General features: G+C 54.5%; 56 protein-coding genes (1 of these 56 running past the window's edge). 23 read left to right on the top strand and 33 right to left on the bottom strand.

Annotated features, from left to right (window positions below; genetic code table 11):
- Positions 1 to 612, bottom strand: the 5' portion of a protein-coding gene (locus tag HUO07_RS16585) for a ligand-gated channel protein (protein ID WP_176304482.1). Its footprint begins 1,347 nt before the window's first position; only the first 612 of its 1,959 coding nucleotides appear in the window; its start codon is at positions 610 to 612; its stop codon lies beyond the left edge, outside the window.
- Positions 613 to 802: 190 nt separating this feature from the next.
- Here HUO07_RS16585 and HUO07_RS16580 point away from each other — a divergent pair, with 190 nt between their 5' ends.
- The 5 genes from HUO07_RS16580 (at position 803) to HUO07_RS16560 (ending at position 6,908) form a co-directional block, all read left to right on the top strand.
- Positions 803 to 1,717 carry a LysR family transcriptional regulator gene (locus HUO07_RS16580; protein ID WP_176304481.1) on the top strand — a complete coding sequence of 305 codons (915 nt, stop codon included), beginning with the start codon at positions 803 to 805 and terminating at the stop codon, positions 1,715 to 1,717.
- 77 nt (positions 1,718 to 1,794) lie between these two features.
- Positions 1,795 to 2,670: an AEC family transporter gene (locus tag HUO07_RS16575; protein WP_176304480.1), complete on the top strand. Its 876-nt coding sequence runs from the start codon at positions 1,795 to 1,797 to the stop codon at positions 2,668 to 2,670.
- A gap of 130 nt (positions 2,671 to 2,800) precedes the next feature.
- Positions 2,801 to 3,997: a PQQ-dependent sugar dehydrogenase gene (locus HUO07_RS16570; RefSeq protein WP_176304479.1), complete on the top strand. Its 1,197-nt coding sequence runs from the start codon at positions 2,801 to 2,803 to the stop codon at positions 3,995 to 3,997.
- A 53-nt stretch (positions 3,998 to 4,050) separates the two neighbouring features.
- On the top strand, positions 4,051 to 5,496 hold the full coding sequence (locus HUO07_RS16565; protein WP_176304478.1) for a sensor histidine kinase: 1,446 nt from the start codon (positions 4,051 to 4,053) through the stop codon (positions 5,494 to 5,496).
- A gap of 11 nt (positions 5,497 to 5,507) precedes the next feature.
- Positions 5,508 to 6,908 (top strand): sigma 54-interacting transcriptional regulator, encoded by a 1,401-nt coding sequence (locus tag HUO07_RS16560; RefSeq protein WP_176304477.1) that lies wholly within the window; start codon positions 5,508 to 5,510, stop codon positions 6,906 to 6,908.
- A gap of 28 nt (positions 6,909 to 6,936) precedes the next feature.
- Here HUO07_RS16560 and HUO07_RS16555 read toward each other — a convergent pair whose 3' ends face one another.
- Entirely contained in the window at positions 6,937 to 7,140 is a 204-nt protein-coding gene (locus HUO07_RS16555; protein ID WP_176304476.1) for a hypothetical protein, read from the bottom strand.
- Positions 7,141 to 7,457: 317 nt separating this feature from the next.
- Positions 7,458 to 7,907, bottom strand: a complete 450-nt coding sequence (locus tag HUO07_RS16550) for a hypothetical protein (protein WP_246286736.1) — start codon at positions 7,905 to 7,907, stop codon at positions 7,458 to 7,460.
- Between the two features lie 416 nt (positions 7,908 to 8,323).
- Between HUO07_RS16550 and HUO07_RS16545 the strand changes: the two genes are divergently transcribed.
- The 4 genes from HUO07_RS16545 to HUO07_RS16530 all read left to right on the top strand — a co-directional run bounded on the left by HUO07_RS16545 (position 8,324) and on the right by HUO07_RS16530 (position 13,275).
- Complete coding sequence (locus tag HUO07_RS16545; protein WP_176304474.1) at positions 8,324 to 9,526, top strand: quaternary amine ABC transporter ATP-binding protein; 1,203 nt, start codon at positions 8,324 to 8,326, stop codon at positions 9,524 to 9,526.
- A complete protein-coding gene (locus tag HUO07_RS16540) occupies positions 9,526 to 10,353 on the top strand; it encodes an ABC transporter permease (RefSeq protein ID WP_176304473.1) in 828 nt (275 codons plus the stop codon). The genes HUO07_RS16545 and HUO07_RS16540 overlap by 1 nt, the downstream gene beginning before the upstream one ends.
- 140 nt (positions 10,354 to 10,493) lie before the next feature.
- On the top strand, positions 10,494 to 11,369 hold the full coding sequence (locus tag HUO07_RS16535; RefSeq protein ID WP_176304472.1) for a glycine betaine ABC transporter substrate-binding protein: 876 nt from the start codon (positions 10,494 to 10,496) through the stop codon (positions 11,367 to 11,369).
- Between the two features lie 265 nt (positions 11,370 to 11,634).
- Complete coding sequence (locus tag HUO07_RS16530) at positions 11,635 to 13,275, top strand: BCCT family transporter (protein WP_176304471.1); 1,641 nt, start codon at positions 11,635 to 11,637, stop codon at positions 13,273 to 13,275.
- Between the two features lie 70 nt (positions 13,276 to 13,345).
- Here the strand turns inward: HUO07_RS16530 and HUO07_RS16525 are convergent, their stop codons facing one another.
- From HUO07_RS16525 to HUO07_RS16515, 3 genes are all read right to left on the bottom strand, one after another.
- Positions 13,346 to 14,071, bottom strand: a complete 726-nt coding sequence (locus tag HUO07_RS16525) for a 3'-5' exonuclease (RefSeq protein WP_176304470.1) — start codon at positions 14,069 to 14,071, stop codon at positions 13,346 to 13,348.
- 1 nt (position 14,072) lies between these two features.
- On the bottom strand, positions 14,073 to 15,983 hold the full coding sequence (locus HUO07_RS16520; RefSeq protein ID WP_176304469.1) for a DUF294 nucleotidyltransferase-like domain-containing protein: 1,911 nt from the start codon (positions 15,981 to 15,983) through the stop codon (positions 14,073 to 14,075).
- 265 nt (positions 15,984 to 16,248) lie between these two features.
- Positions 16,249 to 16,641, bottom strand: coding sequence for a DUF4168 domain-containing protein (locus tag HUO07_RS16515; RefSeq protein ID WP_176304468.1), 393 nt, complete (start codon positions 16,639 to 16,641; stop codon positions 16,249 to 16,251).
- Between the two features lie 145 nt (positions 16,642 to 16,786).
- Between HUO07_RS16515 and HUO07_RS16510 the strand changes: the two genes are divergently transcribed.
- Both HUO07_RS16510 and HUO07_RS16505 read left to right on the top strand, forming a co-directional pair.
- The gene (locus tag HUO07_RS16510; RefSeq protein ID WP_176304467.1) at positions 16,787 to 17,725 is read left to right on the top strand and encodes a DMT family transporter; all 939 of its coding nucleotides are present in this window, start codon (positions 16,787 to 16,789) and stop codon (positions 17,723 to 17,725) included.
- Positions 17,726 to 17,756: 31 nt separating this feature from the next.
- Positions 17,757 to 18,524 (top strand): EAL domain-containing protein, encoded by a 768-nt coding sequence (locus HUO07_RS16505; protein ID WP_479694269.1) that lies wholly within the window; start codon positions 17,757 to 17,759, stop codon positions 18,522 to 18,524.
- 61 nt (positions 18,525 to 18,585) lie between these two features.
- Here the strand turns inward: HUO07_RS16505 and mtgA are convergent, their stop codons facing one another.
- The 4 genes from mtgA to HUO07_RS16485 form a co-directional block, all read right to left on the bottom strand.
- The gene (mtgA, locus tag HUO07_RS16500) at positions 18,586 to 19,302 is read right to left on the bottom strand and encodes a monofunctional biosynthetic peptidoglycan transglycosylase (protein ID WP_176304466.1); all 717 of its coding nucleotides are present in this window, start codon (positions 19,300 to 19,302) and stop codon (positions 18,586 to 18,588) included.
- A 10-nt stretch (positions 19,303 to 19,312) separates the two neighbouring features.
- Positions 19,313 to 20,167, bottom strand: a complete 855-nt coding sequence (gene fghA / locus HUO07_RS16495; protein ID WP_176304465.1) for an S-formylglutathione hydrolase — start codon at positions 20,165 to 20,167, stop codon at positions 19,313 to 19,315.
- Between the two features lie 85 nt (positions 20,168 to 20,252).
- Positions 20,253 to 21,362 carry an S-(hydroxymethyl)glutathione dehydrogenase/class III alcohol dehydrogenase gene (locus HUO07_RS16490; RefSeq protein ID WP_176304464.1) on the bottom strand — a complete coding sequence of 370 codons (1,110 nt, stop codon included), beginning with the start codon at positions 21,360 to 21,362 and terminating at the stop codon, positions 20,253 to 20,255.
- A 44-nt stretch (positions 21,363 to 21,406) separates the two neighbouring features.
- The gene (locus HUO07_RS16485; protein ID WP_176304463.1) at positions 21,407 to 22,390 is read right to left on the bottom strand and encodes an MBL fold metallo-hydrolase; all 984 of its coding nucleotides are present in this window, start codon (positions 22,388 to 22,390) and stop codon (positions 21,407 to 21,409) included.
- 130 nt (positions 22,391 to 22,520) lie between these two features.
- On the opposite strand from HUO07_RS16485, the gene HUO07_RS16480 reads away from it, so the two are divergent.
- Complete coding sequence (locus HUO07_RS16480; protein ID WP_176304462.1) at positions 22,521 to 23,417, top strand: LysR family transcriptional regulator; 897 nt, start codon at positions 22,521 to 22,523, stop codon at positions 23,415 to 23,417.
- 11 nt (positions 23,418 to 23,428) lie between these two features.
- Here HUO07_RS16480 and HUO07_RS16475 read toward each other — a convergent pair whose 3' ends face one another.
- On the bottom strand, positions 23,429 to 24,796 hold the full coding sequence (locus HUO07_RS16475; protein WP_176304461.1) for an L-serine ammonia-lyase: 1,368 nt from the start codon (positions 24,794 to 24,796) through the stop codon (positions 23,429 to 23,431).
- Between the two features lie 188 nt (positions 24,797 to 24,984).
- Here HUO07_RS16475 and HUO07_RS16470 point away from each other — a divergent pair, with 188 nt between their 5' ends.
- Positions 24,985 to 25,632 carry a hypothetical protein gene (locus HUO07_RS16470; RefSeq protein WP_176304460.1) on the top strand — a complete coding sequence of 216 codons (648 nt, stop codon included), beginning with the start codon at positions 24,985 to 24,987 and terminating at the stop codon, positions 25,630 to 25,632.
- A 122-nt stretch (positions 25,633 to 25,754) separates the two neighbouring features.
- Here HUO07_RS16470 and rpoD read toward each other — a convergent pair whose 3' ends face one another.
- The 3 genes from rpoD to rpsU all read right to left on the bottom strand — a co-directional run bounded on the left by rpoD (position 25,755) and on the right by rpsU (position 30,178).
- The gene (gene rpoD / locus HUO07_RS16465) at positions 25,755 to 27,605 is read right to left on the bottom strand and encodes an RNA polymerase sigma factor RpoD (protein WP_176304459.1); all 1,851 of its coding nucleotides are present in this window, start codon (positions 27,603 to 27,605) and stop codon (positions 25,755 to 25,757) included.
- Between the two features lie 225 nt (positions 27,606 to 27,830).
- Positions 27,831 to 29,699 carry a DNA primase gene (gene dnaG, locus HUO07_RS16460; RefSeq protein WP_176304458.1) on the bottom strand — a complete coding sequence of 623 codons (1,869 nt, stop codon included), beginning with the start codon at positions 29,697 to 29,699 and terminating at the stop codon, positions 27,831 to 27,833.
- A 263-nt stretch (positions 29,700 to 29,962) separates the two neighbouring features.
- Positions 29,963 to 30,178 (bottom strand): 30S ribosomal protein S21, encoded by a 216-nt coding sequence (gene rpsU / locus HUO07_RS16455; protein ID WP_008956349.1) that lies wholly within the window; start codon positions 30,176 to 30,178, stop codon positions 29,963 to 29,965.
- Positions 30,179 to 30,402: 224 nt separating this feature from the next.
- Here rpsU and tsaD point away from each other — a divergent pair, with 224 nt between their 5' ends.
- On the top strand, positions 30,403 to 31,458 hold the full coding sequence (tsaD, locus tag HUO07_RS16450) for a tRNA (adenosine(37)-N6)-threonylcarbamoyltransferase complex transferase subunit TsaD (RefSeq protein ID WP_176304457.1): 1,056 nt from the start codon (positions 30,403 to 30,405) through the stop codon (positions 31,456 to 31,458).
- 7 nt (positions 31,459 to 31,465) lie between these two features.
- On the opposite strand, the gene plsY is transcribed toward tsaD, so the two are convergent.
- Positions 31,466 to 32,038: a glycerol-3-phosphate 1-O-acyltransferase PlsY gene (plsY, locus tag HUO07_RS16445; RefSeq protein ID WP_176304456.1), complete on the bottom strand. Its 573-nt coding sequence runs from the start codon at positions 32,036 to 32,038 to the stop codon at positions 31,466 to 31,468.
- A 103-nt stretch (positions 32,039 to 32,141) separates the two neighbouring features.
- Between plsY and folB the strand changes: the two genes are divergently transcribed.
- On the top strand, positions 32,142 to 32,522 hold the full coding sequence (gene folB, locus HUO07_RS16440; RefSeq protein WP_176304455.1) for a dihydroneopterin aldolase: 381 nt from the start codon (positions 32,142 to 32,144) through the stop codon (positions 32,520 to 32,522).
- Positions 32,519 to 33,067 carry a 2-amino-4-hydroxy-6-hydroxymethyldihydropteridine diphosphokinase gene (gene folK, locus HUO07_RS16435; RefSeq protein ID WP_176304454.1) on the top strand — a complete coding sequence of 183 codons (549 nt, stop codon included), beginning with the start codon at positions 32,519 to 32,521 and terminating at the stop codon, positions 33,065 to 33,067. The genes folB and folK overlap by 4 nt, the downstream gene beginning before the upstream one ends.
- Positions 33,068 to 33,071: 4 nt before the next feature.
- On the opposite strand, the gene HUO07_RS16430 is transcribed toward folK, so the two are convergent.
- Positions 33,072 to 34,208 (bottom strand): tRNA nucleotidyltransferase/poly(A) polymerase-related protein, encoded by a 1,137-nt coding sequence (locus HUO07_RS16430; RefSeq protein ID WP_176304453.1) that lies wholly within the window; start codon positions 34,206 to 34,208, stop codon positions 33,072 to 33,074.
- A gap of 8 nt (positions 34,209 to 34,216) precedes the next feature.
- On the bottom strand, positions 34,217 to 35,032 hold the full coding sequence (locus tag HUO07_RS16425; protein ID WP_176304452.1) for a symmetrical bis(5'-nucleosyl)-tetraphosphatase: 816 nt from the start codon (positions 35,030 to 35,032) through the stop codon (positions 34,217 to 34,219).
- Between the two features lie 225 nt (positions 35,033 to 35,257).
- Between HUO07_RS16425 and HUO07_RS16420 the strand changes: the two genes are divergently transcribed.
- Positions 35,258 to 35,437, top strand: a complete 180-nt coding sequence (locus tag HUO07_RS16420) for a hypothetical protein (RefSeq protein WP_176304451.1) — start codon at positions 35,258 to 35,260, stop codon at positions 35,435 to 35,437.
- Positions 35,437 to 36,912: an FAD-dependent oxidoreductase gene (locus tag HUO07_RS16415; protein WP_176304450.1), complete on the top strand. Its 1,476-nt coding sequence runs from the start codon at positions 35,437 to 35,439 to the stop codon at positions 36,910 to 36,912. Before HUO07_RS16420 ends, HUO07_RS16415 begins: the two co-directional genes overlap by 1 nt.
- On the opposite strand, the gene apaG is transcribed toward HUO07_RS16415, so the two are convergent.
- The 5 genes from apaG to HUO07_RS16390 are packed head-to-tail and all read right to left on the bottom strand — an operon-like array spanning position 36,881 to position 42,715.
- Positions 36,881 to 37,258, bottom strand: coding sequence for a Co2+/Mg2+ efflux protein ApaG (gene apaG / locus HUO07_RS16410; protein WP_008956340.1), 378 nt, complete (start codon positions 37,256 to 37,258; stop codon positions 36,881 to 36,883). The genes HUO07_RS16415 and apaG overlap by 32 nt on opposite strands.
- Positions 37,255 to 38,082, bottom strand: a complete 828-nt coding sequence (rsmA, locus tag HUO07_RS16405; RefSeq protein ID WP_035558921.1) for a 16S rRNA (adenine(1518)-N(6)/adenine(1519)-N(6))-dimethyltransferase RsmA — start codon at positions 38,080 to 38,082, stop codon at positions 37,255 to 37,257. Before rsmA ends, apaG begins: the two co-directional genes overlap by 4 nt.
- A gap of 53 nt (positions 38,083 to 38,135) precedes the next feature.
- Positions 38,136 to 39,200 (bottom strand): 4-hydroxythreonine-4-phosphate dehydrogenase PdxA, encoded by a 1,065-nt coding sequence (gene pdxA / locus HUO07_RS16400; protein WP_176304449.1) that lies wholly within the window; start codon positions 39,198 to 39,200, stop codon positions 38,136 to 38,138.
- A complete protein-coding gene (locus tag HUO07_RS16395) occupies positions 39,200 to 40,225 on the bottom strand; it encodes a peptidylprolyl isomerase (RefSeq protein ID WP_101145221.1) in 1,026 nt (341 codons plus the stop codon). Before HUO07_RS16395 ends, pdxA begins: the two co-directional genes overlap by 1 nt.
- A 39-nt stretch (positions 40,226 to 40,264) precedes the next feature.
- Positions 40,265 to 42,715 (bottom strand): LPS-assembly protein LptD, encoded by a 2,451-nt coding sequence (locus tag HUO07_RS16390; protein WP_176304448.1) that lies wholly within the window; start codon positions 42,713 to 42,715, stop codon positions 40,265 to 40,267.
- 70 nt (positions 42,716 to 42,785) lie between these two features.
- Between HUO07_RS16390 and HUO07_RS16385 the strand changes: the two genes are divergently transcribed.
- From HUO07_RS16385 to speD, 5 genes are all read left to right on the top strand, one after another.
- Positions 42,786 to 43,796 (top strand): aminoglycoside phosphotransferase family protein, encoded by a 1,011-nt coding sequence (locus HUO07_RS16385; protein WP_176304447.1) that lies wholly within the window; start codon positions 42,786 to 42,788, stop codon positions 43,794 to 43,796.
- Entirely contained in the window at positions 43,793 to 44,473 is a 681-nt protein-coding gene (gene murU / locus HUO07_RS16380) for an N-acetylmuramate alpha-1-phosphate uridylyltransferase MurU (protein WP_176304446.1), read from the top strand. The genes HUO07_RS16385 and murU overlap by 4 nt, the downstream gene beginning before the upstream one ends.
- 3 nt (positions 44,474 to 44,476) lie before the next feature.
- Positions 44,477 to 44,887: a gamma-glutamylcyclotransferase family protein gene (locus HUO07_RS16375; RefSeq protein ID WP_176304445.1), complete on the top strand. Its 411-nt coding sequence runs from the start codon at positions 44,477 to 44,479 to the stop codon at positions 44,885 to 44,887.
- Between the two features lie 102 nt (positions 44,888 to 44,989).
- A complete protein-coding gene (locus HUO07_RS16370) occupies positions 44,990 to 45,409 on the top strand; it encodes an OsmC family protein (RefSeq protein WP_176304444.1) in 420 nt (139 codons plus the stop codon).
- 259 nt (positions 45,410 to 45,668) lie between these two features.
- Positions 45,669 to 46,463, top strand: a complete 795-nt coding sequence (gene speD / locus HUO07_RS16365) for an adenosylmethionine decarboxylase (RefSeq protein WP_176304443.1) — start codon at positions 45,669 to 45,671, stop codon at positions 46,461 to 46,463.
- Positions 46,464 to 46,525: 62 nt separating this feature from the next.
- Here speD and lpxL read toward each other — a convergent pair whose 3' ends face one another.
- The 11 genes from lpxL to ftsB all read right to left on the bottom strand — a co-directional run bounded on the left by lpxL (position 46,526) and on the right by ftsB (position 56,027).
- Positions 46,526 to 47,440, bottom strand: a complete 915-nt coding sequence (gene lpxL / locus HUO07_RS16360; RefSeq protein ID WP_176304442.1) for an LpxL/LpxP family Kdo(2)-lipid IV(A) lauroyl/palmitoleoyl acyltransferase — start codon at positions 47,438 to 47,440, stop codon at positions 46,526 to 46,528.
- Positions 47,441 to 47,452: 12 nt separating this feature from the next.
- The gene (gene alr, locus HUO07_RS16355; RefSeq protein WP_176304441.1) at positions 47,453 to 48,553 is read right to left on the bottom strand and encodes an alanine racemase; all 1,101 of its coding nucleotides are present in this window, start codon (positions 48,551 to 48,553) and stop codon (positions 47,453 to 47,455) included.
- Between the two features lie 144 nt (positions 48,554 to 48,697).
- A complete protein-coding gene (rpoS, locus tag HUO07_RS16350) occupies positions 48,698 to 49,672 on the bottom strand; it encodes an RNA polymerase sigma factor RpoS (protein WP_035558949.1) in 975 nt (324 codons plus the stop codon).
- A 165-nt stretch (positions 49,673 to 49,837) separates the two neighbouring features.
- Positions 49,838 to 50,908: a peptidoglycan DD-metalloendopeptidase family protein gene (locus tag HUO07_RS16345; protein WP_176304440.1), complete on the bottom strand. Its 1,071-nt coding sequence runs from the start codon at positions 50,906 to 50,908 to the stop codon at positions 49,838 to 49,840.
- 7 nt (positions 50,909 to 50,915) lie between these two features.
- Entirely contained in the window at positions 50,916 to 51,875 is a 960-nt protein-coding gene (locus tag HUO07_RS16340; protein WP_008956326.1) for a DUF368 domain-containing protein, read from the bottom strand.
- Positions 51,872 to 52,549: a protein-L-isoaspartate(D-aspartate) O-methyltransferase gene (locus HUO07_RS16335; RefSeq protein WP_101145212.1), complete on the bottom strand. Its 678-nt coding sequence runs from the start codon at positions 52,547 to 52,549 to the stop codon at positions 51,872 to 51,874. The genes HUO07_RS16340 and HUO07_RS16335 overlap by 4 nt, the downstream gene beginning before the upstream one ends.
- On the bottom strand, positions 52,536 to 53,282 hold the full coding sequence (gene surE / locus HUO07_RS16330; protein ID WP_008956324.1) for a 5'/3'-nucleotidase SurE: 747 nt from the start codon (positions 53,280 to 53,282) through the stop codon (positions 52,536 to 52,538). Before surE ends, HUO07_RS16335 begins: the two co-directional genes overlap by 14 nt.
- A gap of 169 nt (positions 53,283 to 53,451) precedes the next feature.
- Positions 53,452 to 54,486, bottom strand: coding sequence for a tRNA pseudouridine(13) synthase TruD (gene truD, locus HUO07_RS16325; RefSeq protein WP_176304439.1), 1,035 nt, complete (start codon positions 54,484 to 54,486; stop codon positions 53,452 to 53,454).
- Positions 54,479 to 54,967 carry a 2-C-methyl-D-erythritol 2,4-cyclodiphosphate synthase gene (ispF, locus tag HUO07_RS16320; RefSeq protein ID WP_176304438.1) on the bottom strand — a complete coding sequence of 163 codons (489 nt, stop codon included), beginning with the start codon at positions 54,965 to 54,967 and terminating at the stop codon, positions 54,479 to 54,481. Before ispF ends, truD begins: the two co-directional genes overlap by 8 nt.
- A gap of 17 nt (positions 54,968 to 54,984) precedes the next feature.
- Positions 54,985 to 55,692: a 2-C-methyl-D-erythritol 4-phosphate cytidylyltransferase gene (ispD, locus tag HUO07_RS16315; protein WP_101145208.1), complete on the bottom strand. Its 708-nt coding sequence runs from the start codon at positions 55,690 to 55,692 to the stop codon at positions 54,985 to 54,987.
- Positions 55,689 to 56,027 (bottom strand): cell division protein FtsB, encoded by a 339-nt coding sequence (gene ftsB, locus HUO07_RS16310; protein WP_008956320.1) that lies wholly within the window; start codon positions 56,025 to 56,027, stop codon positions 55,689 to 55,691. Before ftsB ends, ispD begins: the two co-directional genes overlap by 4 nt.
- Between the last annotated feature and the right edge of the window lie 267 nt (positions 56,028 to 56,294).

Raw genomic sequence — 56,294 nt, 5'->3', positions numbered from 1 at the left:
TCCTAACCGATCACCTATTAATGGCCCACTCAGATAAAAATTGGCTTGGCGGCTGTCGCCAGAATCACTGCTCTCTTGCAGTACCGTGTCGAGCTGGACATTACCGTGCCACGCTTGGGCAACCTTGCGGGTAATCACGTTAATTACACCGCCAATGGCATCGGAGCCGTAGAGCGTCGACATTGGCCCACGCACCACTTCAATACGCTCGATTGCCTGCAGTGGCGGCAGCCAATCCTGCTCAAAACCGGCACTACCATTGGGCCGAGACTCACGAGAATTTTGCGGGCGCCCATCCACCAGTATCAGCGTGTACTGGGAGGGCATGCCGCGGATAGAGATATCGTGGCCGTTATCCCCCGCGCCGCCACCGGTCACGATCACACCGGGCACATCGCGCAGCGCATCGGTAACATCTTGATAGTGGCCCCTTTCCAATTCCTCGCGTGAAATCACACTAATAGACGCTGGCGCATCCGAAACTGACTGTTCAAAGCCGGAGGCAGTCACCACCATATCATCTAACCGTGGCGCTTCTTGTGCCCACAGGGCGCCGCTGGAAAAAGTAGAGATAGCACTAGCCAGCAGCGTTCGGCGCAAACAGGGAGACATAGAAAAAGTCCTTCATGTAAGTGAGCAATTGCCCTATAAATGGGAATTATTAGCATTTGTATTTTTGCACACTCTTTCCATAATGGGGTGAGACGATGCGTTCAGCAAAACGGAACACAAATGCCTATTATTTTCATTCGCACCAAACAGTGGCACAATTAAACCTCACCCTTTGCCCGTGGGCCTGACCATGTATGACTTTGACGAACTCACCGCTTTTGCCGATGTAATGACCACGGGCAGCTTGACCCGCAGCGCGCAAACGCTCGGTTTAGCCAAATCGACCCTAAGTCGACGCATCAGCCAACTGGAAGCTCGGCTTAACCAGCCGCTGCTAAGACGCCAAGCCAACCGTTTAATCCCCACGGAAGCTGGGCTGCTGTTTCACAACTACTGCACTGAACTTTTGGCGATGGCGGCCCATAGCCAGGAGGCGCTGGCGGAGCTGCGCGAAGAGATCAGCGGTGAAATAACCCTTGAGGTACACGGTGCCTTAGCGCGCAGTTGGTTAGCCAGCGCCATTGATGCCTTCCTGAAGCGGCACCCAAAGGTAGAACTAACGCTACACACTCGTGAAACGCCGCCGACTAAAATGCACAGTAATAGCGTGCATGTTTGGTTGGGGCCAACGCATGAGTGCGGGCTTAATCAGGAGCGCTTGGGGTATTTAACCCGTGGTTTATATGCCAGCCCCCGCTATTTAGAAAGGGCTGGCATGCCTAAGCACCCCGAAGAACTTAATCAGCATGCTTGGATAGACCTGTTGAACTCAGCGTCAAATGGGCTACTGCTCTCACATCCTGAACACGGCGAGTACACCTTTAACCCGCCCCACTCACGGTTAAGGGTGGATCTCACCGCCCTGCATATTGATGCCATCGCGCGTAGTCAGGGCATTGGTCTACTCGCTCACTGGTTAACCGCCAAACGTGAACAGCATCATCCGGGCGAGCTGATTAACTGCCTGCGCGACTGGGAGCCAGCTCCTTTACCGATCACGCTGCTTTACGCTTATGGCCACCAGTCACGCCGAACTCACGCTCTGTTGGAGTTTTTACGCAGCCAAGTGCCCGCCCAGTGGCGTACGTCCACCGCCGCTGCATAGAGCCATTAAGTGTTTACCTTGCCAGTTAGCCCGCTTATTAACGACAATAGGCGCTTAATTATTGCCAAGGACAGTCAATGCTTGCCGAACTTTTTGCCGTCATGGCGCCCGTACTTGCCGGTGCAGGGCTTGGCTATTTATGGGTACGCTTAGGCCATCCTTACCCGGTCGACTTCGTTACCCGTCTGGTATTTAACATCGGAACACCCTCACTGGTATTAGCTTCCCTGGCGGGCGCCGACATTGATGCCACTACCTTTGGCCAGACAATGCTGGCCGCCGCGTTGGTGATTCTCAGCATGGGGGCCGCGACCTTTCTGGTCGCGAAACTGTTGCGCCGCAGCTGGCGGGTGTTAATTGCTCCCATGATGTACCCCAATACCGGCAACATGGGCTTACCGGTAGTGCTTTACGCTTTTGGCAGTGCAGGCTTTGCCTATGGCATCACGGTGATGGTTACCGTCTCGTTATTTCAGTTCACTCTGGGCGCTGTCCTTAATAGCCAGGGTAATCCACTCAAAACCCTCGTTAAAACACCCACCGTTTACGCCATTCTGATTTCTATGGCGCTGTTGCTGACCGGTACCTCGCTGCCGCCCTGGTTGGCGAACACAGTAGATTTAATGTCCGGTTTCACAGTACCGCTAATGCTGATTACGCTGGGCGTCTCGCTGGCCAGCATCAAGGTCAAAAACCTGCGTTCGGGGCTAGGGTTTAGCTTAGTGCGTATCCCTCTTGCCGCGGTGGCCGCTTGGTTGATCGCTGGCTGGGTGGGTCTTCCTCCCCTCGCACAAAGCATTTTAGTGGTGCAGATGTGTATGCCCGTGGCGGTATTTAACTATCTATTTGCGCAACGCGCTCAGCGCGAACCTGTCTATGTTGCCAGCCTAGTGTTCTGCTCAACGCTGCTAGCGTTGGTTTATATACCGGTACTGCTCGCCATACTCATGTAAGCCCGCTTCTTTCAATAACGCCGTTTAAGCACTCTTAGCGGAACCCCGACGTGAGTGAAGAGTCACTGCTAGACTGTTATTAATAACGGGTACTAATGATAACGGGCATTAACATCACAGAGGGCACGCTATGCATTATGCCAATAAGAGTCACTCTACCCGCCACTGGCTCGCGCCGGGGATTCGAGTAGCGGGGATTAGCGGGTTGATACTGGCGGCTACGATGAACAACGCGAACGCAGAAGTGATTCAGGCGTCGCTTGAAACTGAGCATTTAACCCTTTCTATTGAGCGTATTGCCGAGGGTTTCGAACACCCCTGGGCGGTTGCGTTTTTACCCGATGGGCGCTCGCTGGTCAGTGAACGCAACGGGCAACTGACGCTTGTTGACCCCGAAAGTGGTGAAACACGCCCCCTGGAAGGCATGCCAGACGTCAGCACGCAAGGCCAAGGCGGCCTGTTAGATATCGTTTTGCACCCTAATTTCAAAGGTGGCAATGGCGCGGGTGACAACGACTGGATTTATTTCACCTGGAGCAAGCCCGATGGCAATAACACGCGTTCGGCGCTATCACGCGTACAATGGCTGGGCGACGAACTGGGTGAGGTAGAACACTTATTTGAACAGGACCGCGCCTCTGGGCCTGGCCGCCATTATGGCTCGCGACTCGCTTGGCTACCTGATGGCACGCTGCTAATGAGCATTGGCGACCGCGGTAGTGAGCCGCCTCGCGCCCAAGCAAGCGATGACCACGCGGGCTCAACATTGCGCCTTACCGCCACCGGCGGCGTGCCTGATGACAACCCTTTTGTAGACGATGACGCCACACTGGACGAAATCTATACCATGGGTAACCGTAATATTCAGGGCATGACCGTGTTGAGTAACGGCCAAGCTTGGGTATCCGAGCACGGCCCGCGAACCGGCGACGAGCTTAACCATATCGAAGCAGGCAATAACTATGGCTGGCCGGACGTCAGTCAGGGCAATGACTACGCCACCAATGAACCGATTGGCGAAGACTCACTGCCCGGCATGGTGAACCCGGTATATGTGTTTGAAGGCCGCTTTGCACCCGCCGGACTTGCAGAAGTGACTAGCGACGCGTTTGGCGAGTGGAAAGGTAACTTATTGGCTGGCGGTCTCGGCAGTGAAAAGCTACTTCGCTTGCGCTTAGAGAATGGTAACGTAGCCGAAGAGGAACTGATTCTTAATGGTGACATTGGCCGTATTCGTGATGTTCGCCAAGGCCCGGACGATGCCATCTATCTGCTTACCGATGCCCCACAGGGTGGTCTTTATCGCTTGGCGCCAACGAAACAGTAACGCCTCAAGCATTTACTGATACTAAAATGTATTAACACTATGATGGGCGCAGCATGCGACTACGCAATTTAATAATTTTAACGGTAATTGTGCCGCTTTTCATCGTCCTAGTGGTGTTTAGCTTAGTCGCCATTAAATCGCTTGAGGACAATGTACGCTCAAAGCTACAGACTGAAGTAGAGATTATTACCCGCACGCTGAGCTCTTCGCTGAGTTACGCGGTCACGCCGGACAGCAGCACCCCGCTCGAAGAAGCGCTACAATCGGCGTTCTCCTTCCACCGCATTTATGGCGCCTATGTATTCGATACCGACGGGCGCGACATTTACGGTCTAGGCCTTGGCAAAGACATTTTCAGCCGGGAAGAAATTCAGCAAGTCATTGAGCGCGATGATTTATATAGCAACTATCGACAGCACGATGGCTGGAATTACTACTCTGCGTTGACACCCCTGCGCTCACAAGATGGCACTGTGTATGGCGTGCTGCAGGTCAACCGACTCAATACCGGCATTGAGAGCTATACTGGCTTTATTAGCATTGTGGCCGTGTTGGTATTTGTGGTCGGCGCTGCAGGGATTGTATTTAGTATTTGGTGGGGGTTTCGCCGCCATATCGAGCGCCCGCTTAATCGGCTGCTGCACGTAATGCTGCTGGTGGAAGATGGTGACCGCAACCAGCGCGCCGCCGAAGACGGCCCTACCGAATATCGCCGCCTCGCCTCTGGGTTAAACGGCATGCTGGACGCGATGGCAGAGAAAGACCAAGAAATCGAAGACCGCCAGCGGCGTGAAATAGAGCTTGAAAAGCGTCTACGCAAATCGAAAAAATTAGCCGAACTAGGCGTTCTTGCAGCGGGGGTAGCCCACGAAATAGGTGCACCGCTAACGGTGATCAATGGCCAAGCTCAACGCCTGGCTCGCCGCGATGTGATTGGTGATGACGAGCGAGCAAGACTCGGACGCATTCGCGGCGAAGTGGAACGCATCGTTGAAATTGTGCGTCAATTAATGGAATTAGGCCGTCAACATAACGTAGAGAAAGGCGAGTTAGCACTTGATCAGCTTATTATGAGCGCCAGCGATTTGGTTGAAGAGGAGCTTGAGCCGCGCAACATTCGTCTAGACATTGAATTACCGTCACCGACCCCCAACTTAATCGCCAATGGTCAGCAGCTTATTCAGGTGCTGACCAATTTACTCAGAAATGCGGCGCAAGCGCCCGAAGTAAGCCGCATTAGGGTTCGAGCCCAACAGCAAGAACACGAATTAATACTGTGGGTAGAAGATGATGGCCCGGGTATACCCGACTCTCATCATCATAAAGTGTTCGATCCATTTTTTACCACCAAACCCGTCGGCCAAGGCAGTGGTTTGGGGCTCTCTATGGTACATCGCATTATTAACGACCACGGCGGCACGATCGGCGTGTTTGACAGCGTCCTTGGTGGCGCTGGGTTTGAAATTACACTACCCCTTAGTGAAACCGCATCCGCGTGAGGACAACGTTTGTGACCCATCAGGAACACCTTTTACCTTTATTGGTGGTGGAAGATGACGCCGCTATACGTGAGTTATTAGAGGAAGAACTGCAGGATGCAGGCTATACCACGCTCGGTGTCCCTAGCGCTGAAGAAGCTATTGCCTTATTAAGCCACACCACCGTCTCGCTGGTAATTACCGACGTACGCTTGCCGGGTATGACAGGCATACAGTTACTTCAGCAACTCCGCCAAGCGGGCAGTGAGTTGGGCATTATCGTGATTACCGCCTTTGGTACCATTGATCAGGCGGTCGAGGCATTAAAACTCGGGGCTGACGATTTTTTAACCAAGCCACTCGATTTGGATGCAATCCGGGAAGCCGTTTTTCGTGTGCTGGAACGGCAGCGCTTAGCAGTTTCTCATGATTCAGAGATCAGTCACTTCCACGGCATTGTGGGTAAAAGCCAGGTTATGCAAGTGCTGTTTCACGATGCCTCTCGGTTAGCTAAAAGCGATGCCCCCATCCTCATTTTAGGTGAAAGCGGCACCGGTAAAGAGCTGCTCGCCCGCGCCATTCACCAGGAAAGCCCGCGTAACGACCAGCCCTTCGTACCGATCAACTGCGCGAGCATTCCCGCCGACTTGATGGAAAGTGAGTTCTTTGGCCATGTAAAAGGCGCTTTTACCGGCGCTAGCGAAGCGCGCAAAGGGCTGTTTCAAAGCGCCCAGGGCGGCAGCCTGTTCTTAGATGAAATTGGTGAAATGCCGATTAATCTGCAGGCTAAATTGCTGCGTGCCCTACAGGAGAAAACCGTGCGCCCAGTGGGTGGCGAGCGCGAAGAGCCGGTGGATGTGCGAATCATCGCTGCGACCCATCGCAATCTAGAAAAAGAGATAGAGCAAGGTAACTTCCGTAGCGACCTTTTTTACCGGCTGGAAACTTTTTCGCTGCGCATTCCGCCGCTGCGTGAGCGCGGCACCGATATCGAGCATCTTGTTTTTGCCCTTATCGATAAGCATGCTGAGGCACAGGGCAAGCAGATTGAGCAAATCGAACCCGAAGCACTCAATAGTTTGCTTAATTACGCCTACCCCGGCAACGTGCGCGAATTGGAAAACGCCATTATGCGCTGCGTTACGCTGAGCGAAGATGGCTCGCTAAGCTACAAGGATTTACCTGAGCGCCTGCGGGAACAATCAACGATTGAAACCGGCACACCTCTGGTGCCTTCCGTCAGTGGCGAACTGCTCGCGGGCGGCCAACTGCCAGTGCCACCGCCGATCCGCTGGCCCAGCTTGGAAGAAGTCGAAAAGCGTTATATTAACAAAGTCTTAGAAGCCACTGGGGGCAATAAGCGACGCACGGCAGAGGTGCTGGGTATCGCGCGCAGAACACTCTACCGCCGCCTTGAAGATAATGAAGAGTAATTGACAGCTCACGTTAAGCTTATGGTGCTTACTCCGTTACCCCCTCGCCTGGCGCTTCGCTGGCGGGGTCACTGTCTAGCGACATCGGACCGGTGTTCATAGGCTCTTGCTCTTCAGGTTGGGCATCTGTTTCAGGTGGCGCACTCTCGCCACACCCAGACACCATCCCCACTGCTAACAATGTCATCAGCAGTACCGCATAAAACCGCTTATTAGATGTTAGTGACTTCATGTCTTATTTCCTCCTTGGTTAGCCGCTAGCACGCGACTTACTGTCCGACCTTTTTAACACCTACTTTTTAAAGCTCACTTTTAAACATAGTAATCAAGCACTAGATTGCCAGATTAAAATTAGCTTTATGAGAGCACGAGCTAGGATAGACCATGGGCAAGGCTAGAGATTTGCTAAATATTAAAAAAACCCCCGCGGGCGCGGGGGCGGAAAGGATGGCAAACCGTGTGGAGCAGCCGCAGGGAACAGACAGCTGATGCGATTTACCATCGTAGGGAGCGGTACACTAACAATTACTAATGTCTAGCCATTACTGATTACTGGTTACTGGTTTCCTCACCATCGTCATCTGGGGTGGTATCTGTATCTTCACTGTCACCAGGCATCGGGTCAGTGCCTTCACCGAAACCCGCCTCATCTTCTTCGGGATTTATTGTCCCCGTGGCAGGCTCAGCCATTGTGTCTTCAGGCATAGCCTCTTCAGACGCCATAGGCTCTTCAGATTCAGCGCCTGTACTTTGAGTCATAGACCCTTCTGAACCTGAATCCTGTTCCATTGCAGGCTCTTCACTCATGCTTGGCTCAGGTTCAGTGGTGGCATCTTGCTCCAGCGGAGAAGGCTCTTCCGCGGGCGTTGCTGGCTCTTCATTATCGCCGCAACCAGCCAATACGATGACACTTGCTGCTGTTGCCATCATGCACAGCGTTAACCAACGTGGGCGCTTGGTAGCTTGCCGACTTTCAATTTGGTCATGTTGATTATCCATATCACCCACCTCCATTGATGAAACCGTTAATCTCAACTCTGCAACATATAATTAATAAAACGTTCACCTGATTAAATGAAAATTTGTCTTATACAAATAGTGGCACTACTAATAACACATTCATTTAATGTGCCAACTTGCGCATAAATAAAAAAAACAATTTAAAATCATAAGGTTAAAAAATAATAAATATCAGCATCGACGGCAGCTGCTCGAAATCAGGTGGGTAAAAAATGACACATGTAGCGTTAATTGCCCCGTTGAGCGAGCCGTTGTGACACATAGGCCCTACCTATGTATAATAATTATTAATAAATTAACCAACACAAGTTATCTTTTCTTTTATGAATGACGTTGTGCCGCGGCTAACGCTGCATCAATGCACATTCATTCTGCTCAACAAAAAGGCACCGCCGATGGACGAGACACGACCCGTCAAAATTAAAGTGCGCGGCTTAAGCAAAGTCTTTGGCAAGCACCCTCAAAAAGCAATCGAGCTAAGTAACCAGGGAATGAAGCGCCCGGAAATTCTGGAGAAAACAGGCCAGACGCTGGGGCTATCGGATATTTCGTTTGATGTCTATGAAGGCGAACTGCTGGTTATCATGGGGCTTTCAGGGTCAGGCAAGTCGACGTTGATTCGTTGCCTTAACCGCCTGATTGAAACGACCGAAGGTGAGATCGTCATCGACGGTGAAAATATCCCGACGCTGAAAGAGAAAGCGTTGCTGGAGTGCCGTCGCCGCCACTTCTCTATGGTGTTTCAGAATTTCGCGCTATTTCCTCACCGCACTGTGCAGCAAAACGCCGAGTTCGGTTTGGAAATTCGCGGCGTAGAGAAAGCAGAACGGCACAAGATTGCTCATGACTCGCTGAAACAGGTTGGCTTGGAGGGCTGGGAAGACGCCTACCCCAATCAACTCTCCGGCGGCATGCAGCAGCGCGTTGGCCTAGCCCGTGCATTGGCCAACGATGCCACCGTGCTGTTAATGGATGAAGCCTTCTCCGCACTCGACCCGCTGATTCGTAAAGACATGCAGCAAGAGCTTTTGCAACTGCAATCCAAAATGCAAAAGACCACCGTCTTCATCACCCATGACTTAGATGAGGCGCTCAACATTGGCGATCGCATCGTGCTGCTGAAAGATGGTGAAGTGGTGCAGATCGGCACGCCGGAAGAAATTCTGACCAAACCTGCGGATGACTACGTGCGGCGCTTTATCGAAGGGGTTGATCGGTCACGTATTCTGACCGCTGAAAGCGCCATGCGTCCGCTACGCACCACCGCCCGCGAAAGCGATGGGCCGCGTACCGCCCTGCACCGTATGCGCGACCACACTATCGACTCTATCTATGTGGTTGATCGCGACCGTCGTCTGCTCGGCCTGCTGGAGGTGGATGCCGCTAGCCGCGCGATTGAAGAAGGGGCTGACTCAATCATTCCCTATTTAACCCAAGATTTCCGCAAAGTCCCTATGGATGAGCCGCTGCATAACCTGTTTGCCATGTTTAGTGAAAAGAGCTTCCCTATTGCCGTGATTGATAAGCAAGAGCAACTGCTTGGCGTGGTGGTAAAAGGCGCAGTACTTGATGAACTGGCACGAGCAGGAGAGCAATAATGGAAATCCCACGCATCCCGCTAGGTGATTGGATTGAAAGCGGCCTGACCTGGTTAACCAGCGAATACTCCCTGGTTACCCGCGGCATCTCACGCTTCACTCAAACCGGCATTGATTTTTTAAACGACAGCCTAATGTGGCTGCCTGAGTGGGCACTGCTCGGTTTGATAGCCCTGCTCTGCTGGAAGCTGGCGGGCGTTCGCTTAGCAATAGGCGCTGTCGCTGGTTTAGCGTTGATTTGGAACCTAGACCTCTGGAATCCAATGATCGAAACGCTCACGCTGGTGGTATTTGCCACCATGGTGGCAGTGGTCATTGCATTACCTGTGGGCATCGCTGCGGCGCTATCCAATCGGCTTTACCGCGTGATAATGCCGATTCTGGACTTCATGCAAACCATGCCAGCGTTTGTTTATTTGATTCCCGCGATTCCGTTTTTCGGCATTGGCTCCGTCTCAGCAATTTTTGCGACGGTCATCTTTTCGATGCCACCAGCGATTCGCTTTACCACGCTGGGTATTCGTCAAGTTCCTGTAGAGCTCATCGAAGCCGCTGATGCTTACGGCGCTACACGGGGTCAGAAACTGTTCAAAGTACAGCTGCCGCTTTCATTACCCACAGTCATGGCGGGTATCAACCAGACCATCATGTTGGCGCTCTCCATGGTAGTGATTGCCGCCATGATCGGTGCGGATGGTTTGGGCAGCGAAGTATGGCGCGCTATTCAACGTCTGCGTCCTGGCGATGGTTTTGAAGCGGGCATTGCAGTGGTTATTCTAGCCATGCTGCTTGACCGCTTGACGCAGTCACTGAGAAAGACCCGATAACCGGAAAAATGCATCAATTAAGCAAAACGGCAGAAGCGACTGCGTTGAGCCAACCGCTTGCTAAGTCGCTTCTGGCTAAGCATGCTGTGTTTGGCAGCAGATCGTCACATTAATAAATGTATACCCAAGGGAGAAAGTGAATGAAACATCGCACATTGAACCTCCGTATCCGTATCGCTTCACTGGCACTGTTAGCTGGTACAGGCGTCGCTATCAGCAGTACAGCGCAAGCCGAGGAAGAGAAAGGCACCGTTAACCTGGCCTACGTCGAGTGGTCATCTGAAGTTGCTTCCACCAACGTGGTTGCCGCAGTACTTGAGCAAGCAGGCTATGAGGTGGATCTCACCTCGCTTTCTGCTGCTGCCATGTTCCAAGCGCTCTCTTCTGGCGATGCGGATGCTATCGTTGCCGCTTGGCTGCCAACCACTCACGCCGATTACATGGAACGCTTGGGTGATAGCATAGAAGACCTGGGTCCCAACCTGGACGGCACCAAGCTAGGCCTCGTTGTACCTGAGTACACCGACGTCGACTCCATTGCTGACCTTAACGATAACGCTGACAGCTTTAATAACGAGATCATCGGTATTGACCCCGGCGCAGGCTTAATGTCGCTGTCCGAAGAGGTTGTGGATACCTATGACCTTGACCTGGAACTGCGTAGCGGTAGTGGCGCCACGATGACGGCAGCGCTTTCGAGTGCCATTAATAACGAAGAAAACGTTGTTGTTACCGGCTGGACGCCTCACTGGATGTTCGCCCGCTTTGACCTCAAATACCTAGAAGATCCTGAAAATGTCTACGGTGGCGCAGAGCAGATCCATACCGCGGTTCGCGAAGGCCTGGAAGAAGACATGCCAGAAGCCTATGCCATTCTCGATGCTTTCGAATGGACGCCAGAGCAGATGGGGGAAGTCATGCTGATGAACCAGGAAGATGGCAGCGACCCCTACGAAAATGCGAAGCAGTGGGTTGAAGATAACCAAGATGTAGTGGAACAGTGGCTCGATAGCTAAAACTATACGAGCAAGCTATAGCAGGGGGCTTCGGCCCTCTGTTGTCGTTGTAAGTACCGTTTTAAGTGCTGTGTTAAGTACAGTGTTAAGTACTGTGTTAAGCACCGTATTAAGCGCTATGGTTCACAATGCGTTGAACACTGTTTTTGCAGATTTGCTATTGTGCGCCTTAACGCACGCCATGCAATGTTGGTTGATGACCACATTTTGGTTTTTGTTCAACATCTTTTGATCGACATACCTTGATCGAAATAGAGAGGCTCCAGTGGATAACCACGACGATAAACGCCCCCCTGAAGAGCAGGTCTCTGAAGGCATACCTGCCCCACAGGGTGCGGCGAATCTGATTGACACCGATTATGTCATCGGGCAAGACAACATCACCACGAACACCATGGGTCTCAATCTTGACCTGCACGGGAAGGTGTTTAGCATTTCGGCAGTCGTTGTATTGCTGTTTGTGGTGCTAACACTTGCGCTGCAAGACACTATTGCGCCTATTTATGACGCCATTTTCGGCTTCTTGACCGGCAATCTAGCTTGGTTCTTTATTTTAGCTGCTAATATATTCGTCATTTTGTGCTTAGGCCTGATTGTTTCTCCCTTAGGTAAAATCCGCATTGGTGGGGCCGATGCCAAGCCTGATTTTACCTATATGGGCTGGTTCTCAATGCTGTTTGCCGCGGGCATGGGCATTGGCCTGATGTTCTTCGGCGTCAATGAACCGCTGACTCACTTTGGCACATCCTTTGACGGTGGAGACTGGGCTCCGCTGGCGGGCGCTGAGGGTAATGCCGCAGGGGCGGCTGCACTAGGCATGGCGGCCACGATCTTTCACTGGGGCCTTCACCCCTGGGCAATTTACGCGGTCGTGGCGCTTTCGCTAGCACTGTTCTCGTTCAATAAGGGCCTGCCGCTCTCCATGCGTTCAGTGTTCTACCCGATTTTGGGTGAGCGTGTTTGGGGCTGGCCAGGCCATATCATTGATATTCTGGCCGTCTTCGCCACTCTATTTGGCCTAGCCACATCACTGGGCTTAGGTGCCACTCAGGCCGCTGCAGGCCTTACCTACTTGTTCGGCGCGCCGGAAAGCGATATCACCATGATCCTGCTGATCGTTGGTATTACGATCATCGCGATTGGCTCCATCTTAGCGGGTGTCGATAAGGGCGTGCAGCTGCTGTCCAAAATCAATATTGTAATGGCCGCGCTACTGCTGTTCTTTGTGATCGCGGTTGGCCCTACGCTGCTGATTGCCACCGGTTTCTTTGAGAACCTTTGGAACTATGCGGTTCACCTGCCGGCGCTATCAAACCCATTTGGCCGTGAAGATGCCAACTTCAGCCAAGGCTGGACGGCCTTCTACTGGGCATGGTGGATCTCCTGGTCTCCGTATGTCGGCATGTTTATCGCCCGGGTATCGCGTGGTCGTACCGTTCGTGAGTTCCTGGTATCCGTATTGATCGTGCCTTCTGTGGTATCTGTACTGTGGATGACCACCTTCGGCGGCACCGCCATTGACCAATATGTCAGCCAGGGTATTGAAGCCGTACGTGACGCTGGCGTCGATCTGCAGCTCTTCATCATGCTGGAGCAGCTGCCGCTGTCACAAATCACCTCGTTCATCGCGATCATTTTAGTGATTATCTTCTTTGTGACCTCCTCTGACTCCGGCTCGTTGGTTATCGACTCGATTACCGCGGGCGGTAAGGTCGATGCACCGAAACCACAGCGCGTGTTCTGGGCGATCATTGAAGGCGCGATTGCCATTGCACTACTGCTCGGCGGTGGCCTAACGGCACTCCAGACCATGGCTGTATCAACCGGCTTCCCGTTCACCATCATATTGCTAGTGGCGTGTTATGCCATTATCAAAGGGTTGATGAGCGAGCCAAAAGCGGTTTAAGCCTTCGGTCTACTTACGCCGTAAAGCAAACGGGCAACCCAGTGGGTTGCCCGTTTTTTATTGATAGCCTTTAACACCAAATATCTTTTAAGGGTGTATCGGGCCGGTAATGGGTGGCAATTTGCGCCTGTAGTAACTCTGCCGTCGCCAGCGCATCCACCAGGGCGTGGTGGCCTTGATAGGCAGGCAAACCATAGCGTTCGCGGCTAGCGTGCAAACGTATCGAAACCGGTGGGCGGCCCAACCAACGACGAAAACGTGCCCAAAGCGTTTGACGATGGAGCCGCGCCTCCAGCGACATGGTATCGATCATAGGAAACAGCACCCCTTCCCCACGGCGAGCTTTGACAGCGGCATCTAAAAAAGGCCGCTCGATACTGCGGAAGTGAACGACGACTAATCGACCCGCTAACGCCGCTAACACCTCATCCAATATTACGTCTAAATCTGGCGCCTGGGCAATCTCTGAGTGGGTAATGTGGTGGTAGGCAATCGAGGCTTCCGCCAGCGGCCGCGAAGGATTCACCACCCAGTAGCGCCGCTCGGCAAGCTTAATGCGATTAAGGGTAAACGGCACAAGACCAATACTGACAATGGCATGGCGCCGCTCATCCAGCCCGGTGGTTTCCATATCAAGTGCCACCATAGGCACCTCGGCAATCGGGGTTTCCGGATCAGGTAGCGGGGTACTGAAAAACTGCTGGATCGCCGAACTGTCTGCCTGCTGAGCCCGCTGGGCCATATAGCCCGCCCAATCGGCCTGAGTGATTTTCTGACGTGGTCGTATTCCAAACATCTCAGCGCCCCTGCCGCTGAGCGGGCATCGGGTAGCGGAACTTCAGAAATTTTTGCGCATTGCTAAGCACCTGGAAAGCGTCTTTCAGGGTGTGGCGCTCGCTATCCTCGACATTCTCCGGTTCAATATTGTTATCCGGTAGACGATCTTCTTGCAGGTCGATCATTTGATGGCGCAATCGTGACATGCACAGAAACTCAAACGCATAGCTCAATTTGTCGCTCATCCCGGTCGCTAATAACTGGGTGTTTCCAATGTCATTCAAACGCTGGAAAGAGTTCTGCGCTTTGGAGCCGCAAGCCAAGGCATGGATACGTACCAAATCCACCATCGGTGCGGTGCCCCGCCGTTTTAGATTAATGGAGTTGTTATGCTTGCCGTCCTGCTCCATAACAAAGGTACGGAAAAACCCTAACGGCGGTGTGCGGTTTAAGGCATTTCGCGCCATGGCGGCTAAAAATAGCGGCGATTTGGGTGCTGTTTCAGCAATCAGGTCTTGCAACGTTTCTACATAGTGGTCTTCGCCATAACAGCTATCCAGGTCAAAGAATATCGAACTGTGCAGCAGCCTTTCTGGCGTCGGATTGGCCATCCAATCCTGAAAATAGCGCTTCCAAACACTTAATGGCTGGCGCCACTGTGTATTGGTCGCCATCACGTCACCTTTGCAATAGGTATAGCCGCAGGCGTCCAAACCATCGCTAACAATTTTCGCCAAGGCGTGAAAGTAAGCGTCGTGCTGTTCGGGAACAAATTCATCGGAGAGGATCAGCGCATTGTCTTGATCGGTAACAATGCTCTGCTCATTGCGCGCCATGGACCCATTGACCATAAAGCAGTAAGGCACTGGCGGCGGACCTAGTTCCGCTTCGGCCATTTCTAGCAGCCGGCGGGTAAAGCTACGCCCGATGGTGGAAAGTGCACTACCCACCATCTGAGAATTGGCCCCTTCTTGTACCATTCGTACAAACGCCGCGCGTACATCCGGTGCTAAGCGTGCTAACCCTTGGGTACTGGATTGGTTAAAAATATTACTAACCAGATAGAGACCGCTATGGGTTTCATAACGAATGATATCGGAAAGATGCACGACGCCTACCGGACGCTGACGATAGAGCACAGGCAGGTGATGCACATTACTGCGCAGCATCGTCAGCATGGCTTCATAGACCGAGGCATCTGATTGAATAGTAATTAAGCGCGAGGAAACCACTTCGCCCACTTTAGTTTGTGGCGATAGCCCCTCAGCCACAATGCGAGTGCGAAAATCACTATCGGTTATAATTCCGCACATCTGCCATGTTTGGCCCTCGCTGTCTTTGAAGCTGAAGCGTGGGTTGTCACTCCCCTCTTTCAATACTAATAGCGCAGAGGCTTGGGCTTCGCTCATCTGCTGAGCGGCTTGCTGAACGCTGGTAGAAACTTCAACCATTACCGGATATCGAGTCAGCAGTTTGCGTATCCGCGTGACCATCATGTCATTGGATTTCTTTTGCTGCTCGGCGGCGGTTTCTAGCCGTGGCCGTTCTAGCTCAACAAAATCAGCAAAATGGTCATCTTCTTCACACAGACGTTGGAAGACTGCGTTAGGGATAAAGTAGATTAAAGTATCTTCAATCGCTTGGGCTGGGAAGCGCACTTTGTGGTTACGCAGCAGGCTAAAGTGACCGAAAATATCGCCTTCACCCAGGCGGTTATATAGCTCTCCCTGGCTACGATAGACCTCTACAGCGCCACTGCGAATATAGCAAAGGTCACTTAACGTCTCATTGAGCTCTAAAATACTACTTCCAGTTTTGAAATAGCTCACTTCCACCTGTTCTGCGATGGCATCGAGAAGATCATCCGACAGCCCATCAAACGGGGGAAACCGCCCCATATGCTGGCGTATTTCTAGCAGTTCGACATCCATACGGACTCCTTAGGCTTGCCGGTCAATTGACTGAATAATCAACATATAACGTAAAGTGTGGCGGGTAGGCTAGGTAAGGTAAACCCACGATGCACAATAAGGCGACCTTGTTGAAAAGATTCATTATTGAAGAAGCCAACATGAAAAAGCCCGATGCAATAAGCACCGGGCTTTGGTGGCCGAAGCCGAACTGATAGTTACGTGGCTAATTAATTTAGTAAACTAGCTACACTAGAAGGCTATCAGCTGATATCAATGACTCAGCTTAGGATTGGCTAGCCATTTCCTGAACACGCTGCATCATTTCTGGGTCTTGCTGAATAGATTGACCAATTGCATTGAAGGTATCAACATCTAAGCCGCTGTCTTCGACCACTTCGATCATGCGGTCGTTAGCTTCAGTGCGCACTTCCTGCTGCGCTGATTCATCTTCCGCTTCCTGCAGACGCTGGGTATATTCTTGAGAAATAACCGCAATTTCTTGAGAAGCATCGGCGAACTGCTGGAGCTGATCGTCAGAGAAATCCTGGGCAGGTGCTGCTTGCTGAGTTGCCATTGGATCTTGTGCCGGTTCCTGATCTTGCTGGGCATGAGCAGTAGCCGTCATTAGACCAGTGGCGAGCAGGGCAGCAGAGAACAGAGCAGTCATACGTTGCATAGTAATAAACCTCAATATTGCGTTATGTATGTGCCCACTGTGACGCGCTGTTTTCAAGCAGGTTCAATTTATTATGTAAGAGTTAGTAACAAAAAGAATCATATGTATCAAAGCGATGATCTAAACACGCCACCACGGAAAAATAATGACTAGTAAATTCAATATCCTAAAATACAGCGATCTCTCTTCTGCGGGCTTGGCGGCTATGCCTGCTATTTTTGTTCTTCTCTGGAGTACAGGCTTTATCGGCGCAAAATTTGGCCTGCCTTATGCTGAACCCTTCACATTTCTGTTCATACGCTTCGTGCTGACCTTACTGCTGTTAATCCCGTTGGCACTTTTAATGCGTATTCCTTGGCCAACATCGCCTAGGTTATGGACACACATTGCCATATCGGGTTTTCTAGTCCACGGCGCTTACTTGGGTGGCGTCTTCTATGGCATTTACTTAGGCATGCCGGCCGGGCTAGCGGCGCTGCTTGTCGGTCTTCAGCCGCTTTTGACCGCCGCCTTTGCTGGACCACTATTAGGGGAAAAGCTGACACGGCTTCAGTGGGTGGGGTTGAGCCTGGGTTTAATCGGAATCTGCTTAGTCCTCGGCAGTAAGCTAGAGATTGGTGAATCCCTCTTTGATGGCTTCGGTATTAACGCTTTACTGTGCGTCACCGCCGCATTAATGGGCATTTCGTTGGGTACGCTCTATCAGAAAAGATATTGCACCAGTATGCCGCTGCTTTCTGGGGCGGTTATCCAATACTTGGCGGCAGGTGTCCTACTAGGGAGTGGCGCACTACTATTTGAGACACGCCAGGTGGAATGGAGTAGTACTTTTATACTAACCCTTGCTTGGCTGGTGTTGATTCTCTCAATTGCCGCTATCCTGTTACTTATGGCCTTGATTAAAAAGGGGGAAGCCTCGCGGGTAGCGAGTCTTTTTTATCTTGTGCCACCTGTCACGGCGCTTCAGGCGTGGTGGCTGTTTGACGAACGTTTACCTCTACTGGGGCTTGCGGGAATGGTGATTGCCATTACTGGGGTAGTGATGGTGATTCGAAAACCCGCCCATGGGACGACTAAACGATAACAAGGTTTTGTAGACCAGGGTTTGGATAAATATGTCAGCACAACACCACTGTGCCAGGGTGAACGGACACTGTAACCGTTGCGATTCGCCGGTACCTTTTGCGTTTACGATGGCGTTTCAGCCGATTGTCGACGTTAGTCAACGAGAAATCATCTATTACGAGGCTTTGGTGCGAGGCCCTAATGGGGAATCTGCTTTTTCCATTCTTGATCAGGTGACCGATGATTTACTCTACCGCTTTGATCAGGCATGCCGCATTAAAGCGATTGAACTTGCCAGCGATTTGGGGATGCGGGAAAGGCTCTCGATTAACTTTTTACCCAACGCGGTCTACGAACCTGAAGCCTGTATTCAAGCCACGCTTGAAACGGCAAACCGCGTAGGTTGGCCCACCGAGCAGATCAATTTCGAAATTACTGAAACCGAGCGGGTTAATGACCGCCTGCATATGCGCTCTATTATTGAGAGCTACCGCGAGATGGGATTTACCACCTCACTGGATGACTTCGGTAACGGCTACGCCAATCTTGATTTACTTACCGACCTGCGCCCCGATACGCTGAAAATCGACCGCGATCTAGTAATGGGTTGCGACAGCAGTAATCGCCGTCAAGCTATACTCCGTAGCCTGGTAGCATTAGCCAAAACATTGGGAACGCAGCTAATTGCTGAAGGTGTTGAAACCCGCGAGGAGTCGCGCTGCCTGCTGGCACTGGGTATACCTATGCAGCAAGGCTACTATTTCTCCTACCCGAATTTGGAAGCACTGGCGGACATCGACGACGCTAAATACGACTAGATGAAAGCTGGCAGTAGGCCGTTTTATAAACGCCCCCAGCCCATAAGCCAGCCACACCTGGCTATAGATGCTCTAAATAGTCCGCGCCGCCTAAATTGCGCATTTGCTGGCGAATCCACTGACTACGCCGTTCAACCTGTGCATCAGGTCGCGCGGCGCTACGAGTTAAGGGGCTGGGCAAGATAGCCGCAAGCAAGCTGGCCTGACGCTCCGTCAGCGAGCTGGAAGAGGCACCGAAATAGTGCTGAGCCGCTGCCTCTAGCCCGAATACACCGCGATCCCACTCGGCGACATTGAGATAGACTTCCAAAATACGCTGCTTACTCCAGAGTATCTCGATCAGTAGCGTAAACCATGCCTCTAACCCCTTGCGCGTCCAGCTCCGGCCGGTCCATAGAAACACGTTTTTCGCCGTTTGCTGGCTCAGGGTGCTGGCACCGCGTAACCTTCCGCCGTCCCGACTGGCCTGCAGCGCGCGGCGCAATTCGACAAGATCAAACCCACTATGATGCGGAAAGCGCTGATCCTCTGAGGCAATCACTGCTAGTTTGGCGTTGTCAGAGAGCGAATCCCAACCGCGCCACTCTCGCTGTATACGAATCGGCTCACTATGAACCCAGCTCTGTATTTTGCGCTCAACCATCACCATCGAGCCCGGGGGAGGAACAACGCGAAACATCACTACCAGCGCAACTGATACCAGCACAAACGCTAGTACGCCGCGCCATATAATCCGCCATAGCAGACGCATAAAACGGCGCAGCGAACGATTGAGCATCCAGTTATCCTTAACGCTTCATGAGGTGGTCTGCATGATAGCGCAGATGATCCTCAATGAACGAGGCAATGAAGAAGTAACTGTGATCGTAGCCCGGCTGACGGCGCAGTGTTAACGGATGATCGTGCTCCTCACAAACGGCTTCCAAACGCTCTGGCTGAAGCTGCTCTTCTAAGAACTGATCCGCTTCGCCCTGGTCGATAAATAGCCGCTGACGGGATGCACCATTAGCCACCAATTCACAGGCATCGTACTGGCGCCAGCGTGATTGGTCTTCACCTAGATAAGCGGTAAAGGCTTGCTGCCCCCAGGGGCAGTTCATTGGATTCACCACCGGTGAAAAAGCCGATACTGAGCGGAAACGACCTGGGTGGCGTAGTGCCAGAATCAAAGCGCCATGCCCACCCACCGAATGGCCACTAATGGATTCGCGACCATTCACCGGGAAGTGCTGGCGTACTACCGAAGGCAACTCCTCAATCACATAGTCGTACATGCGATAGTGAGACTTCCAAGGCTCCTCAGTCGCGTTGACATAGAACCCAGCTCCGGACCCCAGATCAAAGCTTTCGTGCTCGCCAGGCAAATCCGTGCCTCTGGGGCTAGTGTCAGGGCAAACAATCGCCACACCCAATTCGGCGGCAATACGGTGAGCGCCCGCTTTCTGCATAAAGTTTTCGTCATTGCAGGTTAGCCCTGAGAGCCACCAAAGCAGCGGTACGCGCCCGTTTTCCGCCTGGGGGGGCAAGTAAACGGCGAAGACCATGTCGCAATCCAGCGCACGGGAGTAATGGCGGTAGCGCTTATGCCAGCCACCAAAACTACGGTTAGCAGACACCAGTTCTAAAGTTTCACTCATGCTCATGGGCAGGTTCCTTTAAATGCAGCAAACGCGGCAGGTCTCCCCGCCGCGTTTTAAACGTGCTAGCTATCAGTTTCAACAATGATACTCAGTAATGCAGTACGGTACGAATGCTCTTACCTGCATGTAGTAAATCAAACGCTTCGTTGATCTTCTCGAACGGCATATCGTGGGTAATGAAGTCGTCGATATTGATCTCACCCTTCATATAACGATCAACGTAGCCCGGCAGCTCGCTGCGCCCTTTGACACCACCAAAGGCAGAGCCTTTCCAGACGCGTCCGGTAACCAGTTGGAACGGACGTGTTGAGATCTCTTCACCAGCCCCGGCGACACCGATGATAATCGATTCGCCCCAGCCTTTATGGCAGCACTCCAGCGCCGAACGCATCACATTGACGTTGCCGATACACTCAAAGGAATAGTCGACGCCACCATCGGTCAGATCGACGATGACCTGCTGGATGGGGTCTGAGTACTCTTTCGGGTTCACAAAGTCGGTGGCGCCAAACTGCTTGGCCAGCTCGAATTTATCGGCGTTGACGTCGATGGCAATAATACGTCCTGCTTTAGCCATCACCGCGCCTTGGATAACGGCTAAACCGATAGCCCCAAGACCAAACACCGCCACCGTTGCGCCCGGTTCTACTTTGGCGGTATTCAGTACCGCACCAATGCCGGTAGTAACGCCGCAGCCCAGTAGGCAGATTTTATCCATGGGCGCTTCTTTAGACACTACCGCCAGGGAGACTTCGGGCAGCACGGTGTATTCACTGAACGTGGAGGTGCCCATGTAGTGATGGAGCATCTTGCCATCTAGGGAGAAGCGCGAGGTACCGTCAGGCATGACCCCTTTACCTTGGGTAGCGCGCACGCTGCCACACAGATTGGTTTTACCTGATAGACAGAATTTACACTTTCCACACTCAGCGGTGTAAAGGGGAATGACATGGTCGCCCGGCTTAAGGCTGGTAACGCCCTCGCCCACTTCCTGAACGACGCCTGCACCTTCGTGACCTAAGACGGCGGGGAAATTACCTTCCGGATCAGCACCAGAAAGCGTGTAAGCATCGGTATGGCAAACGCTAGTAGCGGCCATTTTAACCAGCACTTCCCCCGCCTTCGGACCTTCAACATCAATCTCAACCAGTTCAAGCGGCTTACCCGCTTCCAGTGCAACAGCTGCGCGTGACTTCATGTTGACTCCTCAATATTCATTACTGCAAAAATATTAACTAAGGCTTACTCGTCAGTTGCCACCGGGCCAAACTCAATCGGTAGCCAGCGATAGCCTTCTTCATCTTCTACGATATGACCAATGCCGGGGAAAGGCATATGGGCACCGGCGATCCAGTGTTTATCTTCAACGGCACTTTCGAGCACCTCTTCTCGAGTGCTAATGGCCTGCTCAGGGTCAGAATCAAACTCAATGGCTACAGTGGGGTCGGCAAATTGCACACCGTAGCTGTGCACCACATCCCCCCATACCAGCATAGCGTCATCATCGCTATTGAGCATAAAGCTTGAGTGTCCGGCGGTATGACCATGGGTATCTTGTGCAACGATACCCATCAGCACCTCATCACCTGCCGTGAAGGGATTAAAGCGATCCGCTTCCTGGTATGGCGCTACCGCGTCTTGGGCCATTTCAAAGAACGCTCGATTACCTTCGGGCGCCGCTGCCGCACGCTCCTCATCCAACCAAAAATCAGCATCGGCTTGGCTGGCACGTAACTCAGCGTTTGGATAAACCGCCTCGCCACTCTCATTGGCTAAACCGCACACATGATCCGGGTGCAAATGAGTCATCAACACCGTGTCGACGTCTTCTGGCGAGTAACCAGATGCGCGTAGGTTGCTCTCTACCTGGCCAAGCGAGGGGCCAAAGCAGGCGGCAGACCCAGCATCAACCAGTACTAGGTTCTCACCAGTATGAACAAGAAACGCATTAACCGCGGTTTGCATACCGCTTTCCGCATCAATAAATAGCGCATCCAGATGGCGAAGAATCTCTTCTTGCTCCATGCCTTTTAGCAAAGAAGTATCAATCGCTGTATGACCATCGTAGAGAGCAGTGACTTCATGCTCCCCAACCATCATACGAAACCAACCGGGAGCCTGCTCTTGCTGTTGCGTAGGTAGCTCTGCCTGAGCACTAGCGGCACAGCCAGCACTAATAGCAACGGCCAGCGCACCGCGCGACCACTGAGATAAGAAGCTAGACATAAGCTATACACTCCATTGATACGCTAACGATGCTAGCAGTGTAGGTCAGCTAGGCGCAGTAGATAAAGCGGGATACACTCATAAGATTATTGCCACTCAGCAACAATCGCCATCGACCTAAGGAATCAACATGCAGCACTGGAGCCGTATCGAAGCGTTTGTCGAGGTAGTGCGTTTGGGCACGTTCTCTGCCGCTGCCCGCCACTTAAAAGTATCCACTTCGCATATCAGTCGTTTGGTCAGCCAGCTCGAAAATCAGCTGGGCGTACAATTATTCTACCGCACCACGCGGCAAATCCGCCTGACCGATGCAGGGGCTACTTACGTTGAGCACTGTCGTCATCTTTTTGATGGGCTGCGCGATGCTGAACAAGCGCTTAGCGAACTGCAAGGCAAGCCTAACGGCTTGCTTAAACTCACCTCGGCCACTACGTTTGGAGAGCGTTTTATTGCCCCGCTGGTTAACGACTTTCAGTGTCTACACCCTCAATTGGACGTGCATATGCACTTCACTAACCGGCCGGTGGAATTGATTGAAGAGGGCTACGACATTGCCATTCGAATGGGGGTGTTAAAGGATTCCAGCCTAATCGCTAGGCGCCTATGCGACCGGCGCGAATATATCGTCGGCTCGCAGGGCTATTTTCGCCAAGCGCCGCGCCCGCATACCCTGGCTGAACTTAGCCAACACCGCTGCTTGATTGGCTCACGGCCTAACTGGCTATTTGAAGTGAACGGCCAACGCCGGGAAGTGCGTGTCGAGGGGTGCTGGAGCGGCAATTCCGGTCCGGCGCTGTTAGATGCTGCTCGCAAAGGGCTGGGCTTGGCGCAGTTGCCTGATTATTACGTGGCTCCCTATCTGGCAAGCGGTGAGCTGGTAGCCGTGCTTGAGCCTTTTCAGCACCACGATACTGCTGTGTGGGCGGTCTACCCCCGCCACCGCCATCTATCGCCTAAAATACGCCAGTTGGTAGATTATCTGGTCGCCAATATTGCTAGCGTCTTGCCCAAGGACTCGCTTAGTTAAGAAACCGCTGCTTAGCACTCAATAGCATTAACGGCGAGCCCGCCTTTAGAGGTCTCTTTGTACTTATCCTGCATATCGCGGCCGGTATCGCGCATGGTGCGAATCACTTTATCCAGCGATATAAAGTGCTCGCCATCGCCATGCAGCGCCATACGCGCGGCATTAATGGCTTTGACGGAGGCGATCGCATTGCGCTCTATACAAGGCACTTGGACAAGGCCGCCCACCGGGTCGCAGGTTAACCCCAGATTATGCTCCAAGCCGATCTCAGCAGCGTTTTCCACTTGGCCCGGCGTGCCGCCCAGCACTTCGGCAAGCCCAGCGGCCGCCATTGCACAGGCGGAGCCCACCTCGCCTTGGCAGCCTACTTCAGCGCCCGAGATGGAAGCATTCTTTTTACACAAAATGCCGACTGCCCCGGCTGTGAGCAGAAAATCCACCACATCCACCTCGCTAGCGTCGGGCTCAAATTTCAAGTAGTACGCCAATACGGCTGGCACGATGCCTGCCGCCCCGTTAGTCGGTGCAGTGACCATCCTCCGCCCAGCGGCGTTCTCCTCGTTCACCGCCAGCGCAAATACATTGACCCAATCCATCACAGTAAAACTCGACACAATCAGGCGCTGATTTTCTGGCGGATTCAGTAATTGCTGGTGCAACGACTGCGCACGGCGCCGCACATTTAATCCCCCAGGTAAATGTCCTGTGGCACGCAGGCCATTGTCAATGCTGTCACTCATCGCGTGCCAAATAGTCAGTAGCTCTTCACGAATGGCCGATTCGCTACGCCAAGCCTTCTCGTTTTCAAGCATCAACTGACTAATGCGCAGTTGATGCTGCCGACAGAGTGCGAGCAGCTCCTCCGCCGTATTAAAGGGATATGTCAGCGGCGTACTGTCCTCATCCACCTCGCCTTGATCCGCCTTGGCCTGATCAACATAGAAGCCACCGCCTAGTGAGTAATATGTGTTCGTCGCTATCAGTGTGTCATGGCAGTAAGCGCTCAACACCATGGCATTAGGATGAAACGGCAGGCAGGTTTCATCCCACTCCACATCGCTGCCAACCTCAAAGGCGATTTGCTGGCCATTGGCAAGCAACAGTGGTTCGCCCTCATCAAGTTGTTTTAATCGCGATGCAATAGTGTCGGGGTCGATGCTTTCGGGCGCCTCCCCCATCAGTCCCATGATCACCGCTTGATCAGTACCGTGCCCCACACCGGTAGCAGCCAATGAGCCATGCAGCCTTACCACCAGCCGAGTGATGGTTGTATCACCCAGCGCCAGCGCAAAGTCGCGAGCAGCGCGCATGGGCCCCACCGTGTGGGAGCTTGAGGGACCGATGCCGATACGGAAAAGATCAAACACACTAATAGCCATGCCGATGACGCCTCACAACGTTGTTATTGCCTGTCTAATAGACACTTTGCAGGGACGATGACCAAACGTCGAGTGATTAACCGCAATATCGACGTGCGAACACATAAGTGTGACGATATAATGAACATTCACCCTTGCATGTTTATATATGCGAATTGCGACGCTGCTTACCCACAAAGGATGTCGGTATGTCTTCTCCCCCTCCCTGGCCAATCGGGTTTCAAACCATTTTAGTGCGTACAGTGCTATACGTACTATTTATCGGCGCGATTGCCCAAGGTGCCTATTTAGAAGCACTCTATCTCCCTTCAGTACGGTTTTCTGAGCTGGGCTTTACCGAGTTTACGCAAACACTGGTGCTTGCCACCTGCTGTGCAATGCTGATTTATATTCGCCAAGTGCTTAAAGTCTGGCCCACCGTCACCCTCCTGCTGCTAGCGTTTGTGGCCGCCTCTTTAGTGCGCGAACAGGATCACTTTTTAGATAACTATGTGGCTGAAAACACCTGGAAGGTACTGGTAGCGCTGATTATTCTCCCGACACTCTTTTGGGTGGTGAAGGAGCGACAACGCTTTCTTGCGGAGTTCGCCCATTACAGCAACACCTTCGCTTTCGGTTTGTTTACGGCAGGCGTACTGACCACTTATATATTCTCGCGCCTCTATGGGCGTCAGGAATTCTGGCAAGCCATTCTTGAAGACAGCTACTCTGGAACCTTTAAGAGTGTCGCCGAGGAAGTGGTTGAGCTACTGGGTTACAGCTTAATTTTGATCGCCACATTGGAGCTACTTCTTCTGGCTCGCCGCGTTTACCAAGCCCAAAATAAATTGTCTTAACGATCGCCTTTGCCAATCTGCCATTCCAACCAATATAAAAAAAGCCCGCCGTTTCATTGAACGGCGGGCTTTTTGATCTTAGCGGCTACTACTTGATATTCACCACTTACCAATCACAGCATTCACTCGTCGAGGAACGAACGCAGCGGTTCAGAGCGGCTGGGGTGGCGCAGTTTACGCAGCGCTTTGGCTTCAATCTGACGAATTCGCTCACGCGTCACGTCAAACTGCTTGCCCACCTCTTCCAGCGTATGGTCGGTATTCATATCAATACCAAAGCGCATACGCAGCACTTTCGCTTCGCGAGCAGTCAAACCGCCTAACACGTTACGCGTCGCTTCGATAAGGCCCTCACCGGTGGCCATATCGATCGGCAGCAGCATGGTGCCGTCTTCAATAAAGTCGCCCAGGTGTGAATCATCGTCGTCACCAATCGGCGTCTCCATGGAGATCGGCTCTTTGGCGATTTTGAGTACCTTGCGTACTTTATCTTCCGGCATTTCCAAGCGCTCGCCGAGCTCTTCCGGCGTCGGCTCACGGCCCATTTCCTGCAGCATCTGGCGTGATACGCGATTGAGCTTGTTGATGGTCTCAATCATGTGTACCGGAATACGAATGGTGCGCGCCTGATCCGCAATGGAGCGGGTGATTGCCTGACGAATCCACCAAGTGGCATAGGTAGAGAACTTGTAACCACGGCGGTATTCGAACTTATCGACCGCTTTCATCAAGCCGATGTTGCCTTCCTGAATGAGATCCAGGAACTGCAAACCACGGTTGGTGTACTTCTTGGCAATCGAGATCACCAAGCGTAGGTTAGCCTCAACCATCTCTTTCTTGGCACGACGCGCTTTCGCCTCACCAATAGAGAGTTTGCGGTTCACCTCTTTAAGATCAGCAACAGAGAGTTGCACCATATCTTCTTCAAAGGCGATCTTGCGCTGGGCACGGGCGATATCAGCGCGCAGCGGCTCAAGGCGATCGGCGTACTTGCTTTGCGCTGCCTGGAAATCATCCAGCCAGGTTTTGCGCGACTCGTTGCCAGGAAACGACTTGATAAACGTCTTACGCGGCACCTTGGCTTTTTTCACGCACAGCTGCATGACCGCTTTCTCTTGGGCACGCACTTGTTCAACGCTGATACGCACTTGGCCAACTAAGCGCTCAAAGTGCTTGGGTACCAGCTTGATCGGCGAGAAAAGCACGGCTAGACGAGTCTGCTCGGCCTTTAGCTCGGCACTACCGCGACCATGCTTGGCAAACGCCGCTTCGACTAAAGCGTTCTGCTCGCGAATCTGCTCAAAACGCGCACGCGCCTCCTCAGGATCCGGACCGCCTTCGCTGGCCGTAGAATCTTCGTCGTCCTCATCCCCTTCGCCTTCAACGTCCTCTTCCAGCTCGGACTCGGGCTCTGGTTCAGGTACCTCTGCTTCAGCGACACCAGGAATACCTTCATCCGGGTCAATGAAACCAGAAAATAGATCCGAAAGACGCCCCGGCGCTTCTTCATCCTGGGTGGCGTCGTAAGCGTCCAAAATAGACGCGACGGCACCCGGCAAATAGGCCAGAGACGACATCACTTCACGGGTGCCTTCTTCGATCCGCTTGGCGATTTCAATTTCGCCTTCACGGGTCAGAAGCTCAACCGTGCCCATTTCACGCATGTACATGCGGACGGGGTCAGTGGTGCGGCCTACATCGCTTTCCACGGCGGCAAGGGCCGCTACGGCCTCTTCCGCAGCGGACTCGTCCGTGGATTGATCCGACATCATCAAAGTGTCTTCATCTGGCGCTTCTTCAGCGACACTAATCCCCATGTCGTTGATCATGCCAATGATGTCTTCCACTTGATCCGGGTCGGCGATATCCTCGGGTAGATGGTCGTTGACCTCGGCATAGGTCAGGTAGCCCTGTTCCTTGCCGCGTGCGATCAACTCCTTCAGACGTGACTGCTGCTGCGCATTTCCAGCCATAGAAACCCTATCTCGACGAAGAAGAATGAAACACCTGGAGCGCTGAATCGATTAAACTCAACAAGCCGTACAGTATAGCGTAAAAAGCAGGAAATTTTCCAGCTCGACGTATTTGCGCGGTCATTCAGGTGTGTTAGGTTGTTCGGTTAGGCCAACGCTCGGTGGCTGACCTTATATCTGGTGTTGATACGGCAGGAATTCAACCCCATCGCTCAAAACACCGCCTTATTGGCGCTGTGCAAGCTCCATTACCAAGCTTGCCAAACGCTGGCGCTGCTCCTTATCTAACTTATGCCCGGCGCGCTCCTGCGCCAGTAGTGCCTCGTACTCGCCTTGCGGAGAGCGCTGGCGCTGAACGTATTGCAAATGCTCAACCAACCCAGTCAGCTCTGCTTCCCGATCGGCTTTTGGAATCAGCAGCTCACGCTTGGCGAGAGCTGCCAGGGCACGCCCCTGCTCACTGCCCTGAAAGTGCGCCAATACCACCTGCGGGCTGCGATAACGCCCCGCCTTGAGAAGAGCGATCAGCTCTTGGCATAGCGGCGTATCGTCATCCTCCGGCAGCCACGCCAAGGAGTCAGGCAGTGCGGCCACCAGACCAGGCTCGTGCAACAACAGCTGCGCGATACGCCCGACTGGCGAAAGCGCCCGGGTGCGCGATGGAGATGACTGAGCAGATCCCGCTTGCCTCGCGCCCACCCTAGCGACCGGTGCCGAATCAACCGCAGACGACGCTTCTGGTGACTGGCCTCCCGCACCGCTGGATGCATGTTGGCGGGTGGCGGCGGCACGCTTCTCAAGCAAGGTTTTTAACTGCTCCTGCGCTAATCCACTACGCTGCGCCAATGATTCCAGCAATAGCGATTTGAGCATGCCATCAGGTACTTTGTTCAATGCCTCAAGCACTTGACTGGCAAAACGCTCTCGCCCTTCTACCGTGTTCAAGTCGCGCCCTTGGGCCGCTTGCTCGAACAGAAACTCCGACAACGGCATGGCACAGGTCACTCGATCCTGAAATGCCTGCGACCCTTCACGACGAACCAGCGTGTCCGGGTCGTCACCTTCGGGCAGAAACAGAAAGCGCGCCTCACGCCCATCAATCATTTGCGGCAATGCAGTTTCAAGCGCCCGGCTGGCCGCCTGGCGTCCGGCACGGTCTCCATCGAAACAGAACACCACCCGACTCACCAAGCGAAACAGGCGGGTTAAATGGTCTTCCGTGGTCGCGGTTCCAAGCGTTGCAACAGCGTTATGAATGCCATATTGCGCCAGCGCCACAACGTCCATATAGCCTTCGACCATGACCAATTGCTCAAGCTTGTTCGAGGCTTGGCGCGCCTCAAACAAGCCATACAGCTCACGCCCCTTGTGAAACACCGGCGTTTCTGGTGAGTTAAGGTATTTAGGCTGATCATCGCCCATTACCCGCCCACCAAACGCAATCGTTCTTCCCCGCAGGTCACGAATCGGAAACATCACCCGATCACGAAAACGATCATAGGTACGCCCGGTATCTTCGCGATGAATCAGCAGGCCGTACTCCACCTGAACTGACTCATTGATGCCTCGCTCGCTAAGGTGCTGTTTTAGTGCTTCCCAGCCACCAGGAGCGTAACCAATCCCATAGCTCTTAATGACCTCTTCCGAGAGCCCACGACCCAACAGATAGCGCTGAGCGGACTGGCCCTCCTGCATTTTTAATCGCTCGCGATAGAAACTGGCGGATAGCTCAAGTAGATTAACGCCCTCTTTACGCTTCTGCTCACGCTGCTGAGCTCGCGGGTCATCAGCACCTTCACGGGGCACATCAATTCCCAAGCGCCCCGCCAACTGTTCTATCGCCTCGGGAAAAGGCAGCTTGTCATACTCCATCAAGAAACGCAGTGCGTTGCCATTAGCGCCGCAGCCAAAGCAGTGATAAAACTGCTTATCCGCACTGACGGTGAACGACGGGGTCTTTTCTTGATGAAAGGGACATAGCCCGGAGTAGTTACGGCCGGCTTTTTTAAGCTGCACACGCTCACCGACCACCTCAACCACATCAACGCGGCCTAACAGGTCATCAATGAAACGCTGTGGAATTTGGCCTGCCATGAACTACGGGCATCCTCGCGCAAAGCGCTAACTTTCGAGACTGTTTTCAAAAAACCATGTTCAAAAATCGTTTCAAAAACTGATCTTAAAAACTGCTTAAGGTCATCAGACCTATTGCCAGATCAGATCATCATAAACAGCGACGGTCTTGAAAAGCGGTGATTTTGCAAACGACAGTCAAAAACAAACGGCCACCTAGTGGCGGCCGCTTGGCATCCCTCTTGAGACGACCAGCTAATTGCTCCGGCCCCCTCGGGTACGGATCAATAGAGCCGTTCGAAACGCTTTTGCTCACGCTGGACTTTCTTAGCGTGGCGTTTTACGGCAGCTGCCGCTTTGCGTTTACGCTCAGCAGTCGGCTTCTCATAGTGCTCGCGGCGGCGTACTTCAGAAAGAACACCGGCTTTTTCGCAAGAACGCTTGAAGCGACGCAGGGCGACGTCAAACGGCTCGTTATCACGTACTTTTACAGAAGGCATTAAGCACTCACCTACCTTAAGGAGTCTTGAGTTCGGATAGTACGTACACTGCGATATTGCGGTTCAGAATACAGTGTACGACCCAGTTTTACAGCGCACAGTAGTCTAGTCGCCGTTGGCCATCTTTGCAAATGCTTACGCTCGTTTGCAGCGACAATGCTAGACTACTGACCTTGTGATTTTCACCTTTATATTTTTGCACATCCTTTGAGAGTCCCTTATTTATGCGTGTTCTGGGCATTGAGACATCCTGCGACGAAACGGGCGTTGCGCTTTATGACACTTCGCTAACCGGCGGCAAAGGGCTGCTTGCCGACGCGCTTTACAGTCAAATCGCCATGCACGCCGAATTTGGTGGTGTGGTACCCGAACTCGCTTCTCGCGATCACACCCGAAAACTGCTACCGCTGATTGAGCAGGTGCTCAGCGATGCCAAGCTAACGCGTCACGACCTGGACGGCATTACTTATACCGCTGGCCCGGGCTTAGTCGGTGCATTAATGGTGGGCGCCAGCACCGCCCACGGCATGGCACGAGCGTTAAACATCCCCGTGCTCGGTGTACACCATATGGAAGGCCATTTACTGGCACCGATGCTGGAAGACGAGCCCCCCGAGTTCCCTTTCGTGGCGCTGCTGGTATCCGGTGGCCATACCCAGTTGGTCGAAGTGCAAGGGCTGGGTCGCTATCAGCTGCTCGGCGAATCGGTGGATGACGCCGCGGGTGAAGCGTTTGATAAAGCTGCCAAAATGCTGGTCTTGGCCTATCCAGGCGGGCCTCAAGTCGCCAAACTGGCGGAACAAGGGGATCCCAAGCGTTTTCGCTTCCCACGCCCGATGACCGACCGACCAGGGCTCGATTTTAGTTTTTCCGGCTTAAAAACCCACACTATGACCGCCATTCGCCAATTGGAGGCAGCTGGTGAACTCGACGACCAAGCACGTGCCGACGTAGCCCGCGCCTTTGAAGAAGCCGTGGTTGATACGCTGGTCATTAAGTGCCGTAGAGCACTGGATCAAACCGGTTTGAAACGTTTAGTGGTGGCGGGTGGGGTTAGTGCCAATCATCGCCTGCGCGAACGACTACACGTTGAGTGTAAAAAACGCCATGCCCGCGCCTACTACCCACGCGGGCGCTTCTGCACCGACAATGGCGCCATGATTGCCTATGTAGGCGCTCAACGCTTGGCAGCAGGCGAGTGCGACACCTACGGCATAATGCAGGCAACCCCCCGTTGGCCGCTGGATCAACTGACACCCCCGGTTGCCGCTGATAGCTAGCTGCGCTCTAGGAGCCGCGAAACGGCGGCTCTTCACCGCGTCGAAGTCGACGAATATTGAGCCCGTGGCGGGCCAGCACCAGCAGGCTGAAGCCGCCGACCACCATAAAATACGCAGGCGCTAGCCAAGCGCATATCAGCGGCGCTACCAAAGCACTGGCTAGCGATGCCATCGCCGCCGTCTTTAGCCGCCACGCCAGTAGCGCCCAAATGACAGCGCTTAATAGCGCCACATTGGGCACCAATATCAGCAGTACACCAAACGCACTGGCAACTGCCTTTCCGCCACGAAAGTGATGCCATAAGGGAAAACTGTGTCCAAGCAGCACGGCCAGCCCAACCAGCCCTTGCAACCATACTGGGCAGTTCATAAGCTTGGCCCCTAAAACAGCGGGCATGGCTTTTAAGGCATCTAGCAGCAGAGTAACGGCCGCCAAACGGGGGCCATAAAGGCGCAATACGTTAGAAAACCCAGGGTTAAACGAGCCATGTTGGCGTGGGTCACCCACACCCGCTAGGCGGCAAACGCTCAGCGCTGCCAACCAACTGCCGCTTAAATAACCCACTACTATCCATACCATGGCGCTCTGCTCGCTTTATAGACCGTCTCGATAGCCTGGCTCGCTGTCGTTTAGCCCCATCCTAACGTACAATCGCCCGCTTGTTGCAGCTGGGGGAAGGCAGATGGATCGCATTTTGATTGAAGCGTTAACCGTCGACACAGTTATCGGTGTCTATGACTGGGAGCGTTCGATTCAACAAACTCTGAGCTTAGATTTGGCGTTGGCGACCGACATTCGCTCAGCGGCAGCCACCGATGATTTACGCCTCACGCTGGATTACGCGGCCATTTGTCAGCGCATCCAGACATTTGCCGATGATCATCAATTCGCCCTGGTCGAAACTTTCGCCGAACGCCTCGCAGAATGCCTGCGCACAGAATTCCCAATTAGCTGGTTGCGCCTGACCGTGCGTAAACCCGGTGCAGTGCCCAACGCTGCCAGCGTCGGTTTGGAAATTACCCGCGGCGCCTTACCAGAGGTAACGCAGGAGCCCAGCGCATGAAGCTGGTTACTGTCAGCTTAGGCAGCAATATTTATCCCACTCGGCATATCCGCTACTGCCTTGATGCGCTCGCGGAGACCTTTGGCTCGCTGCAAATCTCACGTGTTTTTGAAAGCGAGCCAGTGGGTTTTACCGACAGCCGCAATTTCTATAATTTGGTAGTAGCCTTTCACAGTGACTGGTCACCCGGGGAGCTTCAGGCTTGGAGTAAGCAGCTGGAAATAGAACACGGTCGCCTTCCCGACACTGCTAAATTCAGCCCCCGCGCGTTGGATATCGACTTGCTTACCGTGGGCAGCCTCTGCGGCACCATCGATGATGTCACGTTGCCACGCAGCGAAATCACTCATAATGCGTTCGTGCTGCAGCCGCTTGCTGAATTGCTACCCACTGAACGCCACCCCTTGTGTGACACCTCTTACGCTTCGTTATGGAAAACCTTCGAACTAGGCAGCCAACGCCTCTGGGCGGTTGATTTTAGCTGGCGTGGCCGCTGGATCTCTCAGTCAGACGAGCTTCCTCGCTTGGCAGCGGCCCGTCGATAACCGGCTACTCAAGTGCTACCGCCACGGCTTGCCCGCGCCGCACGCGTATTGCCTCACCCAGCGCCGCCCCTTGATATCCTTCCGCCATTAACGCCTGCGGCCTCACCTCGCGAGCCGCTAGCCAAGCGCTGCCAAGCCGCTCCACTTGCTCCGGCGCCAGCACGCTCACTAATGCCAACTGCGCCTCGACCTGCTCGGGCTTGCGCCAGCCATCCAATCGTTCCAGCCAATGCAGCACGTTCGGGCCATCCAGTGGCGCGGCAAGCAGCGTATGAGTGAGCGCGGTATGGCGGGCAAGCTGGGCCACGCCGTTGGGCAACTTTAACCGCGTTGCTAAGGCATCACGCTGTTCGGCGGTGAGCGGTGACACCAACTGCGCGTAGCGCCAGTGGGCCACTGCTAGCGTGCTATTTCGAGGCGTTTGATCCAGTGCAGCTAAACCTCGTGGCAACACCGACCCCATGAGTTCGGGAAACCAGATAGGCAACGCCTCGCAGCGCTCTAGGGTGGTGAAATAAACGTCCGGGCTCGGTTCGCCCAGCGCCTTTTCGGTTTCCACCCACACCCGCTCGGCGGCCAAATGCTCAAGTTCACCGCTGTGGCTCACTTGGCGCATCAATGCCAGGGTTTCATCAGCAATGGTGAATCCCAGCGATGCATAGCGGGCTAAAAAGCGCGCGGTACGCAGTACCCGCAGCGGGTCTTCGCTAAACGCCGATGAGATATGCCGCAGCACACGCTGTTCAATATCGCCCTGCCCATTAAACGGGTCGGTTAACTCCCCCTCAATGCTCTGGGCAATTGCATTGATGGTTAGGTCACGGCGTAACAAATCCTCTTCCAGCGTGACATCGGGGCTGGCGTGAACATCAAACCCTGCGTAGCCGTGGCCAGACTTTCGCTCGGTGCGGGCAAGGGCATACTCCTCAGCTGTTTCTGGGTGCAAAAAAACCGGGAAGTCGCGACCCACTGGCTTAAAACCACGCTTGCGCATGGCCTCTGGCGTCGCCCCCACCACGACCCAATCGTTATCGACAACCGACCAACCCAGCAAAGCGTCACGCACCGCGCCGCCTACACGATAAACCTGTAGGCCTGCTAAACGGGGGTCACTCCGTTTGTTAGTGTCACTTTTTTCCATTGTTTTCCCTATCTCCCCCGCTGCTGACTGGGCACGCTAGTGCGCTCGCCATTGGTCAGGTTTAGCGCGGTTAATCGCCCGCCCCAAACACAGCCTGTATCAAGCGCCTCGACGGGCACCTGCGCCTGAGGAGTCTCCCCTTCAAGGGCAGCCCAGTGGCCAAACAGCAGTTGAATATCATCGGCACGCGGGTATTGAAACCAAGGTAGAAAACCTTCTGGGGCACTATCAAGCCCCTCTTTCGCGGCAAACTCTAAACGCCCTTGGGCATCAATAAAGCGCATCCGAGTGAACACATTCACAATCAAACGTAGCCGGTCCATGCCTTCTAGATCGTCGCGCCAGATGTCCGGCTGGTTACCGAATAGCTGGGTTAAAAACTGCCCTGATGTTTCACTCGCTAGCGCCGCCTGAACTTCCCGCCCGAGCGCTTCGGCCTGAGGAACGCTCCACTGGGGCAGCAGCCCGGCATGGGTCATTAGTATCCGGTGCTCAAACACGCTAAGGGGCTGGCTTTGAAGCCAATCCAGCAGTTCCTCCCGGTCAGGGGCACCAAGAATATCGCTCAGGGTGTCATTTTTTTTAAGCTTACCGCCACCACGGGCCACGACCAGCAAATGGAAGTCATGATTGCCCAATACGCTTTTTGCGGCGCTACCGAGCGCGCGCACCTCCCGCAAGCACGCTAAAGAACCGGGGCCGCGATTAATCAAATCGCCGACTAGCCAAAGCGTATCCCGCGCAGGGTTAAAACTGAGTTTCTCCAGCAGCGCTACGAATTCAGCATGGCAGCCATGTAAATCGCCGATCGCATAGGTGCTCATGCGTGAGGCCTTTTTAATGAAATGAATGGGCTAAATACTACCACCTCACTTGCCTGTTCTGCCTGCCGTCGGTTATTTATCTTGATGATTAACACTGGTGAAAGTAGCGAACGTGGATCACTATAAAAATGCGCGCAGGCGCTCTCAAGAGACACGTCCAGCAGCGAAATCGCCTTTCATAAGCATGGCTGCCTCGTCACTACTGTTAAGGAAAACGATACTCATATGGCTATGGATCATACGCGGCGTGGACTACTGCGGGTTGTTACCCTGGCGGGCATCGGCGCCGTAGTGCTGCCCGGTAAAACGCTTTTGCCGATCGCTCAAGCGTCTACCGCTAAACCTTCCCCACCTACCGCGTCGGTGGTGGTGAACGGTTGGTTGCTTAAGTCTAGCGACCGCTGATGTATATTGATTTTGAGGCTATCAGCGAACAGCGCGACGCTGTGGATGTATGCATTATCGGCGCGGGTGCAGCAGGCATTTCCATGGCGGTCACCCTGTCGGAGCGGGGACACCGTGTGCTGCTGTGCGAAGGTGGCGATGCTGATTACAGCGAGCGATCTCAGGAGTGCTATCGGGGCGAAACTATCGGCGATCCTTATATTCCTTTATATGGCGCTCGCCTACGCCATTTAGGTGGCTCGACCAATCACTGGGGAGGCGTCTGTCGTCCGTTGGATCGCTATGACTTCACCGCCAAATCAGCTGCCAGCGAGACAGCTTGGCCCATTGGCCGTGATGCGCTTTCACCCTACTACCGCTCTGCCGCTAAGTTACTCGACTTGGCGACGACGCCCGCAGACCAATCCATCGCTGGGGCTGGGTTTAAACGCATCTATTTTTCTCTGGGCAACCCGACACGGCTGAAAGATAAATTTGCCGCTACGCTGCGCGATTCGATGACGCTTGAGTGCTGCTTAACGGCCAACCTAGTGGCACTGGAAACCCAAGATGGCCACGTCACCAGTGCCACTTTCAAGAATTACCAAGGGGACTACCGCTTGGTACATGCGCGCTATTTTGTGCTCGCCTGCGGCGGTATCGAAAACTCACGTTTGTTGCTGTGGTGCAACCAGCAAGCCAATGGACAGCTAATACCGCAGGCGGGCACGCTGGGGCGCTACTGGATGGAGCACCCTCACGCCACGGTGGGCAAGGCACTGTTGTTCAAGCCAGCGGCGCTGGGGCTAGACGACGAATACAACGTGTTTCTCTCCCCCACTGCTGCATCCCTCGATTCACGTCAAATACTCAACTGTGGGCTGCGCTTGCACCGTATGAACACTGAAACCACTCAGGCGCTGATTGATGAGCTCGCTGATCAAGCCCCTACGCTGGCGGGACGGATACGTGTCTGGCAAGCCCAAGGGCAGGTAATCCATGGCGTGGTATTAAGAGCCGCCTGGGAACAGGAGCCGCGCTTTGAGAACCGTATCGAACTGAGCGATGAGCTGGATGAACTGGGCGTTCCCCGCAGCCGCTTGGTATGGCAGCAGTCTGAGCTGGATCGCCGCACCATTCGCGAGAGCATGCTGCTGCTGGGTGAATACCTACGTGACAATGAGGTGGGCAGACTACAGATGGCTGATTGGCTTGCCGATACGCCTGTGCAACTGCCCACGGAAGGCGAACTAGCTGGACGTCACCACATGGGCGGCACGCGCATGAGCCTTGCTGCCGAGACGGGTATCGTTAACCCCGACTGCCGTCTATTTGCCCAGGAAAATTGCTACGTGGCGGGCTCCAGCGTGTTTGCCAGCGCGGGGCACGCCAACCCTACATTAACGCTAGTGCAGCTGGCCCTGCGGCTTTGCGATCATCTGGAGAGCAGGTTAACGCAGACATCTAGTGAAGCTGGAGCGGTACCGCCAACCTAAACGGTGTGATAGCCACTTCAAACGCGCGTTGCGTAGATGTGTCTAGCAACGTATAGGCGCCTTCCATGACTCCCACCGGCGTTTGAAGAATGGCACGGCTGGTATAGCGAAAGCTCTGGCCAGGGCCAATCAGCGGCTGCTGCCCGACGACGCCTTTGCCGCGCACTTCCTGGCACTCGCCGCTACCCTGGGTGATTTTCCAGTAGCGCGCCATGAGCTGCACGCTATGGGGGCTTTGATTATGGACGGTGATGGTATAGCTGAAGACGTAGCGCGACTCCGCATCATTGGACTCATCGGCACGGTAGCTAGGCGCAACGTTTACCTCGATAGTTAGACCACTCACGCTTGGCTGCCCCGCTCACTGCTCGCCTGCTCATCGGCGGCGACTCGATTGGCAATCGCCACGTACTCGGCGACCGTCAGTGTTTGCGGACGGCGGATAGGATCAATACCTAATTCTTCAAGGATTTCAGGGCTCACGCGCCCTTTAAAGTTATTGCGCAGCGTTTTGCGCCGCTGTCCAAACGCGAGCTTTACCAACTCAAACAGCAGCGTGGGGTCTTCTGCTGTATGAGGCAGGGTCGCATGAGGCGTTAAACGCACAATGGCCGACTCAACCTTGGGCTGCGGCACAAAGGCTTCCGGCGGCACAATAAATAGCTGCTCGACACTACAGTAGTACTGCGCCATGACCGAAAGACGCCCCCAATCAGCACCGCCCGGTTCAGCAGCCAAGCGCTCAACGACTTCTTTTTGCAGCATGAAGTGCATATCTTCTATCGCACTTCCTGCGGCAAGCAGGTGAATTATCAACGGCGTGGAGATGTTGTAAGGCAGATTACCCACCACGCGCAGCGCAGGCCCATCGCCTTTCAGCGCGGCAAAATCAAACTTCAGCGCATCGCCTTCGTGTATCACAAAGTCGGGGTAGTTAAAAAACTGCACGCGCAGGCCAGGGATCAGATCGCGGTCGAGCTCAATGACTTCTAAATGCCCTGCCGCTTCCAGCAGCGGCTCGGTCAGTGCACCCTGCCCTGGGCCAATTTCGACAAGGCGATCCGTCGAGCGCGGGCCAACGGCACGAACGATCCGCGAAATAATGCCAAGGTCGCGCAAAAAGTTCTGACCAAAGCGTTTACGAGCGCGGTGTTGGGGCACAGTAGACATCAAACGGTGTTCCTTGGAGTGCGGATTCAATCGGGAGTATTTCGCAGCAAACGCTAGACAGTAGCAGACAACCGCTGGGTAGATAGACGGCGTGCAAGGGCGATAGCGACTTTCAGGCTGCCGGGGTCTGCCACGCCTTTGCCAGCCAGATCCAACGCGGTGCCATGGTCGACCGAAGTGCGTACCAATGGCAAGCCCAGGGTAATATTGGCAGCCTGACCAAAGCCTGCATATTTTAACACTGCCAAGCCCTGGTCATGGTACATCGCCAACACTGCATCGACACCTGCCAAGTGCCGCGGGGTAAATAGTGTGTCGGCGGGCAACGGGCCAAGGATATCCATTCCCTCAGCGCGAAGGGCATCAAGCGCGGGAATAATAATATCCAGCTCTTCGTGGCCCAGGTGGCCATTTTCACCGGCATGCGGGTTTAAGCCACACACTGCAATGCGCGGTTTAGCAATCCCGAACTGGTGCTGCAAACCAATCGCCAGTAAGCGACTAATGCAGGTGACCCGCTCAAAGGTGATAGCGTCGGCGACGTTGCGCAGAGGCAAGTGTGTGGTCACCAGAGCAACACGTAAATCGCCACTACCCTGCCAGCTTGGCGATGCCGCATGTAGCGCCGCGTCGGTGGCCAGCATCATCACGACGTCATCAACGCCACAGGCATCACGCAGCCATTCGGTATGGCCGGTAAAGCCAGGGTGACCGCCGTCAATAATTACGCCTTTGTGCAGCGGTGCGGTCACCATGGCAGCGGCGAGGCCGTGTTGACAAGCATCGACCGCCATTGCCAGGGTGGCAAGTACGTAATCGGCGTTAGCTGGATTAAGCACACCTGGCGAGGAAGGGGCATTAAGAGCGACGGACCAAACAGGTAAGGCATTGTCGCCACTTGGGCACTCACCCACCGAACACTCTACCACCGTAACAACCAGCCCCAGCGCAATTGCGCGCTGGCGCAGCATTTCCGGATCGCCAATGGCCACGGTATTTGGAGGAAGCCCCCCCCCGGCTGCAAGCATTAGCGTTAGTTCAGGACCGATGCCCGCTGGTTCGCCGGTGGTGATGACCACCGGCAGCGCGCTATCAGCCCTTGAAGTCCCAGCTACCATTAGAGACGAACATCAACAAAAGCCTGTGAGCGAATCTCTTGCTGCCAGGTTTCAAGCTCTTCGTTCGCGCGACGCTGGAAGATCGCTTGGCGAACCTGCTCGCGCTGACTCTCCTGAGTAACGTTCTGGCGGCGACGCTCTTCCACCTCAATCACGTGGTAGCCGAACTGAGAGCGCACCGGCTGGGATATCTGGTTAACGCCTAGGTCACGCATTGCTTCCTCAAACGCAGGAACAGTTTGCCCTGGGCGCACCCAGCCAAGCTCACCCCCGTTGAGTGCAGTGCCGCTGTCATCGCTATACTCGCGCGCCACGGAGGCAAAATCATCACCCTGAGACAAGCGCTGGCGCACTTCTTCAGCTCGCGCACGCGCCTGGTTTTCATCGCGATTAGGCGTCAGCTCGATTAATACGTGGCGGGCCCGCGTCTCTTCAATGAAGTTCTGCTCGCCGGCCTGCCCCTGCTGCTGGTCAAGAAAACGCTCAACGTCACGATCACTAACCGTCACACGATTACTGATTTGGCGCTGCTGCACCTGACGCATCAGCATTTCGCGGCGAATATCTTCGCGCACGCTCGCCAGCGTCATGCCGTCAGCTTCCACCGCATCAGCAAACTCATCCAGCGTCATGCCGTTGGATTCGGCAATCGAGCGCACTTGACCGTTTAGCTCAGTATCATCAATCGTCAGACTGGCATCTTCCGCCATTTGTAGCTGAATCTCTTCCATCACCATACGCTCTAGCACTTGCCGCTCAAGCTGGGAGCGGGGAGGAAGATTACCGCCCTGCGTCTGGGCCTGCTGCTCAATTTGCGCCATACGATCATCCAATTCGCTGCGCATGATCACATCGTTATTGACCACGGCCACGACACTATCCAATGCCTGACGCTGGGTGGATTGGAAATTTTGCGCTTGGAGCGTCAGTGGGGCCAACGCAAGGCCAGCGCCAACGCAGAGGGCGAGTAGGCTACCAGCAGAGAGCTGCTTCATTCGGCCTAGCAAGGGCTTTCTCATTTTCATTACAAACGTCTCTTTCATTAGCCATTCTATGGAAGTCATTTACAGGGCGGTCGGACGATAGCCAGGAATGGTCTGTTCAAAATAGCTGTCCGCATTCTGGCCAACGCCACCTAAGCCACGGAACACGAAGCGCAAAAATAGCCCGCGATCATTAAAATCATCATCAATGCGGGCAGTATCATCGTCATCGACCCATTCACGCCAAACAAGCTGCAGGCCATAACAGCAGTTATTCCACTGCACGCCTGCCAGCTGCTCAAGCGAGCGGTCATTGGTTTGATCGTGAAGGTAGCGACCGATCAAATCAATGCTAGTGCTGGCTTTCCAGGCAAACGACAGATCCCACTCTTCACGGTTATAGTCGCGAAAACCGTCGTCGCCCTGCAACACACCCGGGTCAAATCCTTCGATCTCCCAACGGTAGCCAAGGTTCACTACGTGCCCTTCGGGATGGCGATAACGTACATCAACGCTTGAGCGTTCGGTGCGATCACGGTGATCATCGTAGAGCCATTCGTAGCCACTGCTCCAGCGATCATTAATTTGCCAATCAAGGCGGGTCACTAGTGGTGAACGATCCCGGGTAGCCTGATAGTAGCTTTCAGGATTAACGTTGGGGTTTTCTTCCGGCCGATCCGGCAGCGTATCCGCATCGCCTTCGCTATCGATTCGGCGATCATCAAAGTAAACACTCTGCCCGACCCCAAACGAAAGTCGATCACGACCGGACGCATCCTCAAGTAGGCGCGACTGCACGCCATAAGAGAGCCGGTTGAGATCACCCACGCGGTCAGTGCCGGAAAAGCGCTGGACGGACCAAAGCTGATCCCAGGAGAACACACGTTCGCGACTGTCAAAGTCCGGCAGCTCAGTTTGATCGGTACGTGGCACGTAGGCGTAGTTCAGACGCGGTTCCAAGGTTTGGCGATAGTCGCGCCCGCCGAGGGCCAGCTCGCGCTCAAAGACCAACCCGCTATCGATTGAGGTCAGCGCAATGCTGCGGCTGGGCGAGTCACCCCGCTCCGTTTCTCGCTCGCCATAATCCAACTCATAGGCGGTGTTCCACAGTTCAGTACGCGGCTCTAAATAGCCCCAAGGCCGTTCAAAGCGCCAGCCAACAACAGGCGTAAGGTGCAATCGGCTACCGGTGGCCGCCTCACGCTCCGGCACACGGCGCTCATCCACATCGCGCCAAAAATAGGTCGCATTAGAGCGCCACTGGGTGTAGAGGCCGTTGTCGAACTGCCAGTTCGCGTTGGCACTCAGGCTCGGCAATTGATAAAAGGGCTTATCGCTATCGCTGAGCGGGTCTTCCAGACGCTGAAAGCCTTGGGCACGGGCATCTAACTGCCAGCGCTGGCCACGGTAATCGACCTGGGCCAAGCGCTCCATGCTGGCGCGATCACTTTCACCGAACTCGCCACCAAAGTCATCAAAATAGCGCCCGTCGCTGGCCGCACCATAGCGCAGCCGGTAATTGCTACGCTCGTTTACCCGCCCTGCATGGCGGGCATCCACATACCAACGATCCTCACCTTCAAAGCGATTTTCTCCACCGCCGGAGCCGCCGTTATCACTATTTAAATAGCCGCCTTCGACGATGCCCGCACTCTCTTCAAACAAGTAACGGTACTCACCGTTCATTAGCAACCCGTGGTCGCTCATCCAGCGCGGCGTGATGGTCGCATCTTGGTTAGCGGCGATATTCCAATAAAACGGCTGGGCGTAATCAAAACCATCCGATGAAAAACCTATCGATGGGGAGAGCAGACCAGTGTGACGACGATCGTCAATGGGGAAACGTAGCCATGGCCAGTAAAACACCGGCACATCTTTCACCTGTAATCGCGCATGGCGGGCCGTGCCAAAGCCTTCGGCCTGGTTCAGGCGAATATCACTGCTGACCAGTTCCCAGCTATTGGCGCCTGGATCACAGGTGGTAAAACTGGCGTCCTGCAGACGATACTCGCCCTCTGCCGTCTGCTCTAACTGATTTGCTTGACCGCGCAAGTGCTGGTCGTAAAGCACATAATGGCTATTCCCCAACGTCGCACGGTCTTCGTTTAGCCTCAGCATCGCCTGCTCGCCGCGCACCAATGCACGCCCATCACGTATGGCGATATTGCCTTCAGCATCGACCTGCTCACGGTCGGCGGGTAAAAAGACACGCTCCGCTTCTACTTCCTCGTTGCCGCGCCGAAGCACCACATCACCGCGCAACAACGCCTCGCCATTGGCGGCGTAATCGACGTCGCTGGCCTCAAGCGAGAGGGTTTCCGGGTTCTCTTCCGCGGGTAAGCGGTAGCTGGGCATCACGTAGCGCCCTCGGCACAATTGATTGGCCGCCTCTTCTTCCCCCCAGGCTTGCCAATCTAACGCTTCCGCGGGCATGTCTTGACCTTGAGCCACCGCCGTAAACGAGGCGCCAGCAAGCAAACTGCCCATCAGCGTATGCGCAACTGGCAACGTGCGCGAAAATCGCTTGCCCATGTTCGTTATCCTTGGCATCCAGAATCGGTATTATACAGCCCGCATGATGCCCGACCAGCAAGGAGCTTGCATGTCCTCTTATCGGATTAACGCCCTCACCACGTGGGCTGCCCAACAAAACGGCCTTTCCAAGGCCGATATTACGCTTTCATCCGCCGTGGGCGATGCAAGTTTCCGGCGTTATTTTCGCCTCACATTACCCGGCGGCTCCACCCAGGTAGTAATGGATGCCCCGCCTGAACAGGAGGACTCACACCCTTTTGTCGCCATCGCCCAACGCTGGCACAGCGCAGGCTTGGCGGTACCCAAGGTGCATGCCGCCAACTTGGCGGACGGCTTCCTGCTGCTTGATGACCTGGGCAACACACCGCTACAAAACTTGTTTACCGACGACGCTACCACACAGGCGTATCATGCGCAGGCCCTAACGCTCATCGCCGAGCTGCAAAACCGCGCCAGCCCCGAATCATTGCCCGCTTATGATAGGGCGCTGCTTGGTCGGGAGCTCGATCTGTTTCCCGAATGGTGCCTGGGTGCTTGGCTGAAGCTATCGCCACCCGAAAGCTGGCAACCCCTGCGCGAGCAGCTTATTCAGCAAGCGCTGGCCCAGCCGGTGGTCAGTGTGCACCGCGATTTCGATGCTATGAACCTGATGGTACACGACCAGCGTTTATTCATGATCGACTTTCAGGACGCGGTGGCAGGCCCGCTAAGCTACGACCTTATCTCATTGTTGCGGGGGCGCTACTGCCGCTTTAGCGATGAGGAGTTTAGCGACTTCGTCAACGCGTTTTATCAGCAGGCCCGCCGCGATGGCCGCCTTCCTGGCCGGGTCGATTTTGCCACCTTCCTAATCCAGTGCCATGCCATGGCCGCTCAGCGCTCGCTGAAAGTGCTGGGCATATTTTGCCGTTTAACGCTGCGCGATCAAAAAAGTGGCTATCTTGAGCGCTTGCCGCACTTCTTGGATCATCTAGAGGATAGCCTTTCGTTCCTGACCGAGCAGGCTGATTTCGCTGAGTGGGTCACGCTCACCTTTCGCCCCGCCCTCATGAAACGACTAGCGGAAATGACGCAATGAAAGCAATGATCTTAGCCGCAGGGCTCGGCAAGCGGATGCGACCGCTCACGGACCACTGCCCCAAGCCCCTGTTACCCGTCGCGGGTAAGCCGCTCATCGTGCATCATCTGACGCGTCTTCACGAAGCGGGGATTCATGAAGTCGTCATTAATGTCAGCTACCGTGCCGAGCAGATTATTGATGCCCTGGGTAATGGCGATGCCTTTGGGCTGCGTATTCATTGGAGCCGTGAAACAGAGCCTTTGGAAACCGGTGGCGGTATTCAGCAAGCCCTACCGCTGCTGGGTGAAGCCCCCTTTCTACTTATCAACGGCGATGTCTGGTGCGAAGCGCTGCCCAACCTGCAATCGCTGCGGGGCGATGATTTAGCGCATTTGGTGCTGGTAGATAATCCTTCTCACCACCCCGGCGGCGATTTTGGGCTAGCGGGAGGGCGCGTTAATCAAACCAGCAAGGAGCGGTTGACCTTCGCGGGCATCAGTGTGATTCATCCAGCGCTGTTAGCCGGGCAGCCTCAGGGCGCCTTTGCATTAGCGCCACTGCTTAGGGCCGCCATTGATAACCAACGGGTGAGTGGTGAGCATTACACAGGGCAGTGGGTCGATGTAGGCACGCCTGAGCGTTTAGCAGCGTTGGAAAGCCAGCTTCAATTCCCACGACAGCGCGGGAAGGACTAGTCAATGCATCTGGACTATTTACGTGCGGCAATCGCTGATACGCCCCGCGTAGCGGTCTATGGCACGCTGAAGCAGGGTTTCAACAACGCCCACTGGTTAAACGGCGCCAGGCGACTGGGGAGCGACACCACCCGCGCCCTCACGCTCTACGATATCGGCCCCTACCCTGGTGCCAAGCGGCAGCCATCCAAAGGCGTTAGCATAGAGGTTTATGAGGTCAACATTGGCCACCTGGCCCAGCTAGACCGGCTGGAGGACTACCGTATCAACGCCCCCGCGCAGGGCGAGTATGACCGCCAGCAAATAGCCACCCGTTTTGGTCGTGCCTGGGTCTATCTTTACAATCCGGGAGTGGCGAGTAAGCGAGCCATTTGCGAAGGCGGTTGGGAGATGCCCTACACTGACCATGATTAATAATGCCGGTGATGAACAACAGGGGCGTTGAGAAGAGGCGCGCAGGCCAAGAAATGTTATGCTGCGCGACTTACCTTTCGTCGCCTAGATGAGGAGAGCCGCGTGAAAGCACGGGTAAAATGGACAGAAGGCCGTCAATTTGTGGCGGAATCCGGTAGCGGGCACAGCGTTGTCATCGACGGCCCGCCCGACCACGGTGGCCGCAATACAGGGCCCCGCCCCATGGAAATGCTGTTGATGGGCATGGGCAGTTGCACCGCTTTTGACATCTTGAACATTCTCGATAAAGCGCGTGCCAATGTCACCGACTGCGTCGCGGAACTTGACGCCGAACGCGCTGATGAAGTGCCCGCCGTCTTTACCAAGATCCACGTTCATTTCGTGGTGACCGGGCATGCATTGAAAGAGAAGCAGGTTCAGCGCGCCGTTGAACTCTCCGCTGAAAAGTACTGCAGCGCATCGATCATGCTGGTTAATGGCGGCGTAGAGATCACTCACTCTTTTGAGATTGTCGAGGCTTGAGCGGCTGTTTGCACGGGCAGCGCTTGGCTCTCTCGCCTAGCGTCGCCGCTTGCCCAACCGCGGCGGCAAAAAAAGTAGTTCAGTCGGATGCAAGCAATCGCCTTGACGGGCATAATACGCCCGCTTGTTTTACCTTCACCTGTGCTGTCACCGCCCTGCTTTATCGGGTGGGGTTACACCGCAGCGATGGTGGCAACGTCTTATCGGTTCCGGCGCTGGCTCGTCGGGGTGTCTTCACCTGCCATAAGGAGGCTCGGACATGACAGATAATCTCCGACTCCACGGGTTTAACAACCTGACAAGCTCTTTGAGCTTCAACATTTACGACATTTGTTACGCTAAAACCGAAGAGCAGCGTTCGGCTTATATCGACTATATCGATGAGCTTTACAACGCCGAACGTTTGACGCAGATTCTGAAAGACGTCACCAACATTATTGGCGCTCATGTGCTAAATATCGCCCGCCAGGACTATGAGCCCCACGGCGCAAGCGTGACAATCCTGATTGCCGAGCATGAGCTGGATGACGCCGCGCCTGAGCAGATTAAGCCGGGCCCCGGCCCACTGCCAGAAACGGTGGTTGGGCACTTAGATAAGAGTCACGTTACGGTGCACAGCTACCCTGAGTCGCACCCTGACAACGGCATCAGCACCTTCCGCCTGGACATTGATGTCTCGACCTGTGGTCATATCAGTCCGCTTAAAGCGCTGAACTACCTGATTCACAGCTTCGACTCCGACATCGTCACCATGGATTATCGGGTACGTGGTTTTACCCGTGATGTAGACGGCAAGAAGCTGTTTATTGATCACGGCATTACCTCCATCCAAGACTACCTTGCTGAAGATACCAAGCATGCGTATCAGATGATGGATGTAAACGTGTATCAGGAAAACATGTTCCATACCAAAATGCTGCTCAAAGATTTCGAGCTGGAAAATTACCTGTTCGGTACGTCCCGGCGCGATATTACCTTTGAAGAAGCGCGTGATATTGAGAGCCGTTTGCGTAAAGAGATGCTGGAGATTTTCTACTCCCGCAATTTGGATTAAGCGTCGCCTCTGAATGCCAAAAGCCAGCTAACGCTGGCTTTTTTTGTGGCGCTTATATGGGTTTAATAAACGCTGGGCTCGCCTTCGGGGCGGGTCTTAAAGCGTCTATGCAGCCACAGATATTGCTCCGGGTGCTTGCGAATTGCCTGCTCAATAAATTGATTGACCTTGGTCGCATCGGCAACCTCGTCATTGCTCGGAAACCCTTCTAACGCTGGCAGGCTCTCGATAGTGTACGTAGCATTATCGGGGTTGCGGTGAAACATCATCGGCACCACCGACGCGCCGGTCATACGCGCAAGCTTGGCCGTTAACCGAATCGTCGCAGCCTGCTGACCAAACAACGGTGCAAACACACTGACATCGCGGCCAAAATCCTGATCCGGCGAGTACCACACCATCCGGCCTGCCTTAAGCTGCCGTACAGCCCCACGCAGATCGTAACGGTCAATTGCGACCCCAAAGTTGCGTCCACGAGCACGCGTCATAAAGCGCTCAAACAGCGGGTTGTTATGCGGGCGATAGACCGCGTCAGCAGAGAAAAATAGCGCATGTAAGGCACCACCTAAATCGAGCGATGAGAAGTGAACACCGATAATGATCACCCCTTTGCCTCGCGCCTGAGCGCGGGCCATATGCTCTTCACCAATATAAGCAACCCGGTGGCGCAAGCTTTCGCCATTACGACACCAGCCCGTCGCGGTTTCGACGAGACCAATACCATTAGCGATAAATGACTCTTTGACGAGTTGCCGCTGTTGTTCGGCGCTCTTTTCGGGAAAGCATAGCGCTATATTGGTGTCGGTAATGCGCCGCCGCCGCTTGGCAAAGCGCCATGCGAGCAACCCAAGCCCTTTGCCAATGCTCATTTTTAACCGCCAGGGTAGCCAGGCGGCAACATACATAGCGCCAATCCCGAGCCAAGTGGGCCAGTAACGCGGGTGGGCAAACGAACGTGGATAACGTGATTTTGACATAACAACAACCGTTTAATCAGAACGCCCATGATAACGCCGAGGCGCCCGGGGCAGTACCCCCGTCAGCAGGGCATAGCTGATCGTATCGCAGTAACGGGCCACTTCATCCACCGGCAGTACTTCGCCGTTGCTGGCGCTACCCCATAATACGACTTCGCTGCCAATGGCGGCATCGGAGACCTCCGTGACATCCACGGTTAGCATGTCCATAGAGACTTTACCGGCAATCGCGCAGCGTTGGCCGTTTACCAGCACTGGCGTACCATCGCGGGCGTGGCGGTCATAGCCGTCACCGTAACCGCAGGCAACCACGGCAATGCGTGAACGCCGCGGCGCACGCCAACGTCCGCTGTAGCCCACGGGCTCGCCCTCTTCTAGCTCTCGCAGGGCGATAATTTCAGAGCGCAGAGTCATCACTGGCTTCAGTTGCCGGGTGATGTCATTGGCGACTTCTAAAGGATCGCTGCCGTAGAGCATGACGCCTGGCCGGTTCCAGTCACCATGCGCCACCGGCCACGCCAGGGTCGCCGGTGAGTTAGCCAGGCATAGCGGCGCTTCGAGTTCACTGGCCAACCCCTGGAGCCGCGCCATTTGCTGATTGAAATAGCGGCTATCCCGAGCATCGGCAGTAGCAAAATGGCTCATGAGGTGCAGCGAAGCCACACTGGGCGCTGCAAGAAGCTGGTGCCAGATGACAGTGGCCTCTTCAATGGCAAAGCCCAGACGGTGCATGCCGGAATCGACTTTTAACCATACCGGGATAGGCTGGCGTGGCGTGGTCGCCAACAGTGCATCGACCTGCCACTGGCTATGCACCGCGATCCAGAAACCGTGGGTGTCCACCAGCGCCAGCTCATCAGCACTGAAGATGCCTTCAAGCAGAACAATAGGCTTCGTAATACCACCTTGGCGCAACGCGAGAGCCTCTTCGATACAGGCGACGGCAAACGCGGGAGCATGGGCCTCCAGCGCTTGAGCGCACGCTAGCGCACCATGCCCGTAAGCATCAGCTTTGATAACGGCCACTGAGCGGCTTTGGGGCGCACAGCGGCACGCCAATTGATAGTTGTGACGCAGCGCGTCCAGATCAATATCGGCCACAAGGGGGCGCATAGGTTTTCTCACTTACCTGATTCAGCAATAAATGCTTATTAACAAAAAATGTCAGCGTTAAAAAACCGAGCAAGCACCTATAGGTACTTGCTCGGCTTAGAGGGAAGGCGCGTTTAATAATCACCTTTGTTGCGCTTCAAACACTTAAGTTTCAAACAAAGCTTCTAACGAGAGACCCTGTTTTTCCAGCGAACGACGCAGCTTTTTCAGCGCTTCGACTTGAATCTGACGTACCCGCTCACGGGTCAAACCAATTTCGGCACCGACTTCTTCAAGAGTGGCGGATTCGTGACCGCGTAAGCCAAAGCGGCGCACGACCACTTCACGCTGCTTTTCGCTCAGCTCATCAAGCCAAAGATCAACGTGCTCTTTGACATCGCCATCCACCAGACGCGCTTCAGGCCCCTGCACCTCATCGTCGGTCAACGTATCGATCAGCGGCTTATCGCTCTCACCGCCCATCGGGTAATCAACGGACGATACGCGCTCATTGAGGCCGAGCATCTTTTTGACCACCTCGACCGGTTTGTCCAGGTGCTCGGCGATCTCTTCAGCAGTGGCCTCATGGTCAAACTTCTGGGTCAATTCGCGCGCCGCGCGCAGGTAGATATTGAGCTCTTTGACCACATGAATCGGCAAACGGATTGTACGCGTTTGGTTCATCAACGCGCGCTCAATGGTTTGTCGAATCCACCAAGTGGCATACGTTGAAAAACGAAAACCCCGTTCGGGGTCAAACTTTTCAACGGCGCGGATCAAGCCCAAATTACCCTCTTCGATCAAATCCAGCAGCGTTAAGCCGCGGTTAAGGTAGCGGCGGGCAATCTTCACCACCAGCCGCAAATTGGACTCAATCATCCGTGAGCGTCCCAGCGGGTCGCCCTTACGCGCTAATCGGCCGTAATATACTTCCTCTTCTGGCGTTAATAATGGCGAAAAGCCGATTTCGTTGAGGTAGATTTGCGTTGCATCCAAGCTTTGGGTCGATTGTCGATCCTCACGCCCTAGCGCTTTTTCAAAAGCATCTTCTTCTACCGCGATGTCATCATCGGTATTATCAAGTGCCTCCTCAGCAGCCTCCAGGTCAACCTCCTGTAGATCTTTCTCCAACATACTCATGGCCTTACCCCCGTGTTTCGCCTACCCGCCATTTAGAAAGTCAAAGGGGTGCGCTCTAAGGCGCACACCATATTGTTATGTGACAATTGTTATATGACGCTCGAATACAGCGATTCGGGCAACTTCCAAGTTAAACGCTGGCCTTCCACGCTACCGGTGAGTGCATTAGCGGGAAGGCAGAAAGTCCATGGGATCTTGAGGCTGGCCATCACGGCGAACCTCGAAGTGCAATCGGACATTTTCTGCGTCACTATCCCCCATCGTCGCAATCACTTCACCCGCTTCTACCACGTCATTTTCACTGACCCGTAAGCTATCGTTATGCGCATACGCACTCAGGAATTGGTCGTTGTGCTTGAGAAGGATGAGGTTGCCATAACCCCTGACGCCGCTGCCCGCATAAACCACAATACCGGGCCCAGCTGCTTTAACAGGTTGCCCCTTTTCACCGGTGATATCAATCCCGGCAGTGATGCTATCGCCTTGTCCAAATGCCCCGACGACGTTGCCATCGGCAGGCCATTGCCAATTGATCGTTTCAGCGGGCGTATAGGTACGCGAAGAGCGGTCAACGCTGGCACTTTGTGTAGCTGGAGCAGCTTCAGGCTGTGGCTCGGGTTCTGATACTGGCTGCGGTTCAGGTTCTGACGCTGGCTCAGCTTCCGGCTGAGCGGCAGGCTCAGGTTCGGCAGCTGCGACCACTTCAGGCTCTGGCGTGGAGGCAGAGGTATTACTGCTAGGCGAAGAATCAGCCACTTGTTCCGCAGCCTCTACGGCATCGCGTTCAGCGGTTAGGCGCTGGTTACGTTGAATCGCGGATTCGTCGGGCAACAGCCAGTCGAGTTCCTGGTCATCACTCGCAACAGAGGCCGCTTGCGGATTCAGTCCGGTCGCCACGGCGCCACCACCATTGTTATTAGCGGCAGGCTGGCTACTGGCGACTGATGACGTTGAGGCGCCTTCGCGCAGGGCAATGGTTTGCCCTGGCCGAATTTGGTACGGCGCATCAATATTGTTCATTGCCGCCAACTGGCGATAATCCAAATTGTGCTGCCATGCGATGCCATACAGCGTGTCGCCCGCTTTAACGGTGTACTGGGGTGAGTTTTCCACCGCTTGGCGTGCTTGGCTTAAATCACGCACTTGAGGGCTTCCGCCTTGTTGGCTGGCACAACCCGCAATTGTTAATGCCAGCGCCGACATCATCAGTACTTTAAGACTATAACCTTTACGCATATAAACCTTACTCCTTTTCAGCGCCAAGCTTGGTATCGATGGGCCGACGATCCGCGTGTCGGTTGAGTAACACAACAATGAGTGCCCCCAAGGCCATTAGCGCGACAACGCCAGCTACTTGTGCCGAGGCACCGGTCAATACGGCATAGTCAGCGGGCAACAAATAACGGTGCTCCAAAGGGATCATTTGCCCTTCTGGCCCTATTTGATAGCGTAACAGTTCACGCCATGGCCAGAGAACCGGTAACGAACCGACAATAAACCCCAGTAGCAGTTGCATGGTCGAGGTATGGTGGCGCCGTAACAACCAGGACAACAAGCGTGAAAACAACGCTAAACCCACCACACAGCCCATTCCAAACAGAATAATAATGCCCAGATCAAAGCTGCGAATTGCTCCCATGATGGTGCCGTAGAGCCCCATTGTCAGCAATAGAAAACTGCCTGATACCCCTGGCAGCAGCATGGCGCTGATGGCAATGCAGCCTGCCACCATCACTACCAGCGCCTCGTTGCCCAGCAGCAGCACCAGCGGCATCATGCCTGGCAACGCTTGGGCGAGCACTAACCCCACCAACAATGGCAGCAGATACCATAGTTTCCAGCCGCTACTTGCCTGCCCGACCACCAGTGCGGAGGCCGCTACAAGGCCAAAAAAGAACCCGTCCAACAGTAGTGGATGCGCTTCCATCAACCATAGTGCTAAATGCGCAACGCTAAATAGACTAACCGCAACACCTGCCAATAGCGGTACCAGAAAGGCTAGGTTCAAATGGAGACTCAGGGCTTTCCAGCCACCTTGACGCCATACACCAATCGCACTTGGGCCAAATTGCTTGATGGTGTTAATCAGCTCTTCATAGATACCGCTAATAAACGCAATCGTACCTCCCGACACACCGGGTACCGCATCGGCGGCGCCCATCCCTGCGCCACGTAAAAATATTCCCAAGGGTTGCCGCTTCAATCCACTACTCCTTGTAGTAAAGGTACAAAACGTACGGGCTCAAGCCGCCGTTTTTCAAAGGCACTGCCGATGCGCTTTACCTGAGTAAGCCACTGGCTGCCATCGGGATCTTCCAAGGGGGCGATCAACACCCCGTCGTAACTCAATTGCTCTAGTAGCGATGTGGGCAATGTATGAGCGCAGGCGGTTAGCAAAATAACATCAAACGGTGCCACTTCAGGCCAACCATAGCCTCCATCCGCCACTGCTAGTGTGGCTGGGGCCGTAAGCCGCCGTAACCGCTCAGCCGCACGCTCGTACAACGCACCAATGCGTTCAATGGAGTAGAGCTCTTCTACCAAGCGCGACAATATTAACGTTTGATAGCCAGACCCGGTGCCCAGTTCCAATACCCGGCGGGGCCCGGCGCGCAGCACAAGCTCGGTCATCCGCGCCACAATAAACGGCTGCGATAGCGTTTGGCCAAAGCCAATCGGTAAGGCGGTATCTTCATAGGCGCGGTGCGCCAGCGCCTCATCCACAAACAGATGACGCGGTTCACTGGCCATGACCTCTAGCACGCGGGCATCGTTGATGCCTTGCTGCATGAGGCGCTCGACCATTCGGTCTCGGGTACGCTGTGAGGTCATACCGCGACCGCGCAGCTCAGCAGGGGAGATATCAGGCAAAAACATCCAACCAATCCTGCACATCGTTAAGCGCGGGGTGGCGCGTCAGGTCTGTTTGTAACGGTGTAATCGATACAAAGCCCGCTTCAACAGCGGCAAAATCGGTATCTTCACCATCATCGGCATTGGCTGCTACCGGCGCAATCCAATAGCGGGTACGCCCTCGCGGGTCTTTTACCGGCAACGGTTTTTCGGCTGGTCCGCGGTAGCCCAGGCGGGTAACTTTAACGCCTTTGATCTCTTCCCAGGGTACATCGGGGACATTGACATTAAGCAGCGTACGCGGCGGTAGCGAAAGTTGGTCCGCGGCGCCAATCAAGGTGGCGGCCACTCTTCCGGCGGTAGCGAAGTGGCGCTCGCCGCATAGCGACATGGCAATCGCGGTCATGCCTAGGTTGCGCCCTTCCATCGCCGCCGCAACGGTGCCGGAATAGAGCACATCGTCGCCCAGGTTACTGCCGTGATTAATCCCTGAGATCACTAAATCAGGTTTTTCATCCCATACGCCGTGAACGCCTAAATAGACGCAGTCGGCAGGGGTACCATCAACGCTATAAAAGCCGTTATCAAGCGCCGTCAATGAAAGCGGCCGTGACAAGGTAAGCGAATTACTGGCACCGCTGCGGTCTCGGTCAGGCGCCACCACGCGCATATTGGCGTGCGACAGCAGCGCATCGTGTAGCGCACGCAACCCAGGCGCGTAAACACCGTCATCATTTGAAAGCAGTAGTCGCCGCATAGTGGCTCTCCCTTTTTATATGTACAAGAGTCATTAGCGCCAGCGTCATAAGCACACAGCATAAACGCGAAAGGTGACAACTCCTATCCATCACTTTTAGTAAACTTTTTAACGTCTTATAGCTATTCTGACGACTTATAACCGTTCTGACGACTGACGTCGCCCACCGCTATCCACTCATCTCTATCAGCTCACCAAGCACAGCGGTAGCAAAGCTACCGCGAGGCAACGAAAAAGAAAGCCGTACGGCGTCAGCTTCCCAAGTAAGCTGTGGTTCCAGCAGCCGCATCCGCAGCGCACGGCGTGCCTGCTTAACCCCGCTGCGCTCCAAACCACTACACAAGCCGGGATACTGCTGCTGCAAATACGTTTCATAGCTAGCAGCGTCACCCTGACCGGCTTCGCCAACGCCCCAGAGCACCCCCGTTGGATGCACATCCAGCGCCATGGCGCGGGCCTGAAGCGTCGCATCGGTGGCGTCGATATGAAACACGCTTTGCGTGCCGTCCAGCATTAAGGTGTCGCCCGCCAGGGGTTGCGTCCAAGTGCCATCCGCAATGCGAGTGCTGAGCAGTTCGTTAAACAAAAAGCTGCGCGCGGTAGAAAGCATCATACCTTGACGGTCGTCCCGTTTACGCCAACCTCTGTTAAGTAGTGCTTCTGCGCGCTGAAGATTATGCCCTTCGTGACCAAAGCGCTGAGTGCCGAAATAGTTGGGCACACCAGACTGACAAAGCGCTTCCCAGCGGCTGATGAAATAGTCGCTTGCTATGGCCTCACCGCTCAGGCGTAAGACAAACCGATTAGTACGGTGAACCCCGCGCTTAAGCTTACGCGGGTGGCGCGCCTGCTCAACCACCGTGATGTCCTGAGCATTAAGCGATTGCTCTAAGTCAGGCGGCGCATCGCGCCCTGGCAGATGCACGCTCAGCCACTGGCGGGTCACGGCAATACGATCCTTCATCCCGGAGTAACCAATATCACGGGGCGTTACGTTACAAAGCCGACTTAATAACTTAACCACCTCTAACGTGGATTGGTTGCGTTTTTCAACTCGCAACCACAGGTGTTCCCCGTGCGCCTCGGGAGTAAAATCAAGTTGCTCGTCAACCCAGAAATCTTCCGGCTGAGCACGATACTGACCGGCTTTAGGCGGGCCAAACAGAGGGTCTAAGCTGCGCTGCCATACAGGCATATTAATCATTAAGCGCCTCTGCACGGTCTAGTAGCACCACTGCCTCAGCAGCAATACCCTCACCGCGTCCGGTAAAGCCCAGCCGCTCGGTAGTGGTGGCTTTAACGTTAACGTGGCTAAGCGCGACGCCTAAGTCAGCGGCAATGATGGCCCGCATTGCATCAACATAAGGCGCCATTTTAGGCGCTTGCGCCATTAGCGTGGCGTCCAGATTGACCACGCCATAGCCCTGACCCTGAATAAGAGTGACCACATGGCGCAGCAGTTCGCGGCTATCAGCCTCCGCCCACGTTGGGTCGGTATCGGGAAAATGACGGCCAATATCGCCCAACGCACAGGCACCTAACAGCGCATCGCTCACAGCGTGCAGCAGCACATCGCCATCGGAGTGCGCCACGAAGCCATGGTCAAACGGCAGCTTAACGCCACCGATCATCAGGTGATTGCCGGGGCCGAAACGGTGGACATCGAATCCGTGGCCAATACGCATTACTAAGCTCCTAATGATTAAAGCCTGTCAGGCAGGTTAGCGGCTTGCGCCGCCATAATCGCAGCTGCCAGCGCTAAGTCGTCTGGGTGGGTAATTTTCAGGTTATCGCGCCGCCCGCTTACTAATTGCGGCCGCTCGCCCAGGGCTTCGACTGCCGAGGCTTCATCAGTTACCAGTGTTTGCTGCTGGCGGGCGGTTTCCAGTGCACGCCGCAGCAGCGCGTAACGAAAACCTTGGGGCGTTAGCGCATGCCATAAGCCATCCCGGGGTTCTGTTCGCGAGCTCAGGCTCTGGTTATCGGCACGCTTCATGGTATCGGCTACCGGCATCGCCAAGAGCGCGCCAGCGGGGTGTGTCGACGCGGCTTGATAGAGCGCCTGCAGGTCGTTCACGGTAATACAGGGACGTGCCACATCATGCACCATCACTACATCATCACCCTCAGCCGCCATGGCGTGCAGCGCATTTAACACGCTGTCCATTCGCTCGTTGCCACCTGGCACTCGCTGCCAGTCCGCAAAAGGTACCCAGCCTGGTGAAAACCAGCGGTCATCAGCATCTAAACAGAGTACCAAGCGGGCGTGGGGAAAGGCGTGATGCAGCCGAGCCAAGGTATGCGCCAACACCGGCTGTTCATCGGCCAAGGTTAAATACTGTTTAGGCTTGTCTGCCCCCATGCGGCGACCTTGGCCCGCCGCAGGAACGATTAGCCAGGTTTGGCTCACTGTGCCGGCTCCTGGGGAGCGACCAGACCCGCATTAATACCGATCAGCTCATTCTCAATTGCCACACCAGGCACCCAGAAAAATTGTTCATCGGTACGCACCATGCCCATATCGCTACGCGCCCGTTCCTCTATGGCGTCTAAACCGTTTTTTAAATCCGTCACTTCGGCCGCCAGCCGCGCATTGCGCTCGCGCATGGGTACATTGGCCGCTTCTTGCACCGCCACACGTTGCTCCACACGCTGTAAATCGCTCCAGCCGCCGTTACCTAGCCACAATTCGTATTGAAGCAGTGCCACCACCGCGAGCAATGTTATCACTAGCCATTTGCGCATCATTGCTCTCCCTAGGTATATCGGCTGGGTTTATTAAAAGCACTGGCTGAATCAACCTCTGAGCTGATCCGCTAAAGAGCGCTTATCGGCGCGCATTATGCCATTAAGGGGCAACACCAGCGAGCCGCGCCTTACTTTAATGTCGGTTTTAATAAGTACCTGATCTAAAGTTTTCGTGTAATATCCATGCCAGGATTTCTGACACGGACAGAACCATGGAAAAACGCTTCGTTGCCCCTCTCACTGAACCTGAACAACAGACGCTGA

The organism is Vreelandella maris (assembly GCF_013371085.1).
Taxonomy (GTDB): Bacteria; Pseudomonadota; Gammaproteobacteria; order Pseudomonadales; family Halomonadaceae; genus Vreelandella; species Vreelandella maris.
The sequence above is the reverse complement of the archived record's forward strand: the minus strand, read 5'-3'. Positions and strand labels throughout refer to the sequence as shown.

What these genes read in the sequence shown, in the direction of transcription:
- HUO07_RS16505 (WP_479694269.1), top strand. Translation starts at nt 17,757, where the DNA reads ATGTCAGCACAACACCACTGTGCCAGGGTGAACGGACACTGTAACCGT.
- HUO07_RS16470 (WP_176304460.1), top strand. Translation starts at nt 24,985, where the DNA reads ATGTCTTCTCCCCCTCCCTGGCCAATCGGGTTTCAAACCATTTTAGTG.
- ispF (WP_176304438.1), bottom strand. Translation starts at nt 54,967, where the DNA reads ATGCGTATTGGCCACGGATTCGATGTCCACCGTTTCGGCCCCGGCAAT.
- HUO07_RS16420 (WP_176304451.1), top strand. Translation starts at nt 35,258, where the DNA reads ATGGCTATGGATCATACGCGGCGTGGACTACTGCGGGTTGTTACCCTG.
- HUO07_RS16425 (WP_176304452.1), bottom strand. Translation starts at nt 35,032, where the DNA reads ATGAGCACCTATGCGATCGGCGATTTACATGGCTGCCATGCTGAATTC.
- HUO07_RS16570 (WP_176304479.1), top strand. Translation starts at nt 2,801, where the DNA reads ATGCATTATGCCAATAAGAGTCACTCTACCCGCCACTGGCTCGCGCCG.
- HUO07_RS16575 (WP_176304480.1), top strand. Translation starts at nt 1,795, where the DNA reads ATGCTTGCCGAACTTTTTGCCGTCATGGCGCCCGTACTTGCCGGTGCA.
- HUO07_RS16485 (WP_176304463.1), bottom strand. Translation starts at nt 22,390, where the DNA reads ATGTCTAGCTTCTTATCTCAGTGGTCGCGCGGTGCGCTGGCCGTTGCT.
- murU (WP_176304446.1), top strand. Translation starts at nt 43,793, where the DNA reads ATGAAAGCAATGATCTTAGCCGCAGGGCTCGGCAAGCGGATGCGACCG.
- ftsB (WP_008956320.1), bottom strand. Translation starts at nt 56,027, where the DNA reads ATGCGCAAATGGCTAGTGATAACATTGCTCGCGGTGGTGGCACTGCTT.
- HUO07_RS16490 (WP_176304464.1), bottom strand. Translation starts at nt 21,362, where the DNA reads ATGAAGTCACGCGCAGCTGTTGCACTGGAAGCGGGTAAGCCGCTTGAA.
- lpxL (WP_176304442.1), bottom strand. Translation starts at nt 47,440, where the DNA reads ATGTCAAAATCACGTTATCCACGTTCGTTTGCCCACCCGCGTTACTGG.
- HUO07_RS16430 (WP_176304453.1), bottom strand. Translation starts at nt 34,208, where the DNA reads ATGGAAAAAAGTGACACTAACAAACGGAGTGACCCCCGTTTAGCAGGC.
- rpoS (WP_035558949.1), bottom strand. Translation starts at nt 49,672, where the DNA reads ATGAGTATGTTGGAGAAAGATCTACAGGAGGTTGACCTGGAGGCTGCT.
- HUO07_RS16535 (WP_176304472.1), top strand. Translation starts at nt 10,494, where the DNA reads ATGAAACATCGCACATTGAACCTCCGTATCCGTATCGCTTCACTGGCA.
- HUO07_RS16520 (WP_176304469.1), bottom strand. Translation starts at nt 15,983, where the DNA reads ATGGATGTCGAACTGCTAGAAATACGCCAGCATATGGGGCGGTTTCCC.
- HUO07_RS16555 (WP_176304476.1), bottom strand. Translation starts at nt 7,140, where the DNA reads ATGAAGTCACTAACATCTAATAAGCGGTTTTATGCGGTACTGCTGATG.
- tsaD (WP_176304457.1), top strand. Translation starts at nt 30,403, where the DNA reads ATGCGTGTTCTGGGCATTGAGACATCCTGCGACGAAACGGGCGTTGCG.
- surE (WP_008956324.1), bottom strand. Translation starts at nt 53,282, where the DNA reads ATGCGGCGACTACTGCTTTCAAATGATGACGGTGTTTACGCGCCTGGG.
- HUO07_RS16540 (WP_176304473.1), top strand. Translation starts at nt 9,526, where the DNA reads ATGGAAATCCCACGCATCCCGCTAGGTGATTGGATTGAAAGCGGCCTG.
- HUO07_RS16510 (WP_176304467.1), top strand. Translation starts at nt 16,787, where the DNA reads ATGACTAGTAAATTCAATATCCTAAAATACAGCGATCTCTCTTCTGCG.
- HUO07_RS16415 (WP_176304450.1), top strand. Translation starts at nt 35,437, where the DNA reads ATGTATATTGATTTTGAGGCTATCAGCGAACAGCGCGACGCTGTGGAT.
- HUO07_RS16515 (WP_176304468.1), bottom strand. Translation starts at nt 16,641, where the DNA reads ATGCAACGTATGACTGCTCTGTTCTCTGCTGCCCTGCTCGCCACTGGT.
- rpsU (WP_008956349.1), bottom strand. Translation starts at nt 30,178, where the DNA reads ATGCCTTCTGTAAAAGTACGTGATAACGAGCCGTTTGACGTCGCCCTG.
- pdxA (WP_176304449.1), bottom strand. Translation starts at nt 39,200, where the DNA reads ATGGTAGCTGGGACTTCAAGGGCTGATAGCGCGCTGCCGGTGGTCATC.
- plsY (WP_176304456.1), bottom strand. Translation starts at nt 32,038, where the DNA reads ATGGTATGGATAGTAGTGGGTTATTTAAGCGGCAGTTGGTTGGCAGCG.
- HUO07_RS16550 (WP_246286736.1), bottom strand. Translation starts at nt 7,907, where the DNA reads ATGGATAATCAACATGACCAAATTGAAAGTCGGCAAGCTACCAAGCGC.
- dnaG (WP_176304458.1), bottom strand. Translation starts at nt 29,699, where the DNA reads ATGGCAGGCCAAATTCCACAGCGTTTCATTGATGACCTGTTAGGCCGC.
- rsmA (WP_035558921.1), bottom strand. Translation starts at nt 38,082, where the DNA reads ATGTCTACTGTGCCCCAACACCGCGCTCGTAAACGCTTTGGTCAGAAC.
- speD (WP_176304443.1), top strand. Translation starts at nt 45,669, where the DNA reads ATGACAGATAATCTCCGACTCCACGGGTTTAACAACCTGACAAGCTCT.
- HUO07_RS16385 (WP_176304447.1), top strand. Translation starts at nt 42,786, where the DNA reads ATGTCCTCTTATCGGATTAACGCCCTCACCACGTGGGCTGCCCAACAA.
- HUO07_RS16580 (WP_176304481.1), top strand. Translation starts at nt 803, where the DNA reads ATGTATGACTTTGACGAACTCACCGCTTTTGCCGATGTAATGACCACG.
- HUO07_RS16335 (WP_101145212.1), bottom strand. Translation starts at nt 52,549, where the DNA reads ATGTTTTTGCCTGATATCTCCCCTGCTGAGCTGCGCGGTCGCGGTATG.
- HUO07_RS16390 (WP_176304448.1), bottom strand. Translation starts at nt 42,715, where the DNA reads ATGGGCAAGCGATTTTCGCGCACGTTGCCAGTTGCGCATACGCTGATG.
- HUO07_RS16525 (WP_176304470.1), bottom strand. Translation starts at nt 14,071, where the DNA reads ATGTTTGGAATACGACCACGTCAGAAAATCACTCAGGCCGATTGGGCG.
- alr (WP_176304441.1), bottom strand. Translation starts at nt 48,553, where the DNA reads ATGCGCCCCCTTGTGGCCGATATTGATCTGGACGCGCTGCGTCACAAC.
- HUO07_RS16375 (WP_176304445.1), top strand. Translation starts at nt 44,477, where the DNA reads ATGCATCTGGACTATTTACGTGCGGCAATCGCTGATACGCCCCGCGTA.
- mtgA (WP_176304466.1), bottom strand. Translation starts at nt 19,302, where the DNA reads ATGCTCAATCGTTCGCTGCGCCGTTTTATGCGTCTGCTATGGCGGATT.
- HUO07_RS16345 (WP_176304440.1), bottom strand. Translation starts at nt 50,908, where the DNA reads ATGCGTAAAGGTTATAGTCTTAAAGTACTGATGATGTCGGCGCTGGCA.
- truD (WP_176304439.1), bottom strand. Translation starts at nt 54,486, where the DNA reads ATGATTAATATGCCTGTATGGCAGCGCAGCTTAGACCCTCTGTTTGGC.
- folK (WP_176304454.1), top strand. Translation starts at nt 32,519, where the DNA reads ATGAAGCTGGTTACTGTCAGCTTAGGCAGCAATATTTATCCCACTCGG.
- folB (WP_176304455.1), top strand. Translation starts at nt 32,142, where the DNA reads ATGGATCGCATTTTGATTGAAGCGTTAACCGTCGACACAGTTATCGGT.
- HUO07_RS16395 (WP_101145221.1), bottom strand. Translation starts at nt 40,225, where the DNA reads ATGAAAATGAGAAAGCCCTTGCTAGGCCGAATGAAGCAGCTCTCTGCT.
- HUO07_RS16480 (WP_176304462.1), top strand. Translation starts at nt 22,521, where the DNA reads ATGCAGCACTGGAGCCGTATCGAAGCGTTTGTCGAGGTAGTGCGTTTG.
- rpoD (WP_176304459.1), bottom strand. Translation starts at nt 27,605, where the DNA reads ATGGCTGGAAATGCGCAGCAGCAGTCACGTCTGAAGGAGTTGATCGCA.
- HUO07_RS16475 (WP_176304461.1), bottom strand. Translation starts at nt 24,796, where the DNA reads ATGGCTATTAGTGTGTTTGATCTTTTCCGTATCGGCATCGGTCCCTCA.
- fghA (WP_176304465.1), bottom strand. Translation starts at nt 20,167, where the DNA reads ATGAGCATGAGTGAAACTTTAGAACTGGTGTCTGCTAACCGTAGTTTT.
- HUO07_RS16545 (WP_176304474.1), top strand. Translation starts at nt 8,324, where the DNA reads ATGGACGAGACACGACCCGTCAAAATTAAAGTGCGCGGCTTAAGCAAA.
- HUO07_RS16565 (WP_176304478.1), top strand. Translation starts at nt 4,051, where the DNA reads ATGCGACTACGCAATTTAATAATTTTAACGGTAATTGTGCCGCTTTTC.